We start from the raw sequence: 55205 nt of genomic DNA on the forward strand, positions 1-55205 counted from the left end.
GCCTCGCCGCTGCTGCTGACCGCCAGCTACGGTGTGATGCGCATCGTGATGGCGGTGCTGACGCAATGGCGCGACGGCATTTTCGCGCGCGTTGCCATGCACGCGGTGCGCAAGCTCGCCACCATCACTTTCATCCACATGCACGAGTTGTCACTGCGCTTCCACCTGGAGCGCAAGACCGGCGGCCTGACGCGCGTGCTCGAGCGCGGCCGCGAGGGCATCGAGGTCATCGTGCGCATGGTGATCCTGCAGCTGATCCCGACCATCGTCGAGGTCTCGCTGCTGATGGCCGTGCTGCTGTGGCAGTTCGATTGGCGCTACGTGCTTGCGACCCTCGTCACTGTCGCGGTCTACATGTACTACACCTACATCGCGACCGAGTGGCGGATCGGCATCCGCCGCAAGATGAACGATGCCGACACCGAGGCGAACACCAAGGCGATCGACTCGCTGCTCAACTACGAGACCGTCAAATATTTCAGCGCCGAGGCCCGTGAGTCACAGCGCTACGACCGGTCGGTCGCGCGTTACGAGGAGTCGAGCGTCCAGGCCTATACTTCGCTGGCCGTGCTCAACACCGGGCAGGCCGTGATCTTCACGCTGGGGCTGACCGCGACCATGCTGATGTGCGCGATCGGCGTGCGCAACGGCACCAACACGGTCGGCGATTTCGTGCTGGTCAACGCGATGATGATCCAGCTCTACCAGCCCTTGAACTTCATGGGCATGGTTTATCGCGAGATCAAGCAGGCGATCATCGACATCGAGAAGATGTTCAACGTGCTGGGGCGCGAGGCCGAGATCAAGGATGCGCCGGGCGCGAAGCCACTGGTGGTCTCCGCGGGCAATGTGCGTTTCGAGGATGTGCGCTTTGCCTATGAGCCGTCCCGTCCGATCCTCAAGGGCATCAGCTTCGAGGTGCCGGCCGGCAAGACGGTCGCGATCGTCGGCCCGTCAGGTGCGGGCAAGTCGACCATCTCGCGGCTTCTGTTTCGCCTCTACGACATCTCGGGCGGCAAGATCCTGATCGACGGCCAGGACATTCGCGAAGTCACGCAGGCGAGCTTGCGCGCGTCCATCGGCATGGTGCCGCAGGACACCGTGCTGTTCAACGACACCATCCGCTACAACATCCGCTACGGGCGTTGGGACGCCAGCGATGCCGAGGTCGAGCAGGCAGCGCAGCTGGCGCAGATCGATCATTTCATCCGCATGGCGCCGAAAGGCTACGAGACCCAGGTCGGCGAGCGCGGCCTGAAACTGTCCGGCGGCGAAAAACAACGGGTTGCGATCGCGCGCACCGTGTTGAAGGCGCCACCGATCCTGGTGCTGGACGAGGCGACCTCCGCGCTTGACACCCACACTGAGCACGAAATCCAGGGTGCGCTCGAGCGCGTGGCGAAGAACCGCACTTCGCTGGTGATCGCCCATCGGCTCTCGACCATCGTCGGCGCCGACGAGATCATCGTGCTGGACCAGGGCCGCATCGCCGAGCGCGGCACCCACGCGAAACTGCTTGGGGAGGGGGGACTTTACGCCAGCATGTGGAACAGGCAGCGCGAGGCCGAGGCGGCGCGCGAGAAACTGGCGAGGATGGCCGATTCCGGCGAGGCGCCCAACCGGGAGCCACCGCCGGTCGCCGATGTCCTGACGGCGCCTGCGGCGGCGGAGTGACCTTGTCTCCGGTCCCAACTCTGGCCTAAACAACACCACCGCGCGGGACGACCTGCGCCATCAACCCTGAGCGGCAGATAGCGATGTCCATTCTCGATTCGATCCAGCGTCAGATCCCGCCGATCCACAAGGAGGGATATCCCTTCATCGGCGGCTTTGCGCTGGCAAGCCTCCTCCTGTTCTGGCTGTGGTCGCCGTTGGGGTGGATCGGCACCATCCTGACCGTATGGTGCGCGCTGTTCTTCCGCGACCCCGTGCGCGTGACCCCCGTGCGCGAGGGGCTCGTGGTGTCGCCCGCCGACGGCCGCGTCTCGATGATCACTATGGCGCTGCCGCCGGCCGAGCTCGGCCTCGGCGATCGGCCGCTGCCGCGCGTCTCGGTGTTCATGAGTGTGTTCAACTGCCATGTGAACCGCAGCCCGATCGCGGGCCGGGTGGACCGTATCGCCTACCGGCCCGGCCTGTTCATCAATGCCGAGCTGGACAAGGCGAGCGAGGACAATGAGCGCAACTCGCTGGTGATCACGACGCCGACGGCGCGGATCGGCGTGATCCAGATCGCGGGTCTGGTCGCCAAGCGCATCGTCTGCTTCGTCAAAGAGGGGCAGGCAATCGGCGCCGGTGAGCGCTTCGGTCTGATCCGATTCGGCTCGCGGCTCGACGTCTATCTGCCGCTGGGCACGAAGGCGCTGGTCTCGGAAGGCCAGACCGCGATCGCCGGCGAGACGATTCTGGCGGATCTTGCCGGAGACGACCCGAGCCGCGCCTACCGTGCCAATTAACCAATAAGTCGGTCCTGAGGGGCCTTCCGCCGCAATGGCGGAGGGGAACGCGGCTTGCTATATCTCGCCCCAAGGTGAGGACGAGCCATGACGCCTTATGACTTCAAAGATCCTGATGTGCGCCGCCGGCGGTTCCGCCCGATCCCGGTGCGCATGCTGGTGCCCAACGTCATCACGCTGCTGGCGATCTGCGCCGGCCTGACCTCGATCCGGCTCTCGATCGAGGGGCGGATGTCGCTCGCGGTCTACGCCATCGTGTTCGCGGCGGCACTCGACGGCATCGACGGCCGCATCGCGCGCATGATCAAGGGGCAGTCCAAGTTCGGCGCCGAGCTCGACAGCCTCGCCGACTTCGTCAATTTCGGCGTGGCGCCCGGCCTGATGCTGTATTTCTGGCAGCTGCACGAGCTCGGCAATGCCGGCTGGATCGCCGCCATGGTGTTTGCGATCTCCGGTGGCCTCCGCCTGGCGCGCTTTAATGCCACCATGGACGATCCCAACAAGCCGGCCTTTGCCGCCAACTTCTTCACCGGCGTGCCGGCGCCGGCCGGCGCGATCACGGTGCTGCTGCCGATCTATGTCGCGTTCCTCGATCTCGGCCGGCTGCCTGCGGCGGTGACGGCTGCGTATACGCTGCTGATCGCCTTCCTGATGGTGTCGCGCCTGCCGGTGTTCTCCGGCAAGACCAAGCGCATGCGCGTGCCGCCCGAGCTGGTGCTGCCGGCGTTCGTCGCGGTGGTCGTGTTCATCGCGATCCTGATCGCCTATCCCTGGCACGTGCTGTCCATCGGAACGGTGCTGTATCTGCTCGCTTTGCCGCTCGGCTACAAATCCTATCGCGACCAGGCGCGCGCGATGGAAGCCACCGCGCCGGCTGGAGGCGAGGTCTCCTCGCCGCCTTCGGCGCCGACGCTGGCAAACCTGTCGGAGCCGCCGCGCGAAGACGACCGGCCCGACCGGCTGCACTGAACGGCAAGCGCCAAGCAGCCAAGGCACTGAACAGCGAGACTTGGATATCTGCCATGAGGCGCCCTGAGTTGGGTTGAGGCCCGATCTCGGCTATATCGCCCGGTGCAGGCGGCACCGCACCAACAGCGGCCGCCAATCTGGGAGAGAACGCTGTGACGAATACTGCGACCGGGCCGCTGCCCGCTTCCGTCCTCGAAGCGCTGGGCCGCTATGACACGCCGACGATCTGCAATGCCATGGAGATCGTGGCGCCCGAGCGCCGGCTGATCGGCTACACCACCAAACCACTGGTCTGCCCATTTCCCGATCTGCCCCCGATCGTCGGCTATGCCCGCACGGTCGCGATCCGCTCGGTGCTGAAAAATTCACTACCGCCGGAAGAGCAGTCCAAGCGCCGCATCGCATATTACGAATATGTCGGTACCGGCCACGGTCCGCGCATCTCGGTGATCCAGGACATCGACGGTCCCGACGTCGGCTACGGTGCGTTTTGGGGCGAGGTGCAGAGCAACGTGCACAAGGCGCTCGGCTGCCTCGGCGTCATCACCGACGGTTCGATCCGCGACATTCCGCAATGGGCGCCGGGCTTCCAGGCGCTGGCCGGCTCGATCGGCCCGTCGCATGCGTGGGTGCATGCCGAGAGCTTTGGCGGCGAAGTGCGCGTCGCCGGCATGACCGTGAAGTCGGACGATCTGATCCATGCCGACCAGCACGGCGCCGTCGTAATTCCGCACGATATTGCCGCAAAGCTGCCCGAGGCCGCCGAACTCTGTGGCCGCCGCGAGACGCCGATCCTCGAGATCGCCCGCAGCCCCGACTTCTCGTTGGAGAAGTTGAAGGCTGCGCTGAAGCGCTCGGCGGAGATTCACTAACGGCGGGACCGCGATGATCTACGGTTGCGACGCCGCTCGCAGGCTGCCCTGTTCCGTCAGGAACAAGGCGGCCTGATCCGGCTCGCCGAGCACCGCGGCAGCGCATCCGATCAAGGTGAAGCCGCCGGCAAAATCCCACAGGGTGATATCTTCCGCATTGTCCGGCATGTGGATCAGGTGCGCTGCGATCCCGGCGAGGGCCGCCTCGGCAAAGAGCAGCACGCTGAACGCCGGCAGGACGAGCCCGGGTTCGAGCATGTGGAGCGCCAGCACTGCGGGAAGCGCGGTGAGAAGACTGAACAGCGTCACCATTGCGATGCCTTCCGCCATGAGGTGCCGGCCGGGTCCAGAATACCAATTGATCGGTCGCCCCCGATGTGGCGCAGGGCCGCAGCCGAAGGGATCGCGTGCACGGGTGACGGGTGCGCGCGACACCGTATGGTTAGCAAAATGTTGAGATCCGTGTCGGCAGTCGGCAAAAGCCGGCGCCTTTCAGCGCGCTGCGGCCGCCAGGCGCGCCGGCTCAACTTAACCTTTACGCGTCTTTAATCGCGGCTCACTAGGGTTTCCGATGCGGTTCGGGGTTGGGCCGCGCCATCGGCCAGGACGGCCGTTGTTGCGTTCGCGTTGGAGTCTCCCATGGATATCATGACGAGCATCGGGCTCGTGGCGGGCATTGTCGTCATCGCGACGATGATGCTGCTGGGCGGCGATCTCCACATGTTCGTTTCCGAGCATGCGATGATCATCATCTTCGGCGGCTCGACGGCCGCGACCATGATCCGCTTTCCGCTCTCGACGCTGATCCACGGCCTACCGCTCGGCGCCAAGTTTGCCTTCACTATGAGCCGTCTGTCGGCGCACGATCTGGTCGACGAACTCGCCCGCATCGCCGAGATCGCCCGCAAGCAAGGGCCGGTGGGTTTGGAAAAGGTCGAGACCGACGAGCCGTTCCTCGCCAAGGGCATCCGCTACGTCGCCGACGGCTACGACCTGGACTTCATTCGCGACAATCTCGAGCGCGACCGCGATAATTTTTTGATGCATCTGGATGAAGGCAGCAAGATCTACCGCGCCATCGGCGACTGCGCCCCGGCCTTCGGCATGGTCGGCACGCTGATCGGCATGGTGCAGATGTTCGCCAACATGACCGACCCGTCAAAGCTCGGCCCGTTCATGGCGACCGCGCTGCTCGCGACTCTCTACGGCGCGCTGGTCGCCAACCTGTTTTGTACCCCGATCGCCGACAAGCTGCATGGAAAGCTCCTGGACGAAGAGACCAACCGCACGCTGATCATCGACGGCATCCTGATGATCCGCGACTCCAAGAGCCCCACGTTGGTCCGCGAAATGCTGCTGGCCTATCTGCCCGAGAAGCACCGCCACGCTGAAGGCGAGCCGGTGCCGGCCTGAGGCCGCGCGCCGGGATTTGAGATATGGCCAAGAAGAAGCGCGGCGATTCACACGGAGGCGGTCACGGCTGGTTCGTGACCTTCGCCGATCTGATGGGCCTGATGATGAGCTTCTTCGTGATGCTCGTCGCGTTCTCGACCCAGGATGCCAACAAGCTGAAGGTCGTCGCAGGCTCCATGCGCGACGCCTTCGGTGTCCAGACCGAAGCGCGCTATTCCGGCATCGTCGAGTCCGACGGGCTGCCGACCCGCCCTCGGCTGAAGAACGTCGATCACATTCAGCCCGAGGACTCTTCCAACACGCCGACGCCGGACCAGGAGGATCGTGACCGCACGTCGGGCGCGAAGATCAAGGTCGACCGCAATTTTGCGCTGGCGGCGGCCTCGCTGCGCCAAGCGTTGCAGGACATGCCGGAATTGACCGAGATGTCGAAGCACATCATGTTCGAGGAGACCAAGCAGGGCCTCAACCTCGAGATCGTGGACCAGGACGGTCGCTCGATGTTCGCCGACGGCTCCAAAGTCCCCTATGACCGCACCCGCCGCCTGATCGAGAAGCTCGCTGTCCCGCTCAAGGCGACGCCGCTGCGCGTCTCCATCGCCGGCCACACCGCGGCTGGATTCGTGCCGACCCGCAGCGACTACGGCGCCTTCGATCTGTCGGCCGACCGCGCCAATGCCGTGCGTCAGATCCTCGAACGCGAGGGCCTGCCGGCCGCCCATGTCTTCGCCGTCGCCGGCAAGGCGGATACCCAGCCGCTGTTTCCGGACGATCCCTCGCTCGCGGCCAACCGGCGGGTGACCATCACCCTGATGCGCGAAGATCCGCCGCTGCCGCCGAATCTGAAGCCGTAGGGCGCATTCGAGCGAAGTGGACCCTGTTTCGCGCGAAGAAGCGCGACAAAACAAGGATGTAGAGCCAATTCCCGTTCAATCGGGGACTGAAGGCTCAGGGCTCTTGTGCCACCATCTTACCTGAGGCATGTCGTCGCGTGGGCAACGACCGTTGCTGCGCCGTCACAGCATCTGGCCCGGTGCCTGCTATGGTGATGTGCCGATTGACAGGGGCGCCGGAACCGTCAAAAGGCGCCGGATCAATTCTCGGGCAGAAGCGTTCCAGTTTCATATGACGGCGAGCATCACATCGACCGAAGCTCCGGACGGGCCGGTCACCTCGGGTTTCTGGGGCCTGACGCTCGGGAGCATCGGCGTCGTCTTCGGCGACATCGGCACGTCGCCGCTCTACGCATTCCACGAGGCCGTCAGGGGCGCGGCCCATGGCCAGCCGGTCTCGCGGGTCATGGTGCTCGGCGTGCTCTCGCTGATCCTTTGGGCGCTGCTGATCGTCGTCACCGCCAAATACGTGCTGCTGCTGCTGCGCGCCGACAACAACGGGGAGGGCGGCACGCTTTCCCTCATGGCGCTCGGCCAGCGCGCGCTCGGGCGGCGGAGCTGGTTCCTGATGGCGCTCGGCGTCGTCGGCGCCTCCATGTTCATCGGCGATTCCATGATCACGCCGGCGATCTCGGTGTTGTCGGCGGTCGAGGGTCTGAAGCTCGCAACGCCCGCCTTCGAGCACTATGTCGTTCCCCTGACCGTTCTCATCCTGACGCTGCTGTTCGCGGTCCAGAGCAAGGGGACGGCACTGGTCGCCTCAGCCTTCGGGCCGGTGATGGTCGTCTGGTTCACCGTTCTTGCCGTGCTGGGTGCCGTTCACATCGCCGACGATCCGTCGGTGCTGGCAGCGATCAATCCCTATTACGCCCTGCAATTCCTGCTGTCGCACGGCACGATCGGCCTGGTGACACTGGGCGCGGTGTTCCTCGCGGTGACCGGCGGCGAGGCGCTCTACGCAGACCTCGGCCATTTCGGCCGCAAGCCGATCCAGTCGGCCTGGATGTTCTTCGTGCTGCCTGCGCTCCTGATCAACTATTTCGGGCAGGGCGCACTGGTGCTGTCGGATCCCAGCGCGATCGAACACTCCTTCTATCGCATGGTGCCCGAGCATTTCGTGCTGCCGCTGGTCGGACTTGCGACCGCGGCGACCGTGATCGCGAGCCAGGCGGTAATCACGGGGGCCTATTCCCTGGTCTATCAGGCAGTGCAGCTCGGCCTCCTGCCGCGCTTCGAGGTGCGCTTCACCTCGGAAACTCATGCCGGCCAGATCTATCTGCCGCGTGTAAACCGGCTGCTGCTGATCGGTGTGATGCTGCTGGTGCTGTTGTTCCACACCCCCAGCAATCTGGCTTCGGCCTACGGTATTGCGGTCTCCACCACCATGGTTGCTGACGGCATCATGGGCTTCATCGTGATCTGGAAATTGTGGAACTGGCGCGCGGCGACGGCCGCAGCGGTGATCCTGCCCTTCGTCGTGGTCGACATCAGCTTCTTCAGCGCGAATCTTCTGAAGCTGCTCGAAGGCGCCTGGGTGCCGCTGCTGTTCGGCGTGATCATGGCCGGGACAATCTGGACCTGGCGGCGAGGGTCCGGGATCCTGATCCAGAAAACGCGCCGCATCGAGGTGCCGCTGGACGATCTGATCCGGAGCCTGGAAAAGCGGCCGCCGCACATCGTCAAGGGCACCGCGGTGTTCCTGACCAGCGATCCCTCCTTCGTGCCGACCGCGCTGCTGCACAATCTCAAGCACAACAAGGTGCTACACGAGCACAACGTGGTCCTGACCATCGAGACCGCGCATACGCCGCGGGTCGATCTGTCGGAGCGGTTCCGGATGGAGAGGATCAGCGACAAGTTCTTCAAGGTCCGCCTGCGCTTCGGCTACATGGAGCAGCCGAACGTGCCCAAGGCACTCGCGATCGCGCGCAAGCAGGGCTGGCAATTCGACATCATGTCGACCTCATTCTTCGTGTCGCGGCGCTCGCTGAAGGCGTCGGCGCAGTCCGGCATGCCGCTTTGGCAGGACCATTTGTTCATCGCGCTGAGCCGGTCCGCCAACGACGCCACCGACTATTTCCAAATTCCCACCGGACGCGTGGTTGAAGTCGGAACCCAGGTCACCATCTAAACGGTGGCCGGCCCAGCCATGCAAATGTGCATGGCTAAGCCCCAAAATCTGGCTAGGCTATGCCGGCAGCGCAGGCCTATAAGCCCCGCGCCCTTCTGCCGTTGTGCAGTGAAGCATTTTTAGAGGCCACCAGGCTCTCCCATGACAAGTGATATCGCGATTTCCGCCCCGGAAACGGCGGCGGCCAATGGGCATGGCGATGCCCACACCACTGCCGGCTTCGGTGCGCTGACACTCGGCAGCATCGGCGTCGTCTACGGTGACATCGGCACCAGCCCGCTCTACGCGTTCCGCGAGGCGGTCATGGCGGCTTCCGGCGCGGAGGGGGTGCCGACGCCGGCGGCCGTGCTCGGCGTGCTCTCCCTGATCCTGTGGGCGCTCATCGTCGTTGTGACGCTCAAATACGTCGTGATCCTGCTCCGTGCCGACAACAACGGCGAGGGCGGCACGTTGGCGCTGATGGCGCTGGCCCAGCGCGCAGTCGGCACCCGCGGAACAACCATCGTCCTGCTCGGCATCATTTCCGGAGCCCTGTTCTACGGCGACGCCGTGATCACGCCGGCGCTCTCGGTGCTGTCGGCGCTCGAAGGCATGAAGGACGTCACCCTGCACTTCGAGCCCTACATCGTGCCGCTGACCGTGATCACCCTGGTCGGTCTGTTTGCCGTGCAGTCCCGTGGCACCGCTCGCGTCGCCGCCTTCTTCGGCCCGATCATGTGCGTCTGGTTCGCGGTGATCGCGATCGCGGCGATCCACCCGATCATCCAGCAGCCGCAGGTGCTGTTCGCGCTGAACCCGCTCTACGCCGTGTCCTTCATGATCCACCACGGCATCATCGGCTTCGTGACGCTCGGCGCGGTGTTCCTGGCGGTCACCGGTGCCGAGGCGCTCTATGCCGACCTCGGCCATTTCGGCAAGCGGCCGATCCAGACCGCCTGGCTGTTCATCGTGGTGCCGTCGCTGGCATTGAACTATCTGGGGCAGGGCGCCCTCGTGCTCGGCGACCCCGGCGCGATCGTGAGCCCGTTCTTCCAGCTCTTTCCGCAAGGTTTTTTCCGCGGCTGCATGGTGGTGCTGGCCACCGCCGCAACGGTTATCGCGAGCCAGGCGGTCATCACCGGTGCCTATTCGCTGACGCGTCAGGCGATCCAGCTCGGTCTGTTGCCGCGGTTTGAAATTCGCCATACGTCCGAAGCCCATTCCGGCCAGATCTTCATCCCGCGCATCAACCAGCTCCTGCTCGTCGCAGTGGTCCTGCTGGTGCTCTTATTCCGCTCCTCCAGCGCGCTGGCCTCGGCCTACGGCATCTCCGTCACCGGGACCATGGTGGTTACGGCGATGATGGGCTTCGTGGTGATCTGGAAGGTATGGCGGTGGTCGCCGTTCACGGCTGCCGCCCTGATCGCGCCGTTCCTGTTTCTCGACCTCACCTTCCTGGCCGCCAATCTGCTCAAGGTGTTCGAGGGCGGCTGGGTGCCGCTGGCGCTCGGCGCGCTCATGATCATCCTGATGTACACGTGGCGGCGCGGCAGCCGGCTGCTGTTCGAGAAGTCGCGCAAGCTCGAATTCCCGCTCGCCGACCTGGTGGCCATGCTGGAGAAGCGGCCGCCGCAGCGCGTGCCCGGCACCGCGGTGTTCCTGACCAGCGATCCCCTCAGCGCGCCGACCGCGCTGATGCATAGTCTGAAGCACTACAAGGTGCTGCACGAGAAGAACGTCATTCTCACCATCGAGACCGCGCAGACCCCGCGCATCGATCCGGCCGAGCGGGTGAAGCTGGAACAGATCTCGCCGACCTTCTCCAAGGTGACGCTGAAGTTCGGCTTCATGGAATCGCCCAACGTGCCGAAGGCGCTGGCGATCGCCCGCAAGCTCGGCTGGCAGTTCGACATCATGTCGACCTCGTTCTTCCTGTCGCGGAGGGCGCTCAAGCCGGCCGCCCATTCCGGCATGCCGCGCTGGCAGGACCGGCTGTTCATCTCGCTCAGCCGTTCCGCCAACGACGCCACCGATTATTTCCAGATCCCCTCCGGCCGCGTCGTCGAGGTCGGCACCCAGGTGACGATCTAGCTCCGCAGCTGTCATCGCCCGGCTGGACCGGGCGATCCAGTACCCAGAAACAGTGCGTGGATACGGGCAGGCCGCGGCGTACCGGATTCCCCGCTTTCGCGGGGAATGACACTGAGCTAGCGGTGAGGTGTGAAGCAGGAGCTTCAGGCATCGTGAAGGTCGCGCTTCAAGTCGCTGCGATTTAGCTTTAACTTGCGCAAGGCAGCTCAAGCCTTTGTAGCGCTTGATTTTCGCGGGCCGAGAGGCGAGGTTGCCGGCCGCCGGGATCGCCCCGGCAGCGGCCCGCGACGTTGGAGGATGATGTGGCAAATCAAGTACAGGATCTGACCCCGGACGAGGTCTCCAAGGGTGTTGCGGAAGGGCGCTATCTCCTCGTCGACGTGCGCGAGCCGAACGAGGTCGAGGCCGAGGCTTATCCCTACGGCGTGGTCGTGCCGCTCTCGACCTTCGATCCCAAAGCGATCCCCGATCCGGAGGGTAAGGAGGTCGTGTTCGCCTGCCGCTCGGGCAAGCGTTCGGTGACGGCCTCACTGGCGGCGCAGGCCGCGGGCCTGCCTTACGACAAACATCTGGCCGGCGGCATGCTGGGCTGGAAGGCGGCGGGTCTTCCCAGCAAGGTCGGCGGCTGACCCCGCCGATGTCAAAGAGCTCGTCCCTCAACAAGGTCTTCGCAGACCTTCCTGTCACCATCTTCGAGGCGATGTCGCAGGCCGCGCGCGACAATGCCGCCATCAATCTTGGGCAGGGCTTTCCCGACGATCCCGGGCCCGAGGACATCCGCCGCGCCGCGGCCGAGGCCTCGCTGAACGGCTACAACCAGTACCCGTCGATGATGGGCCTGCCGGAACTCCGTCAGGCGATCGCGACCCATTACGGCCACTGGCACGGCCTCGAGCTCGATCCGATGAGCGAGGTGATGGTGACCTCCGGCGGCACCGAGGCCCTGACCTCGGCCATCCTCGCCGTGGTCCAGCCCGGTGACGAGGTGGTGTGCTTCCAGCCGGTGTACGATTCCTATCTGCCGATTATCCGCCAGGCCGGCGGCATTCCGCGCCTGGTCCGGCTCGAGCCGCCGCATTGGCGGCTGAATGAGGACATGCTGAAAAGTGTCTTCAATTCAAAGACCAAGGCGGTGCTTTTCAACAACCCCCTGAATCCGTCCGCGGTGGTGTTTCCGCGGGAGGACCTCGAGCTGCTGGCGCGCTACTGCCAGGAGTTCGACGTCATCGCGATCTGCGACGAGGTCTGGGAGCACGTCACTTTCGACGAGCACAAGCACATCCCGCTGATCACCATTCCCGGCATGCGCGACCGCACCATCAAGGTCGGCTCGGCCGGCAAGATCTTCTCGTTGACAGGCTGGAAGATCGGCTTCGTGTGCGCCGCGCCGCCGTTGCTGCGCGTTGCCGCCAAGGTGCACCAGTTCCTGACCTTCACCACCGCGCCGAACCTCCAGGCCGCCGTCGCCTACGGCCTCGGCAAGCCCGACGAGTATTTCCTGTCGATGCGCAAGGACCTGACGCGGAGCAGGGACCGCCTCGCCAAGGGCCTGGAGAGCCTCGGCTTCCCCGTGCTGAAGTCGCAGGGCACCTACTTCCTCACCGTCGACCTGTCCCCGCTCGGGCTGAACGAGAGCGACACCGAGTTCTGCTGGCGGATCGTGAAGGACTACAAGGTCGCGGCTATCCCGGTCTCGGCCTTCTACGAGCAGGACCCTGTGACCTCGGTGGTGCGCTTCTGCTTTGCCAAGAAGGACGAGACGCTCGACACCGCACTGGAGCGACTGTCGGACGCGGTGCGCGGGCGCAAGAGGTAGGGAGATGACCAACGTCAGCCGCTGTGGTTTTGGCCTTGCGATCGCCGCCGCGCTGACGTTGCTCTCCGCTCCTGCCGGGGCCGAGGAGCGGGTCGTCAACTTCTACAATTGGTCGAACTACGTGGCGCCCGACGTTCTCGAGGCCTTCACCAGGGAGACCGGCATCAAGGTGGTCTACGACACGTTTGACGCCAACGAGACGCTGGAGACGCGCCTGATGGCCGGCAAATCCGGCTATGACGTCGTGGTGCCCACCGCCTATTTCCTCCAGCGCCAGATCAAGGCCAACATCTTCCAGAAGCTCGACAAGTCGAAGCTGCCGAACCTGGCCAATGCCTGGCGGGTGGTAACCGAACGTCTCGCGATCTATGACCCCGGCAACGTCTACGCCGTCAATTACATGTGGGGCACGACAGGCATCGGCTACAACGTCGCAAAGCTGAAGCAGATTCTCGGAGCGGATGCCAAGATTGACAGCTGGGACGTCGTGTTCAAGCCGGAGAACCTCGCGAAATTCAAAGACTGCGGCGTCCACATGCTGGATTCCGCCGACGACATCTTTCCGGCGGCGTTGAACTATCTCGGGCTTGATCCGAACTCGACCAAGCAGGCCGACCTCGAAAAGGCCGCCGATGTCGTCACCAAGGTGCGGCCCTCCGTGCGCAAGTTTCATTCGTCCGAATATCTGAGCGCGCTCGCCACCGGCGAGATCTGCTTCGTGGTCGGCTGGTCCGGCGACATCATGCAGGCCCGCGCCCGCGCTGCCGAAGCCAAAAGCGGCATCGAGATCGGCTACGCCATCCCGAAGGAGGGCGCGCAGATGTTCTTCGATAATCTCGCGATCCCCGCGGATGCCAGGAACGTCAGCGAAGCCTACGAGCTGATCAACTATCTCTACCGTCCGGACGTGGCCGCCAGGAATACGGACTTCCTGTCCTACGCCAATGGCAACCTCGCCAGCCAGAAACTGGTCGATCCGAAAATCTTGAGCGACAAGAACATCTATCCGGACGAGGCGACGCTCGCAAAGCTGTTCGTCATCACGGCGCGTGAGCCCGCGACCCAGCGGGTCATCAATAGGCTTTGGACCAGGGTGAAGACGGGGCGGTAAGCACTACTGTCCGCTACCGCCACCTTCGGTGCAGCCACAGCCACTGCTCCGGATGCTCGCGGACCCAGCCTTCCACCACGCTCGTGATCGCCTGCGTGGTGCCCTGGATGTCGATCTTGCCGTCGGCGTCGCGCACCGGGTGGACCTCTTCGGTGATCTCGGCGGTGAAGCGGCCGCCGGGCAGGCGGATGACGCGGACGCCGTGGATCGGGCATTCGACCTGTCGTAACAGGCGCGCCAGCATCGGATTGGCGCGGGTCTTGCGGCCGAAGAAGGTGACCTCGACTCCGCCGGTCAGATACTGGTCGATCAGCATCGCGACGTGCTTGCCGTCCTTGAGCGCCTGGGCAAGCCGCAGCGGCGCGTCGCGCCCCGCCGGGATCAGCGTGCCCATGTTGACCTGTCGCATCTCCTGGATGATGCGGTCGGCGGAGGCGATATTCGGGCGGCGGTAGAGGATCGCTGCATCGAGCCCGTGTGCGACCGCGGCGAGCGCCGGTAATTCCCAATTGGCCAAATGCGCGGCGAAGATCAACGCCGGCTTGCCGTCGTCGCGGATTTGATCGAACAGCTCGATGCTGCGGCTGGGCAGTTCGATCCGACTGTTTTCTGGATGATCGCGGTCGTAATCCCAGACCTGGTCCATATGGGCGAATTCGGCGCCGACGCGACCGAGATTGTCCCAGACGCCCATCAGGATGGCTTCGATTTCCTCGGGCGACTTGTCCGGAAACGCCGCGGTGAGATTGGCGCGGCCGATGCGGTGCTCGCGCAGGCGCGGGCCGATCAGTTTGGTGACGCGTGCGAAAAAGTCCGAGGTCTTGGCTGGATCGAAATAACGCGTGGTGCGCAACATGCCGACGGTGGCAGCGCCGATCAGCCCTCCACCGATCGACTTTGCCGTCTGCCGCGCGCGGGCCTTCGTCGTCGCCGGAAGCAGCGCCATGCGTCCGGTCAGGCCGGTTCGCGGGTCAGGATCAGCGAGGCGTTCTGGCCGCCGAAGCCGAACGAGTTCGACATCACCGCGGTGACGCGGGCATCGCGTGCCTTGTTGCCGACGACGTCGAACAGGATCGTGGGATCCGGATTGTCGTAGTTGATCGTCGGCGGGATACGCTGATGCTCCAGCGTCAGCAGCGAGAAGATCGCCTCGACCGCGCCCGCGGCCGAGATGGTGTGGCCGACCATCGACTTGTTGGAGGTGACCGGAATCTTCGAGACGAGCTCGCCGAACACGGCCGATGTCGTATTGTACTCCATCTTGTCGTTCTCGGGCGTCGCGGTGCCGTGCGCGTTGATGTGGTCGATCTGGTCGGGCGTCATGCCGGCATCGGCCAGCGTCTTGTTCATGCAGCCGATGATCGGCTTGCCGTCGGGCGAGGAGCGGGTGCGATGGAAGGAATCGGTGAGCTCGCCGCAGCCGGCGATTACGCCGAGTATTTTTGCGCCGCGCGCGGTGGCGGCTTCATAGCTTTCGAGCACCAGCGCACCGGCGCCTTCGGCCATGACAAAACCGTCGCGGTTCTTGGAGAAGGGACGGGAGGCCGCCTGCGGCGGGTCGTTCTGGGTCGAAAGCGCCGAGAGCAGCGAGAAGCGCACCAGCGCCTCCGGATTCACGGTGCCGTCGGTCGCCACGCACAGCGCGGCATCGGTCTCGCCGCGGCGGATCGCCTCGACGCCGAGCTGAATCGAGGTCGCGCCCGAAGCGCAGGCCGTCGACAACGAGATCGGCGAGCCCTTGGTGCCGAAGGTCTCGGCGAGGTAGGCCGCGACCGAACCGAACATGAAGCGGTGGTGATAGGCGCTGTACTTGCCGCCACCGGAGATGCGCAGCAGATCGTCGTAATTGAAGTCGGGTTTGCCGACGGCGCGGCCGAGTTCGCGGCGCTGCGGCCATTCGACTTCGACCGGTGCGACCGCAAGAAAGAGAGGCCCAGGGAAATCCGCCTTGGCGCCGATCCCGGCCTGGTCCAGCGCTTCCTGCGTCACCAGTTCGGCCATCCGTTCGGACAGGCCGGTGGAGGAGAACGGATCGACGCTGACGAAATCCACCGTGCCGGCCATCGTGGTTTTCAGGCCGTCGACCGGAAAGCGCGTGATGGTTCGGATGCCGGATTCGCCGGCGACGAGCTTCGCCCAATTGTCGGTCTTGCCGTTGCCGAGCGAGGTCATGATGCCCATGCCGGTGACGACGACGACGGGACGCCCGAGTTTGTCGCGTGGTGCAGTCATGTCGATCCCCGCTTGAGCTGGAGCATGATCCGAAAAAGCGTGATGCGGTTTTCCGAGAAGATCATACCCAAACAATAACCTGCCAAAGCGTAACGCGCTTTAGCTTACTGCCTCGACCAGCGCCATGCCTTCGCCGCGCCAGTGTCCGGCCCCCACCACCACAATCTGGGTGGGCGCTCCCTGCATTTCAATCTCGGTGCCCGTGGAATCGTTCGGCGGAAACAGCGCGCCGCGAGAGATCGACAGCGCGGCGAGCGCGATGCCGAGCGGGAATTGCGTCTCCATGGTGTGGCCGAACATCGTGCCGGTCGAGCGCACCGGGAACTCGGCGTGGCCCTTCAGGAAGGCGCGCTCTTCTGATGTCGCAGGCTCCGCGCCGGTCGCGCCGGATATGATCGCGCCCTTGCCGTCGCGCTTCGGCAACTTTGCCCAAAGCTTCTCCAGCGTCGCGGCCATGTCGCCGGGGGTCTTACGACGGGCAAGGTCGGCAACGACGCTCGACAGCTTTGCGAATGGTTTTGCGCCGCGCGCTTCCGCATGGGCCTTCGATTCCAGCACCAAGAACGCGCCAGCCGAGCCGAGCGCGAAGCCGGCGTGGTCCTTGCGCGCCCACACGGGGGCGAACTTGTCCTTCAGATTGAAGTCGCCGAATTCGTAGAGGACCATCAGGTCCTTGCGCTCGCCATTGTGCGAGCCGCCGATCAGCGCGATGTCGCTCTCGCCGGAGGCGATGCGCGACAATGCAATGCGGGCGGCATCGGCGCCGGCAACCTCTTCACCCATGAAGGTGCGCGAGGTGCCGCCAATGCCGTGCACGATGGCGATGTTTCCGGCGAGCAGGTTGGAGAGCTGGGCCAGGAACAGCGTCGGCCTGAGATCGCTCATCAGCCGCTCATTGAGGAAGCCGGGCGCGTTGGCGCCCTTGGCCTCGGCCGTGAGCACGCCGGTGTCGACGTTGAGATCGCGTTCACCGCCGCCGGCGGCGACCACCATGTCGATCTTCGACAGGATGTCCTTGTTGCCCTTGATCCCGGCGGAGTCGAGCGCAAGCCCGGCCGCATAGGTGCCGATGCGCTGCCAGGCTTCCATCTGGCGCTGGTCGCCCTTCTTGGGGATCTGGCTGTCGAAGGTGACAGGCATCAGGGGGTGCACGATGTAGGGTGCAAAGCCCTTCTCGTCGACATTGATGCGCTTCTCCTGAAGCGCGGCCCAGTTGGCGTCCAGGCCCTCGCCGAGCGAGGTGGCCAGGCCAATGCCGGTGATCCAGACTTCCGTCTGGGCAGGCTTCGAAGGAGTCTCGGTCATGGCGATACGGCCTGTTGCGGAAAGCCGACGCGTTTGGCGACCGCGTCCATGTGGGCGCGCATATCCGCATGGGGAAAGGGAATCTGCGTGAAGGTCAGCGTCGAATTCGCGCGCAGCTTGCCGCCGACCTTAATCTTGGCTTCGGTCACGGCGTAGCCCGAGCCCTGATGGGCCAGGCTCGCCTCGATGCTCATGAGATCGCCGGGGAAGACCGAGCCGCGGACCTTGGCCTCCTTGACGGCAGCCAGGATCGGCATGCGCTCGAATTTGAGCACGCCAAGTTGAAGCCAGCCCGAGGCCTGCGCCATCGATTCGATCAGGAGCACGCCGGGCATCAGGGGATAGCCCGGGAAGTGCCCTTCGAAGATGGTGCTCTCCATCGGGACCTGAGCCTCGACAACAATCGTCTTCGCGTCGACGTTGAGGTCGACGACGCGATCTATCATGTGGAAGTATTCGAGTTGCATGACCGCGCGCTTAAGCGCTCGCGCCCTTGGCCGCAACCAGTTCGTCGATGCGGGCGCACAGGTTTTTCAGCACGAAATACTGCTCGGTGGTCGCTTTGCCGTCGTTGACCTCCTGAGTCCACTTTTCCAGCGGCAGCTTGATACCGAACTGCTTGTCGATCGCGAACGCGATGTCCAGGAAATCGAGGCTGTCGATGCCGAGGTCATCGATGGCATGGCTATCCGGCGTGATCGTGTCGCGCGGGATGTCGCAGGTTTCAGCGATGATCGTAGCGACCTGATCGAATGTGGAGGACATCACTAAGCCTTTGATATATTGCAGATGTTTGTCAGATTTTCCAGAGTGGAACGATGGGTGGGCATCGCGCCCCGATGACGCCCTCAACCCCCCTCTGGCCGGGTCGAAAGCCCGTATATCGGAGCGCCGCCCTGAGTTCAATGGAGCCGGACGGGTGTGGGGGACCGGGCTGGGGACGCCCCGGCTGAGCCGTTTCGGCCGAAGGAGCGCCAGCGGGCCTACCAGACGTCTTGCTTACCAGATGTCCTGCCTAGATGTGCGGCGTCGTGATCTTGACGCAGTCGCGGCGGCCCATCAGCACGCAATCCTGGGTCCGGCGCAGGTCGGCGATGCTCACCGCGAGCCAGATCCCGATCGCGGTCAGTGCGATGGTGAAGGCCAGCGCCGCGATATTGGCGAGCATGCGATGGCGGAAATCGTCCGGTTCGGTGCGGGGCTCCTCGTAGCGCGACAGGTCGAGCCGCTCGGGCGCGACGCGCAATTGCTGCACGCTAGCGTTGCCGCGGTGGGCCGTCGGGGAAGGCGAGGTGCGCGGCCTGAACTGGAGCACCCGGTGCTCGTCATCCGAGCTTATGGGCCGCTGGGTTGTCATGGTGCAGGGATCACTCCGAAGCAGCGATTTTTAGATAGCATACGTAGTGAACGCGTTGCAGAAAATTTTCTCAACGCGCACGTGCATTGCGCGTTCGCACTATCCTGCAGGACTGCGAACGAAGGACCGTGGAACCGTGGTCGTTCCGGGCCTGCAGAGGGTGCGATGCAATAATATCCACCGAGCCGAATGCATTTGCCGGCGCGGTGCCCATGACATAGTCCAGGGAACCTGACCACGCAGCTGCAACCATGTTAGGGGCCTTTCGACCATGACCAATACGCGCGAACCGAGAGTGCATCCGGTGTCGATCCTGTCGCTGCGGCCGACGCAGATGACGGTCGGGATGCGCGAGGTCAAGGAGAAGCGCAAGCGCTGGCGCGAGCACGACAAGAAGAAGCAGGCCGATCTGCTCGGCAAGCATATGATCCCCGTCGTGCACGGCCCCGACGAGCGCTATTACGTGATCGACCATCATCATCTCGGTCGCGCGCTGCACGACGAGGGCGTCAAGGAGGTGCTGGTCACCATTGTCGGCGACCTCAGGATGGTGGAGCCCGAAGCGTTCTGGGGCGTGATGGACAACAAGCGCTGGGTTTACCCCTACGACGCCAAGGGCGAACGGCGACCATTCCGCGATTTGCCCAAATCCGTCGTCGACCTCAAGGACGATCCCTTCCGGAGCCTTGCCGGCGAGCTGCGCCGCATGGGCGGCTTCGCCAAGGACACCACGCCGTTCTCCGAATTCCTGTGGGCCGACTATCTGCGTCGAAAGCTGTCGCGCAAGACTGTGGATGCCAATTTCGACAAGGCGCTCGAGAAGGCGATGTCCTCAGCCAAGAGCAAGGATGCGATCTATCTGCCCGGCTGGTGTGGGCCAGCGGAGGATGATTAGGCGCAACGCTCGCAGCAGCAGGCATGCGGCTCCGCAAACTGGATCTGATCACAGCCTCTTGAGCGAAACCATCTTCCGTCCGCACGAAGCAGTGCTGAAACCAAGCCGTGCCATCTGTTGGAATTGTCGAGCTCACACAGGAGGCCGAAATGCGCCGTCTGATTTTCGCCGTTGCCCTGCTCGTGGTCGCTTCAGCCGGGATCTCGGCATCGTTTGCCGCAGTTCACCATGCCAAGACGTTGACGTTTTCCGAGCGCTTTGCCCCGGCGCTCGAGTTGATGGCGCAGCGCTAGGACAGGTTCACGCCAGTTCAACCAGCAGCGTCGCGATCGATTTTGCGCAACCGCACAAAGGCGGCCCAGGCCCGCGGATAATCCTTGTCCGCGGGATCAATCGTAAGTAGCGCGCGGCATGCTTCCTTGATCTCCTCAGGCGAAGGACGCTTGGCCGGAACGCCAGATGATTTGGCCTTCTCCCAGCGAGCCTCGATATCTGTTGCGAAAGCCAGGGCCTCGGCGCTCGTCCGCTTCTGCGCCGATTTCGCCAGCGGATGGTCCGAGGGGAAACTTGGCCATGCAGCCGGCGGCTGATCGACACGCCACGTCAGTTCATCTGCTTGTCGCGCCTCCACGCCCGAACCTGAATGCTGTGCTGCTGGCGCCCATCCTGCCCCTGCCGAGGCTGGCGAACCCGATGAGCCGGCTGATCTCCGCGGGACCGCCGAACCTGGCGCGACCGCCGCTGTCTGTCCGGCCAGCTGGCCAAGCTGTTGTTCCATCGTTCCGCCGCTGGACTTGGGGATGACTTTTTCGATGGTCTTGATCATCGACAGCGCGCCTGGCGATATCAGCGTGTTCTGGTCGGCAATTTTGTCGTCGGCCGCGCCTGGGCAGGGCTTGTAAGCAGAGCGCTGCGACGTCATCCGGCCGTCGTCGTCGATACGGGCAAAATCGATCGAGACAGTGTAAACGAACGCGGCCTCGACATACTGCCTCTCCTTGTCCATCGCTTTTACGGAGCCGCATACGTATCTTGCCTGGTCTGCATCGATCGTTCGCAGGCCGTTGAAGTGAGCTGAATTCGGCGCAACGAGGACGCGTAAGACGGCAGCCCGCGCCTTGCCGTGCTCCGATTCGAACATGCTCCATATCTCGTTCGCGTTGATGATCTCCGGCTGATAGTTCCATGCGTATCCGGCCGCGAAGAATGTCGTGCCAATACAGGTCGCGATAACAAATGCCCGCACGTTCATGAGAAGCCCCCCAACAGGCACGGCTCATCCGCGTCTCCGGGGACGGAAACTGCGCAAGTTGTGCCAAGGCGTTTGTGCTAGTTGAGGGTGAGATTCTTAATTAAACGTGTGCGATTGCGAAAACACAGAGTTCCCGTCAAGCGGGAACTCATCCGCTGCATTGTGGCGATGCGTTCCTTCCGCGCTCGCGGCGGTCGGTCATTTCTTCGGCAGCCGTCCCATCAGATAGAATTCGTCGTTCGGCCGCATGCCGGTGAAATTCGCCAGCCGGTTCGACAGTGCGAAGAAGGCGGAGATTGCGGCGATGTCCCAGATGTCGTCGTCGCTGAAGCCATGCGGCGCGAGCGCAGTGAAATCGTCCTCGGAAATCCGCTGCGCATCGGCCGAGACCTTCATCGCGAAGTCGAGCATCGCCTTTTGCCGCGGCGTGATGTCGGCCTTGCGGTAGTTCGTGGCGATCTGGTCGGCGATCAGCGGGTTCTTGGCACGGATACGCAGGATCGCGCCATGCGCGATCACGCAATACTGGCACTGATTGGCTGCCGAGGTCGCGACCACGATCATCTCGCGTTCGGCTTTGCTGAGGCCGCCGTCCTTCTCCATCAGTGCGTCGTGGTAGGCGAAGAAGGCGCGGAACTCGTCCGGGCGGTAGGCCAGCGTCAAAAACACGTTCGGCACGAAGCCGCTCTTCTCCTGGACGGCGAGGAGACGCGTGCGGATGTCGTCAGGGAGCGCATCGAGGGCGGGAGCGGCGAAGCGTTGCACAGGCTTTGTCATGGGCATGGATTCCGGCTTGGGGCCGGCAACCTTAGTCGATGCGGGTGCCATGCTCAACGTGACGCCAGGCTCGCAATGCCGGCGCTGGAAAACAAGCGTCGCTTTACCGCAGCGGCTTTTTCAGCAGCGAGAAGCGGTCCGGATCCAACCCCATCGACGGTTGCAGCATCGGGGCTTCGATGCTGGAGAGCGTCTTCGCGGGCGGCGCCGAGAACACCGGATCGTTCGGCACGTCGCGCTGCGAGGTGGCACCGCGCCAGCGCTCGAGCACGGCGCCGACGAAATGCATGTCGTGACCGGAGGTGACGGAGGGCACGCTGCTGATGGTGGCTTCGCCGCGCGGCAATTGATGCGGCGGCACCTCCTTGAAGCGCAGCCGCGTCGGCAGCGCGACACCTTCGCCGAATGCCAGCACTTCTCGGGTGCCGAGCGAGGGCACGAACGAAAGCAGGTTCGCGGCCGCATCCGACACCGCGGCGCGCAGCAGCGCCTGGTCGCGCTCGTTGGCAAGGCGCATCGTGAACAGCGTGTTGCACTGGGAGATGATGGTGGCGTCGAGCTCGGCCGGACGCTGGGTGATGAGGCCGAGATAGACGCCGTATTTGCGGCCTTCCTTGGCGATGCGCGACACCGCCTTGCGGGTCGGCCCGAAGCCGACATTGCGATCGGCCGAGGCGTAGCGGTGAGCCTCCTCACAGACGAACAGCATCGGCGAAACGCCATCGCTCCACAAGCCGAAGTCGAAGGCCATGCGGCAGAGCACCGAGACGACGGAATCGATGACCTCGGCCGGGAAGCCGGCGAGCTGCATCACCGTCATCGGTTTGCCGTTGGCCGGAAGGCGGAACAGATGACTGATCACCTCTGCCATGGTGTCACCGCCGACATTGGCGTTGTCGAACATGAAGGCGTAGCGCGGGTCGTTGCGGACCGCCTCGATGCGGGAGATCAGCTTGTGATAGATGATGCGCGAGGAGCGGTTCTCGAGCTTGCCCATGCGCTCGTCGATCAGCGACATCAGATCGACCAGGCGATAGGGCACCGGCGTATCGACGGTGTAGCCGATCTGCTTGGGATCGATGCGCTTCAGGCCGATGCGGTCGGCGTTCTGGTACTGGGTGTAGACGCCCTTGGCGAGCGGAATGACCTCGGCGAGGACGTCGAGCTCCTCAGGCACGCCGGCGCGGCCGCCGAACAGCACGTCGACGATTTCCTCGAAATTGAACAGCCAGAACGGCAGTTTCAGATTGCGCGGGTTGAGCACCAGCGCGCGGTCGCCGAAGCAGCGGCCATATTCGTTGTGCACATCGAGCAGGAAGATGCGCAGGTTCGGGCGTGCCTTGAGGATCTCGTTGAGCAACAGCGACACACCGGTCGATTTGCCGACGCCGGTCGATCCCAGCACTGCAAAGTGCTTGGAGAGCATTTCCTCGATGTCGACATAGGCGACGACGGAGCTGTCCTGCTGAAGGAAGCCGACATTGATCTGGTCGGAACCGGTGGGCGCGTAGATCGTGCGCAGCTCCTGGCTCGTGATCAGGTCGACCGAATCGCCGATGGTCGGATAGTTGGTGACGCCGCGCTGGAATTTGGCCTTGCCGGTCGCGTTGAGGATTTCGCCCAGCAGGTCGACCGAGGCAATGGCGATCAAATTGTCGTTGCTCGAGAGGTTCTCGCAGGACACCTCGGTGATCATGGCGACGATGACCGAGCTGGCGCAGCGGATACTGACGAAGCGGCCGACGGTGGCCCGAACTTCCGAGACCGGCATCCGGCTTTCAGCCAGCAGCCCGACCCGGGCGAGCGATCCGCGAACCGAAATCACGCGTCCAAATGATGTCACAATGAATGAACCTGGCAAGAGCAACGGGTTGTCCGGACTATGCACGGCCGTCGCTGGATAAACGGTTAAGCGGCAGGCGCCGGCGCTTCGTTAAATCCGCGACAATTCAGGTGCGAGGATTGTTCCCAATACATACTCCCTGGCAGTAGCGGCGGAAAATGCTGCTTTTTCCCGGCCGACGGGCGAGAGTGCTTAAGAGAGATTTTACCATTCGGGCAGTCGGTCCGCGGTTCCGGGACGGGTTGGTCATCCCGGATGGCCCGTCATCCGTTCCGGGCGGCGATGTTTGATTTGTTGACGGGACCTAATCATTTGTACATTGGTACAAATAAACCGGCGGCCTTGTGCCGCCCACCGGCGCGTGAGTGGATTGCAGCCTGTGCCAGATCGCGGGATCCGGTCCAGCGGATCGCAAGCCACATCTTGGAGGACACCATGCAGCCCGAACCGATCCTCGATCTCGCTCATCTCGGCCACATGGAGCTGTTGACACCCAAGCCGGACGAGAGCCTGAAATTCTTCGTCGACGTGATGGGTATGACCGTCAGCGGACAAAAGGGCGAGTCGGTCTATTTGCGCGGCTGGGACGATTACGAGCGCTATTCGCTCAAACTGACGGCGTCGAAGACATCGGGCATGGAGCACATGGCGTTACGTGCGCGCAGCCAGCAGGCGCTGGAGCGTCGCGTCGCGGCGCTGAAAGGGTCCGGCTTCGACATCGGCTGGATCGACGGCGACATGGGGCAGGGGCCGACCTTCCGCTGCCGCGATCCCGATGGACACATCGTCGAGCTCTACTACGAGACCGAATGGTATCAGGCGCCGCCCGAGCTGAAGCCCGCACTGAAGAACCAGGCGCAGCGCTTTCCCGCGCGCGGCGTCAATGTCCGCCGCCTCGATCACCTCAATTGCCTCGCCGTGGACATCAAGGCCAACCGGGAGTTCTTCGAGAACTATCTCGGCTGCCGGCTCACCGAGCAGATCGTGCTCAACGACGGCCGCGAAGCGGCGATGTGGCTGACCATGTCGAACAAGAGCTACGATTTCGCCTATTCGCTTGATCATTCCGGCACGCCCGGCCGCTTCCACCACGTCACCTACGCCCTCGACAGCCGCGAGGAGATCCTGCGCGCCGCCGACATCTTCCTGGAGAACGGCATCCACATCGAGACCGGCCCGCATAAGCACGCGATCCAGCAGACCTTCTTCCTCTATGTCTACGAGCCCGGCGGCAACCGCGTCGAAGTCGCCAATGCCGGCGCGCGCCTCATCCTTGCGCCCGACTGGAAGCCGATCGTGTGGACGGAAGAGGAACGCAAGAAGGGGCAGGCGTGGGGCCTCAAGACGATCGAATCGTTTCACACGCACGGCACGCCGCCGGTGCAGCACAAGAAGTAGCGCTCAGCTCGCGGCGGCTCTCACCCGCGCAATCGTCTCCTTCACACCGATCCATGCTGGCCTGTCCGGTGCGAACTGCTTGCGCAGGAAGGTGACCAGTTCCTCGACCTGCGCATCGCTCATGCTGTTCTTGAAGGCCGGCATATAGCCAAGATCGCTCGACACCGGCTCGGCGATGCCGTGCAGGATGATTTGCACGAGATTGTCCGATGTGGCGCTGTGCAGGTTGCTGTTGAGGGCGAGCGAGGGGCGGCTGCCGAACAGCGCCAGGCCGCCGACCTCGTGGCAGACGGCGCAGGCGCCCTGATAGAGGCGCGCGCCGGTTGAGGACGCCATCGTGACTTGCGTTGAAGCTTCTAGCTTCAGAGCGATCGCATCCTGCGCTTTCCTATCGGTCGCGGTGCCATTGAACGAGTTGAGATAGACGGCCATGGCGCGGATGTCCTGGTCGGGCAGGGCCGCCAGATCCCTGACGATCGGCGCCATCGGCCCAGCGGCGACGCCATGATATCGCGAGTGGCCCGTGCGCAAATAGGCGAAAAGCTCGTCTTCGTTCCACGGGATCGGCGCTTGCGACAGCGACGTCAGCGGCGGCGCCTCCCAGCCCTCGGCAAAACCGCCGGCGAGATAGGCGTCACGCTGCTCGGCGCCGAGCGTGTTGCGCGGCGAATGGCAGGCGGTGCAATGGCCGAGACCTTCGACGAGATAAGCGCCTCGATTCCAGACCTCGGATTTGGTGGGATCAGGCTTGAACTCTCGCGTCTGGTGGAACAGCGCGTTCCATCCGGCAAGTAGCGGGCGGAGATTGAACGGAAAGGCGAGCGTATTCGCAGGCTGCGTCGCGCGCACCGCAGGCTGTGCCATTAGATAGGCATAAAGCGCCTGCATGTCGGCATCGCCAGTCTTCGAAAAGTGCGTGTAGGGGAAGGCGGGATAGAGTTGCCGTCCGTCGCGATGCAGCCCGTCGCGCATCGCGCGCTCGAATGCGGGATAGGACCAGGCGCCGATGCCGGTCTCGACGTCGGGCGTGATGTTGGTCGCGTAGATCGTGCCGAACGGCGTCTCCAGCGCGCGGCCACCGGCGTTGAGCGCACCGCCGATCATGGTGTGGCACTCCGCGCAATTGCCGAGTGCGGCCAGTTGTTGCCCGCGCGCGATCGTCGCTGCGGAATAGACCGATGGGTCTGGCCGCGCGATCGGTGCGATGGCGCGGCCGGGCAAAACAGCCGCACCGATGCCAATCGCCGCGGTGCAGACGGCCGCGACCGTCGCGAAGATGCCGGCGCGTTTGGCGAATGGATTCTCCCAGATACGGGATGGTTGTGGCGCAGCGGGAGCGGGCAGCGCCTGCGGCGTGGCCGGCCCGCCGCTGTGCAATCCATTCAGGATGCGCTCGGGCGTGAACGGCGGCTCGCGAAATCGCACGCCGGTGGCATCGAAGATCGCGTTCGCAATCGCAGCCGCACTCGGGACCGAGGCGGATTCGCCGACGCCGAGCGGCGGCTGGTCCGGCCGCGGCAGCAACAACACGTCGATCTTGGGCACGTCAGGGAAGGGGATGATCGGATAGGCGCCCCATTCCCGCGCCGCGACTGCGCCGCGCTCGAACGAGACCTCCTCCATCAGTGCGCGGCTGGTTGACTGGATGACGTTGCCATGGATCTGGTGGCGCACACCGTCCGGGTTGATCATCAATCCGGAGTCCTGCCCAGCAACCACGCGCGTCACGCTGACCTCGCCGGTCGACTTGTTCACGGCAACGTCGGTGACCCAGGCCGACCAAGCCGCGCCATAGCCGGGGAATTTGCTGTGGACGTAGAGCGCATAGGCAAAGCCGCGCCCATGCACGATCTCGCCGTCTTTCTCTTCGCGCACCGGCCGCGGCGTCCAGCCCGCCCGCTCGGCGACCGCATGGACGAGATCGACCGCGCGCTGGTCCTTCAGGTAACGCAGGCGATATTCGATCGGATCGACGCCGGCCTCGGTTGCGGCCTCGTCGATATAGGATTCATGCGCAAAGGTGTTGGGCAGGGCCGAGACGCCGCGAAACCAGGACGCGCGCACGATCGGCGCCATGTCGTGGGCTACGACGCGCATGTGGCCGTAATCGTAAGGCGGGATCGCGGTGCGGTCGCCCATCTGGAGGACGTCCGGCCTCGGCGATATCCGTCCCGTCAGCAACAGCGCCAACGTCGGCGCGGCATTCGACGGATAGCGCGTAGCGAGATCGTAGGCAGCGACGTCGCCCGCCGCATCCAGACCGCCATTGACGTCGATGAGCTGCGCGGCGCCTTTGGGCTCCCAGGCGTGTTCCTGCTCGCGCGTCAGCTGTACGCGCACGGGCCGGCCGACCGCGCGCGAGAGCAACAAAGCGTCCGCGGTGACATCGTCGGCGCAGTTGCGGCCGTAGCATCCGGCGGCCTCCAACCTGATGACCTCGATCTCGCTCTCGGGACGCTCGATCAGCAGTGACAGGTCTGCGCGCAGCACGTGCGGGTTCTGCGTGCCCGACCAGACACGGATGTTGCCGTCCTGGAAGTCGGCGACCGCGCAGGACGGGCCGATCGAGGCATGCATCTGATATGGCCAGACGTAAGTGCGCCGCATCGGCTTGGCCGCACCGGCAATGGCAGCATCGACGTCGCCCTTGTCGATCAGCGTGCGCGGCGTCGATGGATTGGCGCGCAGCGCGGTCTCGACGTCGGCGAGATCGGTCAGATCCGGCGTCGGTCGCCAGCTCACCGCAAGCTGCTCCGCCGCGCGGATCGCGTTCTCCTCGCGCTCCGCGACGATTCCGACGAAATCGCCGATGCGTACGACGGCCATGATGCCGGGAATGTCGCGCACCGAGGATTCATCGACCGAAATCAGGCTGGTGCCGACGAACGGGCCGGCGTCGACGCCGGCATAGGGCGGACGCACCACGCGGCCGTGCAGCATGCCCGGCATACGGATGTCGTGCACGAACGTCAGCTCGCCCGTGGCCTTGGCGGGCAGGTCGACGCGTGGCATCGATTGGCCGACAATGGCGTAATCGCCGACCGGCTTGACGGCGACGTCGTCGGCAAGCTCGAGACGAATGGTCTCTCCGCCGATCAACTCGCCATAGCTGACGCTGCGATTGTCGTGCCCGCGCACGAGGCCGTCTTCGATCCTGAGATCGGCTGCCGGCAGCTCCAGGCGCTCGGCCGCACGTGCGATCAGGAAGTGACGCGCCTGCGCGGCGGCTTTGCGCAGGGGAACGGCAGTGATCTGAATGGTCTCGCTTGCGATCGTGGCGCCCTGGTTCGGCACCGTTGCGGTGTCGCCGAGCACCACGACGAGGCGGGCAAAGGAGACGTCGAGCTCTTCAGCCACGATCTGGCCAAGCGCCGTGCGGATGCCGGTGCCGAGATCGACATGACCATTGTAGGCTGTGACCGAACCGTCCGCGGTGATGCGGACGAAGGTCTCGGATGTGCACTCGTCCACCGTGCGGACGACGACGAGCGAGCCGGATTGCAGCTCAGCTCCGTTCGGATGCGGGGAGGCCATCAATCACCGGCCTCGGCAAGCTGACCAGACGCACGCATCACGGCGCGCAGGATTTCGATATGCGTGCCGCAGCGACAGAGATTGTAGCGCAGCGCCGCCAGCGCCTCCTGTTCGGTGGGCTGAGGGTTGATCGCAAGCAGCGCCTTGGTCGTCATGATCATGCCGTTGAGGCAATAGCCGCATTGCGCGGCCTGCTCGTCGATGAAGGCCTGCTGCACCACATCCGGCTCGGCGCGGGTGCCGAGCCCCTCGAGCGTCACGATGTCGCGGCCGGCGCAGCCACTGATCGGAATGACGCAGGAGCGCGCCGCAGCGCCACCGATCAGGACAGTGCAGGTGCCGCATTCACCGAGGCCGCAACCGTATTTCGGACCGTTGAGCGCGAGATCGTTGCGCAGCACGTAGAGCAGCGGCGTGTCTCGCGCCGCAGTGATCTCGTGGATTCTGCCGTTCACGGTGATGCGGATCGGTGTCTGCGTCATCCTCGTTCCCAAGTCGAGTCGTTGAGCGCCGCGGCCAAGGCTTCGCGAATTCCAAGTCCGCGCAAAATCTACGTTGCGACGATACCGTTTGTACACAAACGTGCAAGCCAGACATGCCGCAGTGCAGCGCGAGTGCCTTCTTTGTGGACAGGGCGGATAGGCAAATGAGGTTTTATGCGGCAGGCGTATGTTTTGCGCCGCACCGCCGCTTGACAGTCATCGGGAGGGCGCGCAACATCGTTCGTGTACAAATGATAACTGCACTGTCGGCTGGCTTTGACATGGTGACTGAACCTACGAGCGCCGCCATCGACAAGATCCGCTGCGATGCGTGTCCGGTGATGTGCTACATCAAGCCGGGCGCGGCGGGCGCCTGCGACCGCTATGCCAATCACGAGGGCAAGCTCGTCCGCGTCGATCCGCATGTGATCCTGGAGCGCACCGTGTCGCATGGCGGCAAGCTCGTTCCGTTCAGCCGCACCGAAGATTGGGACGGCAAGATCGTCCACGAGCCTTCCACCTTTGTAACGGCGATCGGCGCGGGGACCACCTATCCCGACTACAAGCCGGCGCCGTTCATCGTCTCGGCGGAGGTCGATGGCGTCGACATGGTGACTGTCGTCACCGAGGGCATCTTCTCGTACTGCGGCATCAAGGTGAAGATCGACACCGACCGTTATCTCGGGCCGGAGACGGCGACCGTCCGTGCACAAGGCGAGGCGGTCGGTCATGTCACCACCAGCGAATACGGTTCGCAGATGCTGTCGCTCGGCGGCGTGCACCATCTGACCGGCGGCTCCAAGAAGGAAGGCCGCGTCACCTGCGACACGCTGATGGACCTCGCAAATTGCAAGGCGGTCGAACTCACCATCGACGGAGGCGCGAGCGTGGTGGTGCAGGCCGGCCAGCCGCCGATCGTCAACGGCATGAAAGAAGAGCGCATGCGCGTCGGCTGCGGCTCGGCGACCATCGGCATGTTCGCCAAGCAATGGCACGGCAAGGTCGACGAGGTCGTCGTGGTCGACGACCATATCACCGGCGTGCTCTCGGAGCACCAGGCCGGCAAGCTGCTCGACATCGCCGATACCGGCATCAAGATGAATGGGCGCCGCTCGACGCCCGGCCGCTATTTCCAGGTCGCCGATCCCGGCACGGGTTGGGGCGGCACCAATATCTCCGATCCGCTCGCAATCCTGGGACCGTTCGACGCGAAGGAGGCCAAGCCTGGCCTCTCGATGCTGATGGTCTCCACGACGGGCGAGCATTCGTCCTATTACGTGCTCGACGAAGCCTTGAAGCCGGTCGAGACCGAGATGCCGGAGGACCTCAAGTTTTCGGTCGAGCGCATTCAGGAGAATTGCGAACCGGCGCTGTGTACGGTGCTGTTCATGGCGGGCGCCGGTGGTTCCTTGCGGGCGGGCGTGACCGACAATCCGGTGCGGCTGACGCGCTCGGTGAAGGACGCGCTGACGCGCGTCACCAGTGGCGGCGCGCCGGTCTATGTCTGGCCGGGCGGCGGCATCACCTACATGGTCGACGTGACGCAGATGCCGGCGGGGGCATTCGGTTACGTGCCGACGCCCGCGCTGGTGGCGCCGATCGAATTCACGATGAAGCTGTCGGACTATGCGGCGCTCGGCGGGCACATGGATTATGTGAAGCCGCTCGCCGAAGTTCAGGGCGGCGACGATGTCCGCCAATTGCCCTGGCAGAACCCGATCCCGGGACCCCGGGCATGACAAGGCTCCCGCAAATCGCGTTGCTGTCTGACGGCCGGCGGCTGCATTTGCAGGATGGACCGATTGACCTGATCGTCGAGGCGAGGGGGGCGGCCGACGCAGTGCGCGAGGCCTATAAGGCTGCGGCCGAACGGTTCACCGGGCTTCTCGACGAGCTCTGCGCGGAACTGCCGGAACTGCGGACCGCTGTCGAGGAGCGGACCTCGTTGAGAGGCGTTGTGGCGCGTCGCATGCACGCCGCGGTGGCGCCCTATGCCGGTGATGGCTTCATCACGCCGATGGCCGCTGTGGCCGGCAGCGTGGCGGAGGAGGTGTTGGGCGCAATGCTGAACGCTGCGGCGCTCGATCGGGCCTATGTCAACAATGGCGGAGACATTGCCCTGCATCTCGGCGAGGGCGAGCATTTTTCGGTCGGCCTGATGGACCGGCCCGATCGCGACGGCGTGATGCGGACAATCAGGGTGGACGCCGATGATCCCGTGCGTGGCATTGCGACCAGCGGACGGCACGGCCGCAGCTTTTCCCTCGGGATTGCCGATGCGGTGACCGTGCTGGCCGGAACGGCGTCGCAAGCCGACGCGGCCGCGACGATCGTTGCGAACGCCGTCGATCTGCCGGGGCATCCCGCCATCATCCGAAAACCTGCGAACGAACTTCAGCCCGACAGCGATCTTGGCGCGCGGCTCGTGACCCGCAACGTTGGTGGATTGTCGCAGAACGAGATCACCACCGCGCTCGAATCTGGCGCGGAATGTGCACGGCAATTATTCGATCGCGGATTGATCGAGGGTGCCGTGTTGCAGCTTTGTGGTGATATGATTGTCATCGGGACCAAGGATATTGAACGGCAACGATCGCGCCCGCTTGTACAAGAGAACGCGGTCCATGCCTGAACTGGGAAGCGGTTTGAGGAAACAATCATGAGCGCGATCATCCGCAAGATCGTCACCGTCGTCGAAGAGACGCAGATGGAGATGGGCCGCCAGGTCTCACCGCCGACGCGGCGTGCGGCGGCGATCGCCGTGATCGAGAATCCGTTTGCTGGAAAGTATGTCGAGGATCTCTCGCCGCTGATCGCGATTGGCGAGGAGCTCGGCGAGCTGCTCTCGAAGCGCGCGGTGGCGGCGCTCGGCATCGACGGGTCCAAGGCGCAGAGCTATGGCAAGGCCGCGGCCGTCGGCGAGAATGGCGAGCTGGAGCATGCAGCCGCCATCCTTCACCCGAAAATGGGCGCGCCGGTGCGTAAAGTGCTGGGCAAAGGCGCTGCGCTGATCCCGTCGTCGAAGAAGCGCAGTGGACCCGGCACGACGCTGGACGTTCCGCTGGGCCACAAGGATGCAGCCTTCGTGCGCAGTCATTTCGATGGCATGGAAGTGCAGATCAACGACGCGCCGCGCGCCAACGAGATCATGGTCGCGGTCGCCGTCACCGACAGTGGCCGTCCTTTGCCGCGCGTCGGCGGGCTGACCGTTGCGGAGATCAAGGGCGAAGACGGACTGCGTTAATCTTTTCAGAAAGTGGAGGTTGGGATGCGAGCAAAGAACTATTTTGTCGGGGCGGCGTTCGCGCTGTTGGCAAGCGGCATGGCTCATTCGGCCCTTGCGCAGGACATCAAGATCGGCGAGATCAACAGCTACTCGCTGCTGCCGGCGTTCACTGAGCCCTATCGCAAGGGCTGGCAGCTCGCGGTCGAAGAGATCAATGCGGCCGGCGGCATCAACGGCAAGAAGCTCATCGTCGTCTCCAAGGACGATGGTGGCAAGCCGGCAGATGCGCAGACCGCGGCCAACGAGCTGGTGTCGAGCGAGGGCGTGGCGATGCTGACGGGTACGTTCCTGTCGAACATCGGTCTTGCGGTCAGCGACTTCGCCAACCAGAAGAAGGTGTTCTTTCTGGCGGCCGAGCCTCTGACGGACGCCATCACCTGGTCGAAAGGCAACAAGTACACGTTCCGACTGCGTCCTTCGAACTACATGCAGGCCGCGATGCTGGTGGAAGCGGCCAGCAAGCTGCCCGCAAAGCGCTGGGCGACGATCGCGCCGAACTATGAATACGGCCAGTCCGCGGTCGCGGTGTTCAAGAAGCTGATGTCGGAGAAGCGGCCCGACATCCAGTGGGTCGATGAGCAGTGGCCGCCGCAGGGCAAGATCGACGCCGGTCCGGTAGTGCAGGCGGTTGCCGCGGCCAATCCCGAAGCGATCCTCAACGTCACCTTCGGCGCCGATCTCGTCAAGCTCGTGCGCGAAGGCAACACCCGCGGCCTGTTCAAGGGACGCGAGGTCGTCTCCTTCCTCACCGGTGAGCCGGAATATCTCGATCCACTCAAGGAGGAGACACCCGAGGGTTGGATCGTCACCGGCTATCCCTGGTACTCGATCAAGACGCCCGAGCACGACGCGTTCCTGAAGGCCTATCAGGCCAAGTACAACGACTATCCGCGCCTCGGCTCGATCGTTGGCTACCAGACCATCAAGTCGGCGGCGGCGATCCTGGCGAAGGCCAATTCGACCGATCCGGAGAAGCTGATCACTGCGGCGGAAGGACTTTCGATGCCGTCGCCGCTGGGCGAGATCACCTTCCGCAAGATCGATCACCAGTCGACGCTCGGTGCCTATGTCGGCAAGACCGCGCTGAAGGAAGGTAAGGGCGTGATGGTGGACTCGTCTTACAAGAAGGGCGCGGACTATCTACCAAGCGATGCCGAAGTCGAGAAGCTGCGTCCGAAGGATTGATCCAAAGTGAGACCGGGGCCTCGTGGTTCGAGACGCGCGGCGCAGCCGCGCTCCTCACCATGAGGGTCCCGGACCTCATCCTGAGGAGGCGCGTAGCGCCGTCTCGAAGGATGAAGCCTAATATTGCGACTTACGCTTAACCCGGACCGCAGATGGCCTTTTACGTCGTACAGTTTCTGACCGGTCTCGCCAGCGCAGCGTCGCTTTTCCTGGTGGCGTCGGGCCTGTCGATCATCTTTGGCGTGACGCGGATCGTGAATTTTGCGCATGGCGCCTTTTACATGATCGGCGCCTATGTCGCCTTCACGCTGACGGAGCGCCTGTCAGGTGCATTCGGCTTCTGGGGCGGCATCGTGGTGGCGGCGTTCGCGGTGGCGCTGATCGGCGTCATCGTCGAGATGGTGCTGCTCCGGCGCATCTATCACGCGCCCGAGCTGTTCCAGCTGCTTGCGACCTTCGGCCTGACCTTGATGGTCGAGGACCTCGTCGTCCTGATCTGGGGCCCAGACGATCTCGTGGGGCGCCGTGCGCCCGGCTTCAAGGGGGCGATCGACTTCTTCGGCCAGAACATTCCGAGCTATGATCTGTTTCTGATCGTGCTCGGACCGGTCGTGCTCGGCATTCTCTGGCTCTTGTTCCAGCGCACGCGCTGGGGCGTTCTGGTGCGCGCAGCGACGCAGGACCGCGACATGGTCGCGGCGCTGGGCGTCAATCAGAAATGGTTGTTCACGAGCGTGTTTGCGGTCGGCGTTTTCCTCGCCGCTCTCGGCGGTGCGCTCCAGATCCCACGCGATGCCGTGCATCATGCGATGGATTTGCGCATCATCGTCGAGGTCTTCGTCGTCGTGGTGATCGGAGGCCTCGGTAGCATCATCGGCGCTTTCGTCGCGGCTGTGCTGGTCTCCGAGCTCAACGCCTTCGGCATCCTGATCTTTCCAAAAATTTCTATCATCCTGGTCTTCCTGGTGATGGCGGTGGTGCTGATCGTGCGGCCCTGGGGCTTGTTCGGCAGGCCCGAGGCGCCGGCCCGCAAGACGCCGGGTCTCACCGTCAATCCCTGGCGACCGCTGACGTCGAATGAGCGGTTGGCTGCGTTTGCAGCGCTCGTCGTTGCGGCGACACTACCGCTGTTCGCCGGCAATTATGCACTGACCGTCGGCTCGGAGATCGCGATCTCAGTGATCTTCGCCGTCAGCCTGCACTTCCTGATGTCGGTCGGCGGGCTCGCGTCCTTTGGTCACGCCGCCTATTTCGGCCTCGGCGCTTACGGCGTCGCTTTCCTCGCCAAGATGGCCGGACTGCCGATGATCGTCTGCCTGTTGCTCGGTCCGCTGCTCGGCTGCATGGGCGCTGCCGTGTTCGGCTTCTTCGCGGTGCAGCTCTCCGGCGTCTATTTTGCGATGCTGACGCTCGCCTTCGCGCAGATCGTCTGGTCGATCGCGTTCCAGTGGGTGAGCGTCACCGGTGGCGACAACGGCATCCTGGGCGTCTGGCCCTCGAGCTGGGCGGCGAGCCCATCGCATTTCTATTGGCTGTCGCTCGGTGTTGCGGCGCTCGTGACGATCGCTTTGCGGGCCATGGTGTTCTCGCCGTTCGGCTATGCGCTGAGGGCGACGCGCGACTCGCTGCTGCGCAGCGAAGCGGTCGGCATCAACACCAAGCGTATCCAGTGGACCGCCTTCGTGATCGCGGGCACGACCGCGGGCATTGGCGGCGCGCTGTTCGCCTACCTCAAGGGCAGCGTCTTTCCGGACAATCTCGGCATCTCGCTCTCGGTCGACGCCCTTGTCATGGTGCTGCTCGGCGGCGTCGAGACGGTGTCGGGCGCGGTGATCGGCGCCATCGTCTACAAGGCCTTGAACATCTGGCTGGTCAGTCAGACCGACCTGTCAAAACTCGTGCTCGGCGGTTTCATCGTTCTGATCGTCGTCGTCTTCCCCAAGGGCATCGTCGGCATGCTGGAGATGCTAGCGCAGCGCCGCAGGAAGACATCGCCGCCGGGGTCACCCTTGCTTGCCAAGCCGATCGAGTCCGCCGAATGAGCGTCGCGCCCCCACTTCTCGCGGTCGAAGGACTGACCAAATCCTATGGCGGCGTCCATGCCGTGCGCGGCGTCTCGTTCTCGCTGCGCGCCGGTGAAATCCTGGCGCTGATCGGACCGAACGGCGCGGGCAAGAGCACCTGTTTCGACATGCTCAATGGCCAGAACAAGCCTGATACCGGCCACGTCCGCCTGCTCGGCGAGGACACAACCGGCAGGAAGCCGCGCGAGATCTGGCGGATGGGCGTGGGGCGCACTTTCCAGATCACCGCGACTTTCGCGACCATGACGGTGCGCGAGAACGTGCAGGTCGCGCTGATTTCGCACGGCAAGCAATTGTACAATCTTTGGGGCTCGGCGCCGAACTTCGACCGCGGCGAAGCCGGGCGACTGCTCGAGCTGGTCGGCATGGGCGGCTATGCGGATCGCCCCTGTGGCGAGCTTGCCTACGGCGACCTCAAGCGGCTTGAGCTCGCCGTCGCGCTCGCCAACCAGCCAAAGCTGCTGCTGATGGACGAGCCGACCGCCGGCATGGCGCCGCGCGAGCGCGTCGATTTGATGCGGCTGACCGCGCAGATCGCTCGGGAAAAATCGATCGGCGTTCTCTTCACCGAGCACGACATGGACGTGGTGTTCGAGCACGCCGACCGCATCATCGTGCTCAACCGCGGCACGCTGATCGCCGAGGGCTCGCCGGCCGAGGTCCGGGGCAATCCGCAGGTGCAGGCGGTCTACCTCGGCGAGGGCCTCCTCTACGATGCCGGGCCTCGCGAGGGAGCATCGGCATGAAGCTCACGGTGCAGGACCTCAATAGTCATTACGGCCCGGCCCATATCCTGTTCGACATCGGCTTCGAAGTCGGCGAGGGGGAAGTCGTGGCATTGCTCGGCCGCAATGGCGCCGGCAAGTCGACGACGTTTCGCTCGATCGTCGGGCTCGTCGCGCAGCGCTCAGGACGGATCATGTTCGAAGGCAAGGATGTCTCGGCGCGTCCGACACATGAGATCGTGCGGGATGGGCTTGGTTACGTGCCGGAGGAGCGGCGTATCTTCACCGATTTGACGGTGGAAGAGAATCTCGAGGTCGGCCGCCAGCCGAAGCGCCCGAACGCGCCGCACTGGACTCGCGACAAGCTGTTTTCGCTGTTCCCTAACCTCGGCGAGATGAAAAATCGCCCGGGCGGCCGCATGAGCGGCGGCGAGCAGCAGATGCTCACCATCGCGCGCACGCTGATGGGCAATCCATCGCTGGTGCTGCTGGATGAGCCCTCGGAAGGCCTGTCGCCGAAAATCGTGGAGCAGATGGTCGAGGCCATCCTGACCATGAAGAAGGAGGGCGTCAGCATCGTCGTCTCCGAGCAGAATCTGCATTTTGCGCGGCTGATCTCCGATCGCGCCTATATCATCGAGCGCGGCCGCATCTGCTTCGGCGGCACCATGGCCGAGCTCGACGCGCGTCCGGATATCCGCGACGCGCATCTGTCGTTGTGAAGGCAAAGGGCAAGGGCATCGAGCGGATGGCGAGAAGCGTCGCGGCGAAGAAAAGCGTCAAACCGGCAAAGCCGCCTTATGTGCTCGACGAGCAGGTCGGCTTCATCCTTCGCCAGGTCTGGCAGCGCCACAGCGCGATCTTCTCTCGCGAGATCGGCACCAACATTACGCCGACGCAATGGGCGGCGCTGTCGAAGCTCGCCGAGGCCGGGCCATGCTCGCAGAACCAGCTCGGGCGCCTGACGGCGATGGACGTGGCGACCATCAAGGGCGTGATCGATCGGTTGACGGCGCGCGGCCTCACCGAGACCAGCCAGGATCCGGAGGATGGACGGCGGCTTCTGGTCAGCCTGACGCGCGCGGGCCAGCAATTGGCGGAAAAGGTCGCGCCGAATGCGCTTGCGATCACACGAGAGACGCTGGCGCCGCTCGAGGCAAAGGAGCGCGAGATGCTGATGGCGCTGTTGAACAAGCTGCGGTGAGGCGCGACTAACCTCGGTGAAGGTCTTGTCGAGGTTTTTGACATGAGAGCGGCGACCCGGTTTGCTATGGCTCTGAGCATGAGTGTGATGCTGGCGGGCCAGTCTGCTCCCGCCCTGGCGGCGCAAGCCTATGAGGGGTTCTGGGCGTCAACCAAAAAGGATTGCCGCGACGAGGACAGCGCCAACCGCATGAGCATCGAGGGCGGCAACCGTCTCTATTGGTACGAGACCCGGTGCCGCGCCAGCGAGATCACTGCCGACGGGAAGCTCGCCTGGAAAATGAAGCTCGCCTGCGAAGGCGAGGGTGAGAAGTATCGCTCCAGTCCCCGGGTTTCCATTGCCGCGGACGGCAAGCTGGTGATGGACAACAGCCCGGTCGGGCCGGGCAAGCGCCAGACCTATGTGCGTTGTGAGATAGCGAAACCGCGGTGATCCTGCTACGTCTTCCCCGGCCATTTTGCGCGATAGCGGATTTCGCTGCCATCGGCGAGCCGCCGCCACGTTCCGAACTCCGGCGTATGCGGAGCCGAGGCCGTCAATCCGATCGGGTAGATTCGGCTGGGCTGTCCCTGGATGTTGACGGCGAGTTGCCGGTGCGAGGTTCGGAACGCCAGTTCGACTTCGCCTGCGATGACGGGCTGATCGCCGTCACTATGGAAGCCAGCTGCGTTCAATTCGCCCGGCATGGTGTTGAGGTCCGTCTGCAATTCGATGGTGATATCTTGCGGTGATTTCGGCACTGTTGCGCCGGCCGGAAGGCGAACCTCGAAGACGAGCAGAGGAGTGGCGCCGTTTCGGTTGAGCCAGGGCGTGGCCGTCATGTACGCGACGCCCAGGTAGGTGGCGGCGGCGGCCACGCAAAGCAGGACCACGACACCAAGCGATTTCAGGCTGTTGCGCGCGAGACCGCTATTGCCTGCATCCGTGCCGGAACGCGTCACCAGCCAGCTGGCAAGCACCACGCCAGCGATCGCTCCGATGGGTGAGTAGACGAACAGTGCCAACAGGCCAGACGTGATCGGGTCCGCCCGGTTGCCCAGATCGAGCACTGAAAACAGCACAAAGGTCGCGACATAACCTCCGACCGCACCGGCTACACCGGCGGCAATCCGCGACGAATTCTTCATGTCTCCCTCGGCGTTCCAGCAATGAACTGCCTGCGTTAGACGCAGCAGGCCGACGACTTGTTCAATGCTGTCAAGGGAGCACGGGAGCGGCGAGCCGCTCCGGCTGCGTCACTTCGCCACCACCTCGGGCACCCTGCCGGCCGGCGGGGTGTTGCGGCTGCGCTGGGTGCGCACGATACCGTCAATGATGGTCATGCCGATGCCGGGGAGGTCGCCGAGTTGGACGCTGTCCAAAATGTTCTTGCCGGCCGAGTGCTGCGCCTTGTCCATGATGACGAAATCGGCCGAGCGGCCCACTTCGATCAGGCCGCAATCCAATTCGCGCATCCGCGCCGTGTTGCCGGTGGCCAGGCAAAACGCGACCTCGGCCGGGAGGTCGCCAAGCGAGGACAGCATCGACACCATGCGGAGAATGCCGAGCGGCTGCACGCCGGAGCCGGCCGGCGCATCGGTGCCGAGGATGACGCGGTGCAGATCGCCCATCTCGCGCGCAATGCGCAACGTGAACAGCGCCGAGCGCTCGTTGCCATTGTGAACGAGCTCGAGGCCGCGCTTGCAGCCCTCGCAGATGCAGCGGATCTGGTCGTCGGGAAGCGCGGTGTGACCGCCATTGATGTGGCCAACCACGTCGGTGTCTGCCTCAAGCACCACATCCTTGTCGATCAATCCGGAGCCGGGGATCGAAGGACCGCCGGTGTGGATCGTGCTCTGGATGCCATATTTGCGGGCCCAGCCGACCATTTTTCGCGCCGTGGGGCCGTCCTTGACGCCGCCCAGGCCGACTTCGCCGAGCAGCTTGACGCCGGCTGCGGCCAACTCCTTGAAGTCCTCCTCCACCATCTCGCACTCGATCACAGGCGCGCCGGCGTGAACCTTCACGCCGCCAGGCCGCAGATTCCAGAATGCACGCTGCGCGAAGATGGCCATCGCCTTCAACCCCACGACGTCGCGCGGGCGGCCGGGCATATGCACCTCGCCGGCGGAAATCATCGTGGTGACGCCGCCATGCAAATTGCTGTCGATCCAGCCGATCTGGTTCTGGCGCGGCGTCCAGTCGCCCGCAACAGGATGGACATGGCTGTCGATCAGGCCGGGCGCCACCGTGGTGCCGTTGGCCTCGACGATGGTGGTCGCGCCTTCGGTGTTGAGGTCCTTGAAGCGGCCGATCGCGGTGATCTTGCCGTTCTCGGCGACGATGGTGTCGCCGTCCAGGATCGGCTTTTCCAGCGCGCCGGACAGGATCAGGCCGATATTGCGGATCACGAGCTTCGAGGGTCCGGTGGCCTGGGGTGCGTCATGCGCCATGGAATGGGTCCTTGTCCTTAACTGCAACGCTTCCGATCTTGGGCAGCCTTGACCGCGGGATCAAGCCGGATTATTCATTAGTATACAAATGATCGTATACAAACGACGCATAGCTGCCGCCTTGAAAACCGCCACGACGCGCCACGGAAGGGTGAGATGAGCAATTTCAATCAGGAAGCCGTTTTGAGCGTCCACCACTGGACCGACACGCTGTTCTCCTTCAAGACCACCCGCAGCCCGACCTTCCGCTTCCGCAACGGCGAATTCACCATGATCGGGCTCAAGGTCGGCGAGAAGCCGCTGCTGCGGGCCTACAGCGTCGCCAGCGCCAATTACGAGGACACGCTGGAGTTCTTCTCGATCAAGGTCGCGGACGGCCCGCTCACCTCACGGCTCCAGCATCTAAAGGAAGGCGACGAGATCATCGTCAGCCGCAAGGCCACCGGCACGCTGGTGATCGACAATCTGGAAGACGGCCGCAACCTCTACCTCATCGGCACCGGTACGGGCCTTGCGCCGTTCCTGAGCGTGATCAAGGACCCCGAAACCTACGAGCGGTTCGAGAAGGTCGTGCTGCTGCACGGTTGCCGACACGTGAAGGAGCTCGCCTATGGCGAGATGATCACCGAGACGCTGCCCAAGGACGAGCTGATCGGCGAGTACATCCGCAACCAGCTGATCTACTATCCGACCGTGACGCGCGATCCCTTCCGCAATCGCGGGCGCATCACCGATCTCATCACCTCGGGCAAGCTGTTTTCCGACATCGGCCTGCCGGCACTGGAAGCCGCCCACGATCGCGTCATGATCTGCGGCAGCCCGGCGCTGGTGGCGGATACCCGCGTGCTCCTCGGCGAGCGGGGTCTTGTCGAGGGCAATCACGGCGAGCCGGCCCAATTCGTGGTCGAAAAGGCCTTCGCCGAGCGCTGAGCCCGGAACCCCCGCGCAAGAAGACCGTATTTTCGCCGCCGCGCGCCCGTTGCGGCGTCGATTCGGCACGCGATACACTGTGGGAACGAATCAGCGGAGTTCCCACATGGTTGCGGACAGCGACAGCAATATCGCCTGGCACCGGGTTCAGTTGAAGAAGAACCGCGCCGAGTTGAAGGCGCTCGAAACCGCGCGCTTCACGATGGGCGAGATCGCGTCTTCGAAGCGGAACGGCCAGACCCAGAAGGCGCTCGGGGAACTCAGGCGCAAGATCGTGCAATCCGAGCGCGTGATCGCCGATCACGACAAGCGCACGCGCCGTCCGCTCACCACCGACCTGCGAAGCCTCAGCAACGGCAGCTGGAGCAATTGGGACGCCTACACCAACCAGCAGCAGCGCAAGATCGGCCCGCGTTCGCCGGGGCGGGGGTAGACTCGACTCTCACGCCTGCACCGAAGCCGAAGCGGAGGTTCCGTATCCCTTGCGCGGGCGGCGTCGTGCACCATCTTGGTGAGACCCCGTCAACCGCTTCGGTGATCACATGGCACCACGCCTCGATTTCACCAGCGAGGCCTTCTTTCGCGATCCGCCCAAGGCGATCGCAACGTTGCGCATGTCCGGTCCTGTGGTCGCGGCGCGATTTCCTCTCGTCGGCGATGTTTGGATCACCACGACCCATGAGGCCACCGCGCAGGTCCTGAAGGACGGCACCGATTTCACGCTGCGCAAGGAGGATGGGGACGTCGCGGGTTTGCGCTGGTGGATGCCGAACTACGTCAGAACCATCGCCAACAACATGCTGACAATGGACGAGCCTGACCACACAAGGCTGCGCAGCATTGTTGACGAGGCCTTCCGCCGCCGCGCGATCGTCGCGATGGAGCCGCGCATCCGCGCCATCGCGGACGGTCTCGCCGACGAGCTGTTCCTAGCAGGAAGCCCGGCCGATCTCGTCCAGCGCTATGCGCGCATCCTGCCGCTCGCGGTGATCTCCGAGCTGCTCGGATTGCCGTTGGCCGATCGCCCCCGCTTCGTCGCCTGGGCCAATACGATGTCCTCACTTACGAACGTCGCCAGCTTCTTCCGCATGCTGTTCGCGTTCCGCAAGATGCGAGCCTACCTCGAACGGCAGCTGCAGATTGCCCGCGTGCGGGGCGGCGAAGGCCTGATCGCGGAGCTGGTTCAGGTCGAGCGCGAGGGCGGCCAGATCACGCCGGGCGAAATGGTGTCGATGGTGTTCCTACTGCTCGCGGCCGGCTCCGAGACCACCACGCATCTCATCAGCGGTTCTGTCTACGAGCTCCTCAGAAATCCCGGCGTCCGCGACTGGCTGGCACAGGACTGGAGCCGCGTCGGGCTTGCGGTGGAGGAATTCCTGCGCTTCGTGTCGCCGGTGCAGTTCTCCAAGCCCCGCTATGTGAGGCGGGATATCGAGCTCGCGGGCGTGCGTCTCAAGAAGGGCGATCGCGTCATGGTGATGCTCGCCGCCGCGAACATGGACCCGGCGATGCATGAGCGCCCCGAGAGCCTCGATCCCGCGCGCAAGCCGAACCGTCACATGTCCTTCGGAACGGGCATCCATTTCTGCCTCGGCCATCAACTCGCGCGCATCGAGGCAGCGTGTGCCCTGGAAGCGTTGTTTGTGCGATGGCCGCGGCTTGGCTTTGCTGTGGACGTGTCTCAGATCCACTGGCGCAAGCGACCGGGCATGCGAGCGATCGCGAACCTCCCTGTCGTGCCCGACGGCCACGCAGCACAGGCGACAGCATCAGCTGGATCGATGTTGATTCGTTCCCAGCCAGTGGCCTGCTGAGACTTACACCTTGCGGAAAATTTCTCTGCACTCGTCGGTAGGAACGGCATGCCGTTGCTCTAGTTGTTTTTGCGACATCGAAAGCCGCGACGAGTTCCTCCGGTCGATGTCGCAGATCAACAACAGGAGACAGCATCATGACCGGCAAGATGCCACCTGTTCCCACCGAGAATCAAAGTCCGAAGGGAACCGGCGACAGCAAGCAAGTGTCCTCGACTGCCCCGCGCGGCCAGCAACGTGCGCAAAATCCGGACCAGCAAGGGCAGCAGGGCAACATCAAGCAGAACACCACCAACCAAGGCTATCAGCAAGATCGCTGAGGAGCGGACCCTCATGTCGACATCCACCAAGACACCGAACAGCATCCGTCAGGGCGGACCAGGCGCATCGCATGAGAATGCGAAGGCACCGCTCGAAGTGAAGAAGCCACCGGCGGACGACCCGCAGCGCAACCACAGCCGCGTCTCCGGCGGAGGTGGCGAGCACGATTCACACCACAGGCATGACGAGGCCGGAAAAGGCGGAGGCAGGTGAGGCATGACCAACAAGCAACCCAAACTCTACGCACCGACGGAAAAGGATCTGCAAAATAACCCCATGATCGGCGGATCGAAGGGCGCAACGATGGCCGGTATCTCGCCTGAGGACCTCGAGGACGCCTTGGGCGAGAACACGATCGAAGGCGACGTCGAGAACGACGTGAACGCCGCTGGCGGCATCGACAAGGACATCGCACGCAGTGGCACGCACCGAAGAGGCCGATAGCTCCGGAGGACGAGCATGCAAGGCAAGAAGACCCACGAGCAACAGGTTCGCATCCTCGAGCGCAAGCCGGATGTTCCAGACGCGCGAGAGCTTGAGCGCGCCCTCGGCCACAATCCGGAGAATACGGCCGTTCACCGGGCGCGACCTGAGGCGCGACAGAGTGAATTCCCGGTGAGCCGAGGCGGCCTCAACCAGGAAAGCGATCACAACAAGCACAATGATTCCGGCCAAAGCGGACACAAGCCGCCGAAACCGACGCCGGCACAGCAGAAGCATTGAGCTGCACGGGCGATCAAAGCAAGAGGAGAAAAAGATGCCAGGTGGTCGTGGCAGCAAGACGCATTTCAGATCGGGCATGCACGGCAAGGGCGACGGCAGCGGCGCCATGACGGACGTGCCCAAGGAGAAGATCGGCGACAACATGGTGCTGTCAAACCGCGACAAGGCGCAGCACTCGGACATTCGCGGCATGGACGGCAAGGCGATCCAGACCGAACAATATCAGGACCACTCGGCCAACCGGCTCGACGAGGAGCCGGGCACCGACGAGACCTGAGAGCGCCGTTCCTTCCCGCTGAACTCGCGGACCGGCTTTCAGCCGGTCTGCTTTTTTGTCGACCCGAGATCACGCTCCCAGCCGAACACGGAACGGCCGTCGAGATCGGGCGAGGCCGCACGCTCTCCGGCGATATAGGATTCGACGGATGGCCCATGCGCGGTGCGCTCCAGCCGCCGCGCCTGGTCGTCGAGGCGCTTGATGGCTTGCATCTCTTCCTCGCGCCCGAGCTTTGCGTTCTGAATCGCCCCCTTCAGCACGCGAATGGTTTCGTCATAGACCTTGAGTGGAACAGGGTAGGGATGCCGGTCCTTGCCGCCGTGGGCAAGCGAGAAGCGCGCGGGATCGTTGAAGCGGTAGGGCGCGCCGTGCACGACTTCGGCGACCATCGCCAGCGAACGAACGGTGCGAGCGCCAACGCCGGGAGTCAGCAGCAGCTCCGGAAAGTCGACCGGGCCGCGCTCGGCCGCAGCAGCGAGTGTGCCGTGCAGGCGGCGCGCAAACACGTCCTTCGGCCGCACGTCGTGATGCCCGGGCATGATCAGGTGCGGCAGCGTCGCCTGTGCGGGCGCGGGCGCAGTTCCGGTGAGCCGCTCGAATTCGGAAAGGATACGATCCGGGCCGAGATCGCTCAGAAGCTCGAGCTGCGCGGTGCGCGAGATCTCGGCGCGATGGTCGGTGAGGTTGACGATCTCGCCTTGCCGCGGCCCGTCGATCGCGCTGTGCGGTGCGTCGACAAAACTCTTCAGCGCCTCGGAATGCCAGTGATAGCGGCGGGCCTGCCGCTTGTCGCCGTTCATGCCTTGCTGCACCACGGTCCATTTGGCGTCGGCGGTGACGAAGAAGCCGTGCAGGTAAAGGTCAAAGCCGTCCTGGACCGCGGCGCTGTCAACCTTCGCCACGAGGCGACTCGCACGCGTGAGCTTTGCGCCGTCGAAGCCGATTCGGTCGCCGAGCTGCATCAGCTCGTCCGGGGTCTTGCGCGAGTGCTGGCCACGCCCGCCGCAGACGTAGATTCCGAGCTCGTCCTGGAGCGGTCCCAGCCCGCGCTTCAGCGCGCCAATCACCGACGTCGTGATGCCGGAGGAGTGCCAATCCATCCCCATGACGGCGCCGAACGACTGGAACCAGAACGGGTGCGAGAGCCGCTGGAGGAATGCATCGCGTCCGTAGTGATGCACGATCGCCTGTGTGACGATCGCGCCGAGCGACGACATGCGGGTCGCCAGCCAGGGTGGAACCCGGCCGGTGTGAAGGGGAAGATCGGCGCTGCCGGTCCGTCGAGTCATGATTGACCACAAATAGCGCAGTTCGGCGATGATTGCACCAGAGGGATGCTGCATTGCACCGAGCGGGGGAGCGAACGACGCTGCAACGCGTTGAACGCAAGCGCGGATGCAATGCGGGGACATTAATGGATTGGCAGACCCTTTTGGCCGACATCGACAGGATGTTCGGGTGGATCCCGTCGTGGTTCGTCGGCCTCACTCTAGTCTTGGGCGCGATCCTGATCGCCCTGTCGATCTATCGCCTTTCGGTTTGGCTGTTCAACCGCGCCTTCGGAACCCGCCTCCCGCTCGTGAGCGTGTTCATCGCCCGCACCGCGGGCCCAACTCAGCTGGCCCTCAGTCTTGCCGCCGTAGCGTTGGTGCTGCCGCTCGCGCCGCTGGACGACGCCTTCCGCACGCCGCTGACGCGCCTGTTCGTCGTCGCCTTCATTGCGCTGATCGGCTGGATCTCGATCCGGATCGTGGATATGAGCGCGGCACGGTATCTCCAGAACTTTCGCGACGTCACCGAGAATTTTGTCGCGCGCAAGCACGTCACCCAGGTCCGCGTCTTCAAGCGCGTCACCGATATCATCATCGTCATCATCACGGTGTCGACCGCGCTGATGACATTCGACTCGGTCAGGCAATACGGCGTCAGCCTGTTCGCCTCCGCCGGTGCCGCCGGTATCATCGTTGGTCTTGCCGCCCGGCCGCTGCTGAGCAATCTGATCGCGGGCATGCAGATCGCAATCACCCAGCCGATCCGCATCGAGGATGCCGTCATCATCGAGAACGAGTGGGGCTGGGTCGAGGACATCGCCGCGACCTATGTGGTGATCCGGCTGTGGGACTGGCGCCGCATGGTGGTGCCGCTGTCTTATTTCATCGAAAAGCCATTCCAGAACTGGACCCGCGACACTGCGTCCCTGATCGGCGTGATTGCGTTTCATGTCGATTATCGTGCCGACGTGCCGCGGATCCGGCGCTGGCTGGAAGAAGCAGTGAAGGAGTCCAAGCTCTGGGACGGCGAGGTGGTCAATCTCCAGGTCGTTGACGCGGATGCTCGCACCATCGAGCTCCGCGCCCTCGTCAGCGCCAGGAACGCGCCGCAGTCCTGGGACCTGCGCTGCGAGATGAGGGAGAAGCTCATCGCCTTCATCCGGGACGAGATGCCGGAAGCGCTGCCGCGCGAGCGCGCGATCCTGATCCCGTCGGGAGGAGGCGACGATGACGCCGATTTCGTGCGGCGTCCCGCGCCGCCGGAGAAGATGCGGGCGAGCGCACGCAATTGACCTACTTGCGCGTCGGCCTTCGTGGCGCCGCGCAAGCCTGCCTGGCGCTGGATCGTGTCCAGCGCGCTGGTCCTCATGCGAAGCACCTCACTGCGCGCGGATGTCGGCGGCCTTCAGCACCGGCTCCCATTTGGTCGCCTCGGCATGCATGTAGGCGCCGAAATCCCTCGACGATGAGCCGACCGGGGCCGCGCCGATCTTGCCGAGCGTCGACAGTACGTTCGGGTCCTGCAACGCCGCCTTCAGATCGGTTTCGAGCTTCGCCACGATATCCGGCGGCATTTTTGCCGGGCCAAGAACGCCCCACCAGACGGAGACGTCGTAACCCGGCACACTCGACTCCGCGACGGTCGGAACATTGGGCAGCGCCTTGGAGCGTTCGGCCGAGGTCACCGCGAGCGCGCGCACCGCGCCGCCTTCGATCTGGCTGATGGCCTCCGCAAGCGGATTGATGCTGAGCGGGATGTCGCCGGCGATCACGGCAGTCAGCGCGGGGGCGCCGCCCTTGTAGGGGATCGCGACGATCTTGGTGCCGGACATGTATTTCAGCAGCTCACCGGCAAGGTGCGCCGAGGTGCCGTTGCCGGACATGCCGTAGGAGAGCTTATCCGGCTCCTTCTTCGCCGCGATGAGGAGATCACTGAGCGTCTTATAGGGGCTGTCCTTGGCCACGACGATCGCGAGCGGGGAGGAGGCGACTTCGCTGATCGCGGTGAAATCCTTGAACGTGTCATAGGGCACGCTCGGATAGATGAACTGGTTGAGTGGATGGCCGCTCGCGACGAGGATCAGCGTGTAGCCGTCGGGCGCGGCCTGCGTCAGCGCTTGGGACGCGACGATTCCGCCGGCGCCGGGACGATTGTCGATCACCGGCTGCTGGCCCCAAGTCCCGGCCAGCGCCTGAGCCAAGGTGCGCGCGAGCACGTCGACGGCGCCGCCGGCCGCATAAGGCACCAGGATGTGGACCGGCTTGCTCGGATATTTGTCGGCCTGTGCGGCGGTCCCCGCGAGCAGCAGACCGGCGCCCACCATCAGACCGCTGATGGTCTTGTTGAAACCCAGCATTTCCCAGCACTCCTTTGCACCCAGCGGCGGTCTCTCGGCCTTTCCGGGTGTCATCCATGGTTTTTGTTGACGAGACCTGATCTTTTGTACGATAGTACAAATCACATGATCCGCAACCCCGCCAGCAAGGAAACGGCCCGCAAGCCGAACATGCGCGAGGCGATCCTCGCCGCGGCCGAGGAGCTGTTCGCCACCAACGGCTTCAACGCCGTGTCGGTGCGCGATATCGCACAGGCCGCCGGCGCCAATCCCGGCAGCGTCACCTATCATTTCAAGACCAAGGACGGCCTGCTGCTGGAGATCTACCGGCGCCATTGCGGGCCAATGAATTTGCGCCGTTCCGAGCTGCTCGCGGCCGCCAAGCGCGTGCGCGATCTCCAGGACCGGCTCGAAGCGGTGGTGCGGGCCTATGTCGTGCCGGCCTTCACCTCGGGCAGTGATCTTGCCGGGGGCGGGGCGCGGTTCACGCGGCTGCGCGCGGTGATGTCCGCGGAGGGCAATGAAGTCGCGCGAAAGATCATCGCACAGACTTTTGACGACACCAGCCACGCCTTCATCGATGCTGTTCACGAAAGCCTGCCCCACGTTCCGCGCACCGATATCGTCTGGCGCAGCCACTTCCTGCTTGGCGCACTCTATTATTCGCTGGTGACGCCGGATCGCGTCTCGCGCCTGTCGCGCGGCGAGGCCGACGGCAGCGATGCCGCAAGTGCCATCGAGCAATTGGTGCAAGCCACCGTGGCCGCGTTCCAGGCGCCGGCGCTGGATCAGGCGCCAGCACGGCGACGGCCGGTCGTCAGCAGCAAGACTTGAAGACACGATCTGGTTCGGCGGTTTATCCGATGGCAATGATGTACACGCCGACCATTCCGCCGCCCAACCCGAACACGCGCACGCCGAAGTTCAGACTGCCGAACCTGTCTTGCGATGCGCATTGCCACATCTTCGGGCCCGGCGCGAAATACCCTTACGCGCCGGAGCGTTCCTACACGCCGCCGGATGCGCCGCTCGAGGATTTCCGCGCGCTGCATGCCAAGCTCGGCGTTGGACGTGCCGTCATCGTCAATGCGAGTGTGCATGGCACCGACAACACGGTGGCGCTTGACGCCATCGCGCAGAGCAACGGGGCCTATCGCGCGGTTGCCAATATCGACGACACCATCACCGAGCGCGAGCTTCGCGTGCTGCATGAGGGCGGCTTCCGCGGCTGCCGCTTCAATTTCGTCCGCCATCTCGGCGGGGTCCCGGACAAGCAGGTGTTCGACCGCATCGTCGCGCTGGTCGCACCGCTCGGCTGGCATATTGATCTGCATTTCGATGCGATCGACCTGCCTGAACATGCCGACACGCTGATAAGGCTGCCGCTGAGCTACACCATCGACCATATGGGACGGGTGAAGGCGTCCGAAGGGCTCGACCAGCTGCCGTTCAAGATCCTGGTCGAGCTGATGCAGCGCGACGAGAAATGCTGGGTCAAGATCTGCGGCTCGGAGCGGGTGTCATCGGCCGGTCCGCCGTTCACCGACGCCGTGCCGTTCGCGCGAAAAATTGTCGAGACGGCGCCCGACCGCGTCATCTGGGGCACCGATTGGCCGCATCCCAATGTCAAGGCGATGCCGAACGACGGCGATCTCGTCGACCTAATCCCGCTGTTCGCGCCGGAGCCGGAGTATCAGCAGAAGATCCTCGTCGATAATCCAGCGCGGCTGTTCGAGTTCGGCCAATGACGGCGCTAGCGATCGACAAGCCGCGCGGCCGCGCCTGGTGGAAGGAGCTCTGGATCCAGGTGCTCATCGCCATGGCGGCCGGAATCGCGCTTGGGATCGTCAATCCCGAGGGGGGCGCCAGGATGCAGCCGCTTGGCGACGCCTTCATCAAGGCGATCCGGATGCTGATCGCGCCGATCATCTTCTGCACGGTCGTCCATGGCATCGCGCATATGGCCGATATGGCCCGTGTCGGGCGCGTCGCCGTCAAGGCGATCGTCTATTTCGAGATCATGACCACGATCGCGCTGATCATCGGTCTCATTGCGGTGAACTTGCTCAAGCCCGGCGTCGGCATGAACATCGATCCCGCCAGCATCAATGCCAGCGCGATCGAGCCCTATGTCAAGCAGTCGGGCGTGATCGGCTTTGTGCCGTTCCTGATAAACATTGTGCCCGCGACGTTCGTCGGCGCCTTTGCCGAGGGCAACATCCTCCAGGTGCTCTTCATCGCCGTACTGTGCGGATTTGCGCTGGTGCAGCTCGGCGAGCGCGCCGCGCCGCTGGTCCATCTCATCGACATCGCCGCCAAGATGGTATTCACCATCGTCGGATTCGTGATGTGGGCTGCGCCGATCGGCGCCTTCGGCGCCATCGCCTTCACGGTCGGCAAGTTCGGCGTCGACTCGCTGGCCTCGCTGGGCAAGCTCCTCGGCGGCTTTTATCTCACCTGCGTGATCTTCATCATCGTGGCGCTCGGCCCGGTCGCGCGTCTGTGTGGCTTCTCGCTGCTCAAGCTGATCCGCTACATCTGGGAAGAGCTCTTGATCTGCATCGCCACGACATCGTCCGAGACGGTGCTGCCGCGGATGCTAACCAAGCTGGAGCAGGCCGGCTGCGAGCGCAGCGTCGTTGGGCTGGTGATCCCGACCGGCTATTCCTTCAATCTCGACGGCACCTGCCTCTACCTTGCCGCCGCCTCGGTGTTCCTGGCACAGGCGACCAACACGCCGTTTGGGCTCGCCGAGCAGATCGAGCTGCTTCTGATCCTGCTCGTGACCTCCAAGGGCGCGGCGGGAATCGCGGGCGCCGCCTTCGTCGTGCTGGCGGCAACGTTGTCCGCCACCGGCAGCATTCCGGTGACGAGCGTGGCGCTCGTGCTCGGCATCCACCGCCTGATGTCGCAGGGGCTGACGCCAACTAATCTGATCGGGAACGCGGTCGCGACGATCGCGATTGCCAAATGGGAAGGCGCACTCGATGCCGACCGCCTGAGGCGCGTGCTCGACGGCGAGGAATCCGCTGTCGCGACTCGATGAACCGATGACGTTGACGAACGATAGAGGGGAGTTTGTCCCATGAAAACAGGTCTCGTGATCACGGCCCATCCGGGCGATTTCGTCTGGCGCGCCGGCGGCGCCATCGCGCTGCATGCGAAGAAGGGCTACCGCATGAAGATCGTCTGCTTGTCTTTCGGCGAGCGCGGCGAGAGCCAGTTCGCCTGGAAGGAGAAGGGTGCGACGCTGGAATCGGTCAAGGCCGGCCGCAAGGACGAGGCGGAGCGGGCGGCCAAGCTGCTCGGCGCCGAGATCGAGTTCTTCGATTGCGGCGACTATCCGCTGAAGCTCGCCGAGGCCCATTTCGACCGCATGGTCGACATCTACCGCGAGCTCAATCCGCGCTTCGTGCTGACGCACGCGCTGGAGGATCCCTATAATTTCGACCATCCGAACGCGGCGCATTTCGCGCAGGAAACCCGCGTGGTCGCGCAGGCGATGGGCCACAAGCCCGGCGCGCAGTACAAATATTCGGCCCCGCCGGTGTTTTTGTTCGAGCCGCACCAGCCGGAGCAATGCAACTACAAGCCGGACCTGCTCCTCAAGATCGACGAGGTCTGGAAGGAGAAGTACGAGGCGTTCCAGATCCTCGCCGCGCAGAAGCACCTGTGGGGATATTACGAGCGCGTCGCGCTCAACCGCGGCATCCAGGGCAGCCGCAACACCGGCGTGTCCATGACCTATGGCGAGGCCTATCAGCGGCTGTTTCCGACGGTTGCGGAGGAGCTGGCATGAAGCCGGTCGTCGTTCGCAACATCAAGCGTGCCGATCCCGCTGGGATGGCGGAGTACGGCGTCTCGACCGTGCACGAGGCCTATGATCGGCTCGGACTGATGAAGCCGTATCTGCGGCCGGTCTGGGCCGGCGCGGCGATCGCCGGCCCCGCCGTCACCGTGCTGGCGCAGCCCGGCGACAACTGGATGATTCATGTCGCGGTCGAGCAGTGCACGAAGGGCGACATCCTCGTCGTGGGCTGCACCACCGACAACACCGACGGCATGTTCGGCGAGCTGCTCGCAACCTCGCTGCAGGCGCGCGGCGTGCAGGGATTGATCATCGATGCCGGCTGCCGCGACATCAGGGCACTGCACGAGATGAACTTTCCGGTGTGGTCGCGCGCGGTCTCGGCCAAGGGCACGGTGAAGGCGACGCTCGGCTCGGTCAATGTCCCCGTGGTCTGCGCCGGCGTCAACGTCGATCCCGGCGACATCATCGTGGCCGATGACGACGGCGTCGTGGCGGTGCCGAAGCGCTACGCGGCCGAGGTCGCCGAGAAGGCGAGGAAGCGCAACGCGGACGAAGGCGGCAAACGCAAGCGGCTGGCTTCGGGCGAGCTGGGCCTCGACATGTACAGCATGCGCGAGGCCTTGGCGAAGGCCGGGCTCGTCTATGTCGACAATCCCGAGGACGTCTAAAACAATCAGCGGAGTGGGCCGATGGATCGTCTCAAGCTGAAGGCCGTGCTCGGCAGTCACCCCCATGTCCAGGCGGTGAAGAGCGGCGAGCTCCGCTCCAACCGCTTCGACCTCGACTTCATCGAATACACGCCGACCAACACTGCGTTCAAACCGATGGTGCGCGAGCAAGCGTTCGACGTCTGCGAGATGGCGATCGTCACCTATCTGATGGCAAAGGCGCAAGGCAAGCCCTTGGTGCTGCTGCCTGCCACAATGCTCGGCCGCTTCCAGCATTCCTACGCGCTCTATAGTCCTGCGCAGGGAACCCTCGGGCCGTCCGATCTCGAAGGCAAGCGCGTCGGCATCCGTTCGTTCACGACTACGACCGGCGCCTGGATCAGGGGCATCCTCGCCAACGACTACGGCGTCAACCTCGACAAGATCCGCTGGGTCACGTTCGAAGACCCGCATGTCGCCGAATATGTCGACACCACCGAGCGCGCGCCGAAGCACAAGAAGATACTTCAGATGCTGCTCGACGGCGAGCTCGACGTCGTCCTTGGTGAGGCCTCGAACGATCCCAAGCTGAGGCCGCTGTTCCCCGATCCGGCCGCGGAAGCCGCCATATGGTACGCGCGCCGCGGCGTCGTGCCGGTCAACCATCTCGTGGTCGTGACCGAGCAGCTAGCGAAATCGCGTCCTGACGTAGTTTCGGGCATTTATGATCTCCTCAAGCAAAATAAGGCGCAGGCGGGGCCTGCGGCAACGCCGGACCTGGTTCCGTTCGGAATCGAAGCGAACAGAAGGTCGCTGGAGTTGATCGTCGACTACGCGTTCCAGCAGGCGCTGATCCCGCGCCGCTATGCGGTTGAGGACCTGTTCGACGCAACAACGCGAGGACTGAACTGATGGCGGGCGATCCCAAGCGATGGCAGGTCGGGCTGGTCGGTTATGGCGAGGTCGGCAGGATTCTGGCCGAGGATTTGCGCCAGCAGGACATCAAGGTCACAGCCTTTGACATCAAGCTCGCGGGCGAGCAGGGTGGTTCGCTGCACGAGCATGCTGAAAAAGTCGGTGTGGGGCTCGCAGCCTCGCACGCCGAGCTGACCGCCAAGTCCGATTTCATCATCTCCGCGGTCACCGCGAGCCAGGCCGTGCCGGTGGCAAAGGCCTGCGCGGCCGCGATCAATCAGGGCACCTGGTTCCTGGATTTCAATTCGGCGTCTCCCGCCGCCAAGCAGCGCGCTGCCGCGCTGATTGATGGCGCCGCCGGACGTTATGTCGAGGGCGCGGTTATGACGTCGGTGCCGCCTTATCGCATCAAGGTGCCGCTGCTGCTCGGCGGTCCCGGGGCCAGGGAGCTGGAGCCGCTTTTGAACGCGATGGGTTTTGCGGCCAAGGTTGCGAGCGACAAGCTCGGTGTTTCATCGGCGGTGAAGATGTGTCGCAGCATCATGATCAAGGGGCTGGAGGCCATGGTCATCGAAAGCTTCACCACCGCGCGCGCCCATGGCGTCGAGGATGCGGTGCTGGCTTCACTGGCGGAAACCTTTCCCACGATCGATTGGGAGAAGCAGGGTGCTTATTGCTTCCAGCGTGTGATCGAGCATGGCCGCCGCCGCGCCGAGGAAGTACGCGAGGTCGCCGAGACCGTGCGTGAAGCGGGGCTGACGCCGTGGTCCGCGCAGGGCACCGCCGAGCGGCAGGCCTGGGTGGCGGACCTCGCCGACGAGGGCCTGTTCGGAACGAAGGGTACCAAGGAGTTCGCTCGCAACGCTGACTGGCGCATCGAGGCGGACCGAATCCTGGCGAAGATCAATCGCGAGAAATAGGGCGGCTCTTGCTCAGGATTTTACGGTGCAACAGCCCGTGAGCTCGTCGCGGACGTGTTCGATCAACGCCATCAGGTCTTCGGACTTGCGGGCCAGCCGATCGTTCGCGACTTGGGTTCGGAATTCCGCGCGGATCACCCGAATGCACTTGTCGGCGGTGTCGAGCGTCAGGAGCATGCGCGTCAAGTCATCTTGGGTCCGGATGCTCACCAGATCGAGGTTTGACAGGACATGCCCGATGCCGTCGAGCCGTTTTATAGCGGCCTCGCCGGGCGTTCTCGCTCGAATGGCGTGATGGTCGATGCTGCTGAATGCGCTGAACATGTCGATGCTTCCCCGTTGAATGCAGACTTCAGTGCAGGTTCTGCTTTCAACGGCACCGCGGGACTGGCAATATGCTCAGCTATCGGCAATCAGCGCGGATCGACTATCCGGTATTCTACCGGATTCGGAACATGAGAACGATCGACGGTAACATCTAACGGAAAAAACGCGGCAATTCGCCCCGCTTCAATGCAGATATGCGTCCAGAGCGGCTCAGGAGCCGGGGCGGAACACAGTGGGCCGTTGCCGCGCAAAAGTCTGCCGGCAGCTCTTGAAGCCCATTACGACATCCGGCAGCTCGGCGACGGCGAAGCGGCTGTCTTGCGTATCGAGCACGATGAGATCGGCGGGGTTTCCGACCTTGATGCCGTAATCCCCAAGGTTCATCAGCCGCGCCGGCAGCTCGGTCACGAGATCAAGGCAGGTATCGAAGTCGTTCACCGAGGCATGCGCGACGTTGGCGTAGAAATTCGCCATTCGCAGCAGTGAGGCATCGCCGAACGGCGTGAAGGGATTGAGCACGTTGTTGGTCGCGATCGAGCACAGCACGCCGTCGGCGGCGAGCTTGTGGGCGAGCGTCAGCCCGCGTGGCGCGTTGTGGGTCGCTTCCCGCCCCATCAGGTACAGATCGGTTGCCGGCAGCACGGTGACGGCAACGCCAGCCTTGGCCAGCTGCGCGGTGGCGGCCCTCAGCCGCTCCGGTGGCAGTGCGGAGAGTTTCGTGGCGTGGCCGATTGCCACGCGCCCCCCATATTTGCGCCGCTCGGTCTGCCGGCAGACCTCGTCGAGGTGCCACCAGGAGGGATCGAGATCGAAATCGAGATGGAGATCGACGTCCAGGTCGAACGCCTCGGCGAGGTCGAAGATGCGTGCGAGATGGGCGTTCGGGTCGGTGTCCGTGTAGGGGCAGCCGCCGATCACCTCCCCACCATCGCGCAGCGCCTGGATCAGAAGGTCCTCGCTGCCGGGATCGTTGGTGAGGCCTTCCTGCGGAAAGACACAGAGCGACAGGTCGATCGCCCAGGCATAGTCACGCTTCAGCGCCTTCACCGCCTCGAAGCCGCGCAATCCGATGCGGGGATCGATCTCGACGTGGGTTCGCATGCGCGTGGTGCCGTGGACGATAGCACGTTCGAGTACCCGGGCGCCGCGCGCGTAGACGTCCTCGACCGAGAAACCCTTCTTCATCTCGGA

General features: G+C 64.1%; 57 protein-coding genes (2 of these 57 cut by a window edge). 39 read left to right on the plus strand and 18 right to left on the minus strand.

What is annotated here, in order from left to right; all coding sequences use genetic code 11:
* From ACFQX9_RS20295 to ACFQX9_RS20310, 4 genes are all read left to right on the plus strand, one after another.
* Positions 1-1674 carry the 3' portion of an ABC transporter ATP-binding protein/permease gene (locus ACFQX9_RS20295; RefSeq protein ID WP_018459346.1) on the plus strand. 282 nt of this gene lie to the left of the window's left edge, so the window shows 1674 of its 1956 coding nt (coding positions 283-1956); its start codon lies beyond the left edge, outside the window; the stop codon is at positions 1672-1674.
* A 77-nt stretch (positions 1675-1751) separates the two neighbouring features.
* Complete coding sequence (locus ACFQX9_RS20300) at positions 1752-2456, plus strand: phosphatidylserine decarboxylase (protein WP_256374445.1); 705 nt, start codon at positions 1752-1754, stop codon at positions 2454-2456.
* A gap of 87 nt (positions 2457-2543) precedes the next feature.
* A complete protein-coding gene (locus tag ACFQX9_RS20305; protein WP_018459344.1) occupies positions 2544-3425 on the plus strand; it encodes a phosphatidylcholine/phosphatidylserine synthase in 882 nt (293 codons plus the stop codon).
* A 152-nt stretch (positions 3426-3577) separates the two neighbouring features.
* Positions 3578-4297 carry an RraA family protein gene (locus ACFQX9_RS20310; protein ID WP_018459343.1) on the plus strand — a complete coding sequence of 240 codons (720 nt, stop codon included), beginning with the start codon at positions 3578-3580 and terminating at the stop codon, positions 4295-4297.
* Positions 4298-4315: 18 nt separating this feature from the next.
* Here ACFQX9_RS20310 and ACFQX9_RS20315 read toward each other — a convergent pair whose 3' ends face one another.
* Entirely contained in the window at positions 4316-4609 is a 294-nt protein-coding gene (locus ACFQX9_RS20315) for a hypothetical protein (protein ID WP_085353034.1), read from the minus strand.
* A gap of 327 nt (positions 4610-4936) precedes the next feature.
* Here ACFQX9_RS20315 and ACFQX9_RS20320 point away from each other — a divergent pair, with 327 nt between their 5' ends.
* The 7 genes from ACFQX9_RS20320 to ACFQX9_RS20350 all read left to right on the plus strand — a co-directional run bounded on the left by ACFQX9_RS20320 (position 4937) and on the right by ACFQX9_RS20350 (position 13731).
* Positions 4937-5710, plus strand: coding sequence for a motility protein A (locus ACFQX9_RS20320; RefSeq protein WP_018459340.1), 774 nt, complete (start codon positions 4937-4939; stop codon positions 5708-5710).
* 23 nt (positions 5711-5733) lie between these two features.
* Complete coding sequence (locus ACFQX9_RS20325; protein WP_007592497.1) at positions 5734-6564, plus strand: flagellar motor protein MotB; 831 nt, start codon at positions 5734-5736, stop codon at positions 6562-6564.
* A 271-nt stretch (positions 6565-6835) separates the two neighbouring features.
* On the plus strand, positions 6836-8734 hold the full coding sequence (locus ACFQX9_RS20330) for a potassium transporter Kup (protein WP_085385797.1): 1899 nt from the start codon (positions 6836-6838) through the stop codon (positions 8732-8734).
* Positions 8735-8875: 141 nt separating this feature from the next.
* Positions 8876-10804, plus strand: coding sequence for a potassium transporter Kup (locus ACFQX9_RS20335; RefSeq protein WP_377790220.1), 1929 nt, complete (start codon positions 8876-8878; stop codon positions 10802-10804).
* Positions 10805-11106: 302 nt separating this feature from the next.
* A complete protein-coding gene (locus ACFQX9_RS20340) occupies positions 11107-11433 on the plus strand; it encodes a rhodanese-like domain-containing protein (protein ID WP_063996571.1) in 327 nt (108 codons plus the stop codon).
* An 8-nt stretch (positions 11434-11441) separates the two neighbouring features.
* Positions 11442-12620 (plus strand): aminotransferase, encoded by a 1179-nt coding sequence (locus tag ACFQX9_RS20345; RefSeq protein WP_085395866.1) that lies wholly within the window; start codon positions 11442-11444, stop codon positions 12618-12620.
* Between the two features lie 4 nt (positions 12621-12624).
* The gene (locus ACFQX9_RS20350; RefSeq protein ID WP_377790223.1) at positions 12625-13731 is read left to right on the plus strand and encodes a polyamine ABC transporter substrate-binding protein; all 1107 of its coding nucleotides are present in this window, start codon (positions 12625-12627) and stop codon (positions 13729-13731) included.
* Positions 13732-13744: 13 nt separating this feature from the next.
* Here the strand turns inward: ACFQX9_RS20350 and ACFQX9_RS20355 are convergent, their stop codons facing one another.
* The 6 genes from ACFQX9_RS20355 to ACFQX9_RS20380 all read right to left on the minus strand — a co-directional run bounded on the left by ACFQX9_RS20355 (position 13745) and on the right by ACFQX9_RS20380 (position 18625).
* Entirely contained in the window at positions 13745-14677 is a 933-nt protein-coding gene (locus ACFQX9_RS20355) for a lipid A biosynthesis lauroyl acyltransferase (RefSeq protein WP_377790225.1), read from the minus strand.
* An 8-nt stretch (positions 14678-14685) separates the two neighbouring features.
* A complete protein-coding gene (locus ACFQX9_RS20360; RefSeq protein ID WP_085395868.1) occupies positions 14686-15963 on the minus strand; it encodes a beta-ketoacyl-ACP synthase in 1278 nt (425 codons plus the stop codon).
* Between the two features lie 99 nt (positions 15964-16062).
* On the minus strand, positions 16063-17268 hold the full coding sequence (locus ACFQX9_RS20365) for a beta-ketoacyl-ACP synthase (RefSeq protein WP_085395869.1): 1206 nt from the start codon (positions 17266-17268) through the stop codon (positions 16063-16065).
* Entirely contained in the window at positions 17265-17735 is a 471-nt protein-coding gene (locus tag ACFQX9_RS20370; protein ID WP_007608856.1) for a 3-hydroxyacyl-ACP dehydratase FabZ family protein, read from the minus strand. The genes ACFQX9_RS20365 and ACFQX9_RS20370 overlap by 4 nt, the downstream gene beginning before the upstream one ends.
* A 10-nt stretch (positions 17736-17745) precedes the next feature.
* Complete coding sequence (locus tag ACFQX9_RS20375; protein ID WP_007592476.1) at positions 17746-18033, minus strand: acyl carrier protein; 288 nt, start codon at positions 18031-18033, stop codon at positions 17746-17748.
* Positions 18034-18283: 250 nt separating this feature from the next.
* The gene (locus ACFQX9_RS20380; RefSeq protein WP_018459330.1) at positions 18284-18625 is read right to left on the minus strand and encodes a hypothetical protein; all 342 of its coding nucleotides are present in this window, start codon (positions 18623-18625) and stop codon (positions 18284-18286) included.
* Positions 18626-18896: 271 nt separating this feature from the next.
* On the opposite strand from ACFQX9_RS20380, the gene ACFQX9_RS20385 reads away from it, so the two are divergent.
* Complete coding sequence (locus tag ACFQX9_RS20385; RefSeq protein ID WP_377790228.1) at positions 18897-19520, plus strand: ParB-like protein; 624 nt, start codon at positions 18897-18899, stop codon at positions 19518-19520.
* Positions 19521-19669: 149 nt separating this feature from the next.
* Positions 19670-19813, plus strand: coding sequence for a hypothetical protein (locus ACFQX9_RS20390; protein WP_201263842.1), 144 nt, complete (start codon positions 19670-19672; stop codon positions 19811-19813).
* 17 nt (positions 19814-19830) lie between these two features.
* Here the strand turns inward: ACFQX9_RS20390 and ACFQX9_RS20395 are convergent, their stop codons facing one another.
* The 3 genes from ACFQX9_RS20395 to ACFQX9_RS20405 form a co-directional block, all read right to left on the minus strand.
* A complete protein-coding gene (locus ACFQX9_RS20395) occupies positions 19831-20772 on the minus strand; it encodes a hypothetical protein (protein ID WP_085395871.1) in 942 nt (313 codons plus the stop codon).
* 198 nt (positions 20773-20970) lie between these two features.
* A complete protein-coding gene (locus tag ACFQX9_RS20400) occupies positions 20971-21549 on the minus strand; it encodes a peroxidase-related enzyme (protein ID WP_026233779.1) in 579 nt (192 codons plus the stop codon).
* A gap of 103 nt (positions 21550-21652) precedes the next feature.
* Positions 21653-23392 carry an ATP-binding protein gene (locus ACFQX9_RS20405; RefSeq protein ID WP_204510911.1) on the minus strand — a complete coding sequence of 580 codons (1740 nt, stop codon included), beginning with the start codon at positions 23390-23392 and terminating at the stop codon, positions 21653-21655.
* 435 nt (positions 23393-23827) lie between these two features.
* On the opposite strand from ACFQX9_RS20405, the gene ACFQX9_RS20410 reads away from it, so the two are divergent.
* Entirely contained in the window at positions 23828-24790 is a 963-nt protein-coding gene (locus tag ACFQX9_RS20410; RefSeq protein ID WP_085362188.1) for a catechol 2,3-dioxygenase, read from the plus strand.
* Positions 24791-24793: 3 nt separating this feature from the next.
* Here the strand turns inward: ACFQX9_RS20410 and ACFQX9_RS20415 are convergent, their stop codons facing one another.
* Positions 24794-28324, minus strand: a complete 3531-nt coding sequence (locus ACFQX9_RS20415; RefSeq protein ID WP_377790233.1) for a molybdopterin cofactor-binding domain-containing protein — start codon at positions 28322-28324, stop codon at positions 24794-24796.
* The gene (locus ACFQX9_RS20420) at positions 28324-28806 is read right to left on the minus strand and encodes a (2Fe-2S)-binding protein (protein WP_085395874.1); all 483 of its coding nucleotides are present in this window, start codon (positions 28804-28806) and stop codon (positions 28324-28326) included. The genes ACFQX9_RS20415 and ACFQX9_RS20420 overlap by 1 nt, the downstream gene beginning before the upstream one ends.
* Before the next feature lie 281 nt (positions 28807-29087).
* On the opposite strand from ACFQX9_RS20420, the gene ACFQX9_RS20425 reads away from it, so the two are divergent.
* The 9 genes from ACFQX9_RS20425 to ACFQX9_RS20465 all read left to right on the plus strand — a co-directional run bounded on the left by ACFQX9_RS20425 (position 29088) and on the right by ACFQX9_RS20465 (position 37722).
* Positions 29088-30545: a 6-hydroxynicotinate reductase gene (locus ACFQX9_RS20425; protein ID WP_162496408.1), complete on the plus strand. Its 1458-nt coding sequence runs from the start codon at positions 29088-29090 to the stop codon at positions 30543-30545.
* The gene (locus tag ACFQX9_RS20430) at positions 30542-31438 is read left to right on the plus strand and encodes a UPF0280 family protein (RefSeq protein WP_377790236.1); all 897 of its coding nucleotides are present in this window, start codon (positions 30542-30544) and stop codon (positions 31436-31438) included. The genes ACFQX9_RS20425 and ACFQX9_RS20430 overlap by 4 nt, the downstream gene beginning before the upstream one ends.
* A 27-nt stretch (positions 31439-31465) precedes the next feature.
* Positions 31466-32050: an amino acid synthesis family protein gene (locus ACFQX9_RS20435; RefSeq protein ID WP_085352760.1), complete on the plus strand. Its 585-nt coding sequence runs from the start codon at positions 31466-31468 to the stop codon at positions 32048-32050.
* A gap of 24 nt (positions 32051-32074) precedes the next feature.
* A complete protein-coding gene (locus ACFQX9_RS20440; RefSeq protein WP_085352761.1) occupies positions 32075-33277 on the plus strand; it encodes an ABC transporter substrate-binding protein in 1203 nt (400 codons plus the stop codon).
* 152 nt (positions 33278-33429) lie between these two features.
* Complete coding sequence (locus ACFQX9_RS20445) at positions 33430-35319, plus strand: ABC transporter permease (protein ID WP_085352762.1); 1890 nt, start codon at positions 33430-33432, stop codon at positions 35317-35319.
* Positions 35316-36107 carry an ABC transporter ATP-binding protein gene (locus tag ACFQX9_RS20450; RefSeq protein ID WP_085352763.1) on the plus strand — a complete coding sequence of 264 codons (792 nt, stop codon included), beginning with the start codon at positions 35316-35318 and terminating at the stop codon, positions 36105-36107. Before ACFQX9_RS20445 ends, ACFQX9_RS20450 begins: the two co-directional genes overlap by 4 nt.
* Entirely contained in the window at positions 36104-36808 is a 705-nt protein-coding gene (locus tag ACFQX9_RS20455) for an ABC transporter ATP-binding protein (protein WP_007592446.1), read from the plus strand. The genes ACFQX9_RS20450 and ACFQX9_RS20455 overlap by 4 nt, the downstream gene beginning before the upstream one ends.
* 26 nt (positions 36809-36834) lie before the next feature.
* Positions 36835-37290, plus strand: coding sequence for a MarR family winged helix-turn-helix transcriptional regulator (locus ACFQX9_RS20460; protein ID WP_007592445.1), 456 nt, complete (start codon positions 36835-36837; stop codon positions 37288-37290).
* A gap of 42 nt (positions 37291-37332) precedes the next feature.
* A complete protein-coding gene (locus ACFQX9_RS20465; protein ID WP_018459313.1) occupies positions 37333-37722 on the plus strand; it encodes a hypothetical protein in 390 nt (129 codons plus the stop codon).
* 5 nt (positions 37723-37727) lie between these two features.
* On the opposite strand, the gene ACFQX9_RS20470 is transcribed toward ACFQX9_RS20465, so the two are convergent.
* On the minus strand, positions 37728-38417 hold the full coding sequence (locus ACFQX9_RS20470; RefSeq protein WP_085352764.1) for a hypothetical protein: 690 nt from the start codon (positions 38415-38417) through the stop codon (positions 37728-37730).
* 108 nt (positions 38418-38525) lie between these two features.
* The gene (locus ACFQX9_RS20475; protein WP_018459312.1) at positions 38526-39722 is read right to left on the minus strand and encodes an amidohydrolase family protein; all 1197 of its coding nucleotides are present in this window, start codon (positions 39720-39722) and stop codon (positions 38526-38528) included.
* Positions 39723-39878: 156 nt separating this feature from the next.
* On the opposite strand from ACFQX9_RS20475, the gene ACFQX9_RS20480 reads away from it, so the two are divergent.
* From ACFQX9_RS20480 to ACFQX9_RS20515, 8 genes are all read left to right on the plus strand, one after another.
* Entirely contained in the window at positions 39879-40652 is a 774-nt protein-coding gene (locus ACFQX9_RS20480) for a ferredoxin--NADP reductase (RefSeq protein ID WP_018459311.1), read from the plus strand.
* 106 nt (positions 40653-40758) lie between these two features.
* Positions 40759-41085: a hypothetical protein gene (locus ACFQX9_RS20485; RefSeq protein WP_377790241.1), complete on the plus strand. Its 327-nt coding sequence runs from the start codon at positions 40759-40761 to the stop codon at positions 41083-41085.
* Between the two features lie 109 nt (positions 41086-41194).
* Positions 41195-42466: a cytochrome P450 gene (locus tag ACFQX9_RS20490; protein ID WP_247398284.1), complete on the plus strand. Its 1272-nt coding sequence runs from the start codon at positions 41195-41197 to the stop codon at positions 42464-42466.
* 137 nt (positions 42467-42603) lie between these two features.
* Positions 42604-42786: a hypothetical protein gene (locus tag ACFQX9_RS20495; protein ID WP_247398281.1), complete on the plus strand. Its 183-nt coding sequence runs from the start codon at positions 42604-42606 to the stop codon at positions 42784-42786.
* A gap of 13 nt (positions 42787-42799) precedes the next feature.
* Positions 42800-43000, plus strand: coding sequence for a hypothetical protein (locus tag ACFQX9_RS20500; protein WP_007592432.1), 201 nt, complete (start codon positions 42800-42802; stop codon positions 42998-43000).
* Positions 43001-43003: 3 nt separating this feature from the next.
* A complete protein-coding gene (locus ACFQX9_RS20505; protein WP_247398278.1) occupies positions 43004-43231 on the plus strand; it encodes a hypothetical protein in 228 nt (75 codons plus the stop codon).
* A gap of 15 nt (positions 43232-43246) precedes the next feature.
* Positions 43247-43510 (plus strand): hypothetical protein, encoded by a 264-nt coding sequence (locus tag ACFQX9_RS20510; protein WP_018459305.1) that lies wholly within the window; start codon positions 43247-43249, stop codon positions 43508-43510.
* A 34-nt stretch (positions 43511-43544) separates the two neighbouring features.
* Positions 43545-43787, plus strand: coding sequence for a hypothetical protein (locus ACFQX9_RS20515; protein ID WP_026233777.1), 243 nt, complete (start codon positions 43545-43547; stop codon positions 43785-43787).
* A gap of 38 nt (positions 43788-43825) precedes the next feature.
* On the opposite strand, the gene ACFQX9_RS20520 is transcribed toward ACFQX9_RS20515, so the two are convergent.
* Positions 43826-45076: a DUF763 domain-containing protein gene (locus ACFQX9_RS20520; protein WP_026233776.1), complete on the minus strand. Its 1251-nt coding sequence runs from the start codon at positions 45074-45076 to the stop codon at positions 43826-43828.
* A gap of 125 nt (positions 45077-45201) precedes the next feature.
* Between ACFQX9_RS20520 and ACFQX9_RS20525 the strand changes: the two genes are divergently transcribed.
* On the plus strand, positions 45202-46350 hold the full coding sequence (locus ACFQX9_RS20525; protein WP_018459302.1) for a mechanosensitive ion channel family protein: 1149 nt from the start codon (positions 45202-45204) through the stop codon (positions 46348-46350).
* Positions 46351-46437: 87 nt separating this feature from the next.
* Here the strand turns inward: ACFQX9_RS20525 and ACFQX9_RS20530 are convergent, their stop codons facing one another.
* On the minus strand, positions 46438-47415 hold the full coding sequence (locus ACFQX9_RS20530) for a tripartite tricarboxylate transporter substrate binding protein (protein ID WP_247297598.1): 978 nt from the start codon (positions 47413-47415) through the stop codon (positions 46438-46440).
* Between the two features lie 105 nt (positions 47416-47520).
* Here ACFQX9_RS20530 and ACFQX9_RS20535 point away from each other — a divergent pair, with 105 nt between their 5' ends.
* From ACFQX9_RS20535 to ACFQX9_RS20565, 7 genes are read left to right on the plus strand one after another with little or no spacing between them, the layout of a single operon-like run.
* A complete protein-coding gene (locus ACFQX9_RS20535) occupies positions 47521-48228 on the plus strand; it encodes a TetR/AcrR family transcriptional regulator (RefSeq protein WP_085385611.1) in 708 nt (235 codons plus the stop codon).
* 29 nt (positions 48229-48257) lie between these two features.
* Positions 48258-49142, plus strand: a complete 885-nt coding sequence (locus ACFQX9_RS20540) for an amidohydrolase family protein (RefSeq protein WP_377791042.1) — start codon at positions 48258-48260, stop codon at positions 49140-49142.
* A complete protein-coding gene (gene dctA, locus ACFQX9_RS20545) occupies positions 49139-50440 on the plus strand; it encodes a C4-dicarboxylate transporter DctA (protein WP_377790247.1) in 1302 nt (433 codons plus the stop codon). The genes ACFQX9_RS20540 and dctA overlap by 4 nt, the downstream gene beginning before the upstream one ends.
* A gap of 39 nt (positions 50441-50479) precedes the next feature.
* A complete protein-coding gene (locus ACFQX9_RS20550; protein WP_018459297.1) occupies positions 50480-51193 on the plus strand; it encodes a PIG-L deacetylase family protein in 714 nt (237 codons plus the stop codon).
* Entirely contained in the window at positions 51190-51873 is a 684-nt protein-coding gene (locus ACFQX9_RS20555) for a 4-carboxy-4-hydroxy-2-oxoadipate aldolase/oxaloacetate decarboxylase (RefSeq protein WP_085352765.1), read from the plus strand. The genes ACFQX9_RS20550 and ACFQX9_RS20555 overlap by 4 nt, the downstream gene beginning before the upstream one ends.
* 21 nt (positions 51874-51894) lie before the next feature.
* A complete protein-coding gene (locus ACFQX9_RS20560; RefSeq protein WP_018459295.1) occupies positions 51895-52764 on the plus strand; it encodes an ABC transporter substrate-binding protein in 870 nt (289 codons plus the stop codon).
* The gene (locus tag ACFQX9_RS20565; protein WP_085352766.1) at positions 52764-53687 is read left to right on the plus strand and encodes an NAD(P)-dependent oxidoreductase; all 924 of its coding nucleotides are present in this window, start codon (positions 52764-52766) and stop codon (positions 53685-53687) included. The genes ACFQX9_RS20560 and ACFQX9_RS20565 overlap by 1 nt, the downstream gene beginning before the upstream one ends.
* Positions 53688-53699: 12 nt before the next feature.
* Here ACFQX9_RS20565 and ACFQX9_RS20570 read toward each other — a convergent pair whose 3' ends face one another.
* Together ACFQX9_RS20570 and ACFQX9_RS20575 are read right to left on the minus strand one after the other, a co-directional pair.
* Positions 53700-54011: a hypothetical protein gene (locus tag ACFQX9_RS20570; protein WP_377790250.1), complete on the minus strand. Its 312-nt coding sequence runs from the start codon at positions 54009-54011 to the stop codon at positions 53700-53702.
* Between the two features lie 213 nt (positions 54012-54224).
* Positions 54225-55205, minus strand: partial view of an amidohydrolase family protein gene (locus ACFQX9_RS20575; protein WP_377790252.1) — the 3' portion only. 261 nt of this gene lie beyond the right edge of the window; the window shows 981 of its 1242 coding nt (coding positions 262-1242); the start codon falls outside the window, past its right edge — the gene reads right to left on this strand; the stop codon is at positions 54225-54227.

Origin of the sequence: Bradyrhizobium sp. GCM10028915 (assembly GCF_042666195.1) — a bacterium.
Classification (GTDB): Bacteria; Pseudomonadota; Alphaproteobacteria; order Rhizobiales; family Xanthobacteraceae; genus Bradyrhizobium; species Bradyrhizobium canariense_D.

Bases quoted from the DNA above. Each gene is read 5' to 3' on its own strand.
- ACFQX9_RS20305 (WP_018459344.1), top strand. From the start codon at position 2,544: ATGACGCCTTATGACTTCAAAGATCCTGATGTGCGCCGCCGGCGGTTC.
- ACFQX9_RS20315 (WP_085353034.1), bottom strand. From the start codon at position 4,609: ATGGTGACGCTGTTCAGTCTTCTCACCGCGCTTCCCGCAGTGCTGGCG.
- ACFQX9_RS20320 (WP_018459340.1), top strand. From the start codon at position 4,937: ATGGATATCATGACGAGCATCGGGCTCGTGGCGGGCATTGTCGTCATC.
- ACFQX9_RS20325 (WP_007592497.1), top strand. From the start codon at position 5,734: ATGGCCAAGAAGAAGCGCGGCGATTCACACGGAGGCGGTCACGGCTGG.
- ACFQX9_RS20330 (WP_085385797.1), top strand. From the start codon at position 6,836: ATGACGGCGAGCATCACATCGACCGAAGCTCCGGACGGGCCGGTCACC.
- ACFQX9_RS20335 (WP_377790220.1), top strand. From the start codon at position 8,876: ATGACAAGTGATATCGCGATTTCCGCCCCGGAAACGGCGGCGGCCAAT.
- ACFQX9_RS20345 (WP_085395866.1), top strand. From the start codon at position 11,442: ATGTCAAAGAGCTCGTCCCTCAACAAGGTCTTCGCAGACCTTCCTGTC.
- ACFQX9_RS20350 (WP_377790223.1), top strand. From the start codon at position 12,625: ATGACCAACGTCAGCCGCTGTGGTTTTGGCCTTGCGATCGCCGCCGCG.
- ACFQX9_RS20355 (WP_377790225.1), bottom strand. From the start codon at position 14,677: ATGGCGCTGCTTCCGGCGACGACGAAGGCCCGCGCGCGGCAGACGGCA.
- ACFQX9_RS20360 (WP_085395868.1), bottom strand. From the start codon at position 15,963: ATGACTGCACCACGCGACAAACTCGGGCGTCCCGTCGTCGTCGTCACC.
- ACFQX9_RS20365 (WP_085395869.1), bottom strand. From the start codon at position 17,268: ATGACCGAGACTCCTTCGAAGCCTGCCCAGACGGAAGTCTGGATCACC.
- ACFQX9_RS20370 (WP_007608856.1), bottom strand. From the start codon at position 17,735: ATGCAACTCGAATACTTCCACATGATAGATCGCGTCGTCGACCTCAAC.
- ACFQX9_RS20375 (WP_007592476.1), bottom strand. From the start codon at position 18,033: ATGTCCTCCACATTCGATCAGGTCGCTACGATCATCGCTGAAACCTGC.
- ACFQX9_RS20380 (WP_018459330.1), bottom strand. From the start codon at position 18,625: ATGACAACCCAGCGGCCCATAAGCTCGGATGACGAGCACCGGGTGCTC.
- ACFQX9_RS20385 (WP_377790228.1), top strand. From the start codon at position 18,897: ATGACCAATACGCGCGAACCGAGAGTGCATCCGGTGTCGATCCTGTCG.
- ACFQX9_RS20390 (WP_201263842.1), top strand. From the start codon at position 19,670: ATGCGCCGTCTGATTTTCGCCGTTGCCCTGCTCGTGGTCGCTTCAGCC.
- ACFQX9_RS20395 (WP_085395871.1), bottom strand. From the start codon at position 20,772: ATGAACGTGCGGGCATTTGTTATCGCGACCTGTATTGGCACGACATTC.
- ACFQX9_RS20400 (WP_026233779.1), bottom strand. From the start codon at position 21,549: ATGACAAAGCCTGTGCAACGCTTCGCCGCTCCCGCCCTCGATGCGCTC.
- ACFQX9_RS20410 (WP_085362188.1), top strand. From the start codon at position 23,828: ATGCAGCCCGAACCGATCCTCGATCTCGCTCATCTCGGCCACATGGAG.
- ACFQX9_RS20415 (WP_377790233.1), bottom strand. From the start codon at position 28,324: ATGGCCTCCCCGCATCCGAACGGAGCTGAGCTGCAATCCGGCTCGCTC.
- ACFQX9_RS20420 (WP_085395874.1), bottom strand. From the start codon at position 28,806: ATGACGCAGACACCGATCCGCATCACCGTGAACGGCAGAATCCACGAG.
- ACFQX9_RS20425 (WP_162496408.1), top strand. From the start codon at position 29,088: ATGGTGACTGAACCTACGAGCGCCGCCATCGACAAGATCCGCTGCGAT.
- ACFQX9_RS20430 (WP_377790236.1), top strand. From the start codon at position 30,542: ATGACAAGGCTCCCGCAAATCGCGTTGCTGTCTGACGGCCGGCGGCTG.
- ACFQX9_RS20435 (WP_085352760.1), top strand. From the start codon at position 31,466: ATGAGCGCGATCATCCGCAAGATCGTCACCGTCGTCGAAGAGACGCAG.
- ACFQX9_RS20440 (WP_085352761.1), top strand. From the start codon at position 32,075: ATGCGAGCAAAGAACTATTTTGTCGGGGCGGCGTTCGCGCTGTTGGCA.
- ACFQX9_RS20445 (WP_085352762.1), top strand. From the start codon at position 33,430: ATGGCCTTTTACGTCGTACAGTTTCTGACCGGTCTCGCCAGCGCAGCG.
- ACFQX9_RS20450 (WP_085352763.1), top strand. From the start codon at position 35,316: ATGAGCGTCGCGCCCCCACTTCTCGCGGTCGAAGGACTGACCAAATCC.
- ACFQX9_RS20455 (WP_007592446.1), top strand. From the start codon at position 36,104: ATGAAGCTCACGGTGCAGGACCTCAATAGTCATTACGGCCCGGCCCAT.
- ACFQX9_RS20460 (WP_007592445.1), top strand. From the start codon at position 36,835: ATGGCGAGAAGCGTCGCGGCGAAGAAAAGCGTCAAACCGGCAAAGCCG.
- ACFQX9_RS20465 (WP_018459313.1), top strand. From the start codon at position 37,333: ATGAGAGCGGCGACCCGGTTTGCTATGGCTCTGAGCATGAGTGTGATG.
- ACFQX9_RS20470 (WP_085352764.1), bottom strand. From the start codon at position 38,417: ATGAAGAATTCGTCGCGGATTGCCGCCGGTGTAGCCGGTGCGGTCGGA.
- ACFQX9_RS20475 (WP_018459312.1), bottom strand. From the start codon at position 39,722: ATGGCGCATGACGCACCCCAGGCCACCGGACCCTCGAAGCTCGTGATC.
- ACFQX9_RS20480 (WP_018459311.1), top strand. From the start codon at position 39,879: ATGAGCAATTTCAATCAGGAAGCCGTTTTGAGCGTCCACCACTGGACC.
- ACFQX9_RS20485 (WP_377790241.1), top strand. From the start codon at position 40,759: ATGGTTGCGGACAGCGACAGCAATATCGCCTGGCACCGGGTTCAGTTG.
- ACFQX9_RS20490 (WP_247398284.1), top strand. From the start codon at position 41,195: ATGGCACCACGCCTCGATTTCACCAGCGAGGCCTTCTTTCGCGATCCG.
- ACFQX9_RS20495 (WP_247398281.1), top strand. From the start codon at position 42,604: ATGACCGGCAAGATGCCACCTGTTCCCACCGAGAATCAAAGTCCGAAG.
- ACFQX9_RS20500 (WP_007592432.1), top strand. From the start codon at position 42,800: ATGTCGACATCCACCAAGACACCGAACAGCATCCGTCAGGGCGGACCA.
- ACFQX9_RS20505 (WP_247398278.1), top strand. From the start codon at position 43,004: ATGACCAACAAGCAACCCAAACTCTACGCACCGACGGAAAAGGATCTG.
- ACFQX9_RS20510 (WP_018459305.1), top strand. From the start codon at position 43,247: ATGCAAGGCAAGAAGACCCACGAGCAACAGGTTCGCATCCTCGAGCGC.
- ACFQX9_RS20515 (WP_026233777.1), top strand. From the start codon at position 43,545: ATGCCAGGTGGTCGTGGCAGCAAGACGCATTTCAGATCGGGCATGCAC.
- ACFQX9_RS20520 (WP_026233776.1), bottom strand. From the start codon at position 45,076: ATGACTCGACGGACCGGCAGCGCCGATCTTCCCCTTCACACCGGCCGG.
- ACFQX9_RS20525 (WP_018459302.1), top strand. From the start codon at position 45,202: ATGGATTGGCAGACCCTTTTGGCCGACATCGACAGGATGTTCGGGTGG.
- ACFQX9_RS20530 (WP_247297598.1), bottom strand. From the start codon at position 47,415: ATGCTGGGTTTCAACAAGACCATCAGCGGTCTGATGGTGGGCGCCGGT.
- ACFQX9_RS20535 (WP_085385611.1), top strand. From the start codon at position 47,521: ATGATCCGCAACCCCGCCAGCAAGGAAACGGCCCGCAAGCCGAACATG.
- ACFQX9_RS20540 (WP_377791042.1), top strand. From the start codon at position 48,258: ATGGCAATGATGTACACGCCGACCATTCCGCCGCCCAACCCGAACACG.
- dctA (WP_377790247.1), top strand. From the start codon at position 49,139: ATGACGGCGCTAGCGATCGACAAGCCGCGCGGCCGCGCCTGGTGGAAG.
- ACFQX9_RS20550 (WP_018459297.1), top strand. From the start codon at position 50,480: ATGAAAACAGGTCTCGTGATCACGGCCCATCCGGGCGATTTCGTCTGG.
- ACFQX9_RS20555 (WP_085352765.1), top strand. From the start codon at position 51,190: ATGAAGCCGGTCGTCGTTCGCAACATCAAGCGTGCCGATCCCGCTGGG.
- ACFQX9_RS20560 (WP_018459295.1), top strand. From the start codon at position 51,895: ATGGATCGTCTCAAGCTGAAGGCCGTGCTCGGCAGTCACCCCCATGTC.
- ACFQX9_RS20565 (WP_085352766.1), top strand. From the start codon at position 52,764: ATGGCGGGCGATCCCAAGCGATGGCAGGTCGGGCTGGTCGGTTATGGC.
- ACFQX9_RS20570 (WP_377790250.1), bottom strand. From the start codon at position 54,011: ATGTTCAGCGCATTCAGCAGCATCGACCATCACGCCATTCGAGCGAGA.